Genomic DNA, 42,800 nt, shown 5'->3' with positions numbered 1-42,800 from the left:
AAATGCTAGGGCTCGCCACGGTGCCGATTTTGGGCCCGGACATGGGATGACCAGGGCTGCGCGAATCAAAACCCGCGGAAATCCAAGGAATTTGCCGGTGAACAGTAGCACTTTTTGTGACTAAGGTCACGTAGACCGGTCTAGTTGCCCAAATTACACCCGTTTCGATTTGTAACTGGGCCCGGGCTCGCGTAAAGTAATTCGAGGTTCGGGGAGCGAGAAGTTCTCCAAGAGCCGAGAATGCGCCCATAGCTCAGCTGGATAGAGCGTCTGTCTACGGAACAGAAGGTCAGGGGTTCGAATCCCTTTGGGCGCACAGACGCAGAAGATCCGCTCCGGTTCGCCGGGGCGGATCTTCTGTTTTAAGCGTCGGCCCGCAGTCCGCTAACCGTCGATTGCTCCGTAACTGCCCTTCTGGCGGGTCAAAAGGGCAGCTACGGAGCAATCGACGCGGGTTGACGGCGCATCAGGCGATCAGGCGGTCAGGCCGTTGTCTGGGCGATGATGCTGCGGATTCCATCGAAATGGCTGTTGAGCCGCTCGGCAGCGAGGACTTTATCCGCCGAGGCAACTGCCTCGTAGATCTCCCTGTGCAGGGCGGCGGTTTCGTGAAGGTCCACCGCATACAGGCTGCCGACCTCGAGGTGGATCCGGCGGTAGACCTTCCAGAAAACCTCCATGAGACTGATCAGGAGCTCGTTGTTCAGCGGCTCGAACAGCCTGCGGTGGAACTCCGCGTCGGCTTCGATGAAGGGCTCTCCGGCAGCGGCCGAGGCTTCCATGCGCTCCACCGATTCCTCCACTATGGCCAGCTGTTCGGGCGTGATCTTGTCCATCGCGGCACCGACCAGGCCGGATTCGAGCGCCTGCCGGACATCGACGAGCTGCATCGCTTCTTCGCCATGGTGGCGCAGCGACAACCGTGCACGGAAAGTGAGGCCGTCCGTCAGTGCCTCGAAGTTGCTCGGGGCCACGAACATGCCGAAGCCATGCCGGATCTCAATGACTCCCACCGCCTGGAGCGCCTTCAGCGATTCCCGGAGCGTGTTGCGGCCGACTCCGAGAGCGGCGGTGAGCTCGCTCTCCGTGGGCAGCGGGTCCCCGGCAACAAGATCGCGTTCGAGGATCAGCTCCAGGATGTCCGCCTGAAGCGCCCGGAGCCGGGCCTGCGCACTGAACCTCGCCATCGGTATGGTCTTGCCTGCTGTGATATTTCCTGCGGCCATCGCCGCCTCCTCCCCCAAGTATGGTCCCAACAGTATCGATGGTCCCCGGTCCTGCAAAGGGGTTTGCACGGCACATTACGCCGGGCCCCGGCCGCGACGGTGCCCGGCGCGCCCGTCCCAAGCGCCCGCGCCAAGCACCCGCGCCAAGCACCCGCCCCGAGCGCGCCAGGGCCCCGGCGTAGGCTGGTGCCATGACGTTACGGCTCGAGCGGGAATTCGATGTCATTGTGATCGGCGCGGGCGCCGTCGGGGAAAATGTTGCGGACCGCGTGGTCCGCGGCGGCCTGACGGCGGTCCTGATCGAGGCCGAACTGGTGGGCGGCGAGTGTTCCTACTGGGCGTGCATGCCCTCGAAGGCGCTTCTGCGGCCGGGCACCGCGCTGCACGGCGCGCAGACCGTCCCCGGCGCCCTGGAGGCCGTCACCCGAACCCTGGATGTGGCCGCCGTCCTCAAGCGCCGGGACTACTTCACCTCGAACTGGCAGGACGACAGCCAGGTCAAATGGGTGGAAGACACCGGGATTGATCTGATCCGCGGCCACGGCTGGATCACCGCCCCGCGGCAGGTGGAGGTGGCCGGGTTGGACGGCAACAGCTATGCGCTCATGGCCCGGCACGCCGTGGTGGTCGCGACGGGATCCACCCCCAACCAGCCACCGGTCGAGGGGCTGCAGGACATCGAATACTGGACGACGAGGGAGGCGACGTCCGCCCGCGAAGTTCCCGAGCGGCTCGCCGTACTCGGCGGCGGGGTGGCCGGCGTCGAACTGGCCCAGGCCTACGCCCGCCTTGGCGCAGCCGTGACGCTCGTTGCCCGCGGCGCCCTCCTGGGCGCCTTCCCGGAGCCGGCCGCCGAACTGGTCGCTGCCGGACTGCGCGCCGACGGCGTCGACCTCCGCCTCCATACCGGTACACGCAGCGTCAGCGAGAACGACGACGGTTCCCTCACCCTCGTGCTCGACGGCGGGGCCGGGGGCGGCACCGGCGCCAGCGCAGGGGCAGCCGCGGGTGCGAGCCTCACGGCCGACAAACTGCTGGTCACCGCCGGCCGGCACCCCGCCCTCGAGGGGATCGGCCTGGACAGCGTCGGGATTTCCGCACCGGAAGGCGGCCCGCTGCGGCTCACCACCGATTCCACCGGCCTAGTCCACCGCGCCGTAGAAAACGAGGCCTCCGGCACCCCGTGGCTGTACGCGGCAGGCGACGCCGCCGGACGGGCCATGCTGACGCACCAGGGCAAGTACGGCGCCCGGGCCACCGGCGACGCCATTGCCGCCCGGGCCAAAGGCGAGCTCACCGGCGAGCCGGCACCGTGGACCGGCTTTGCCCAGACGGCCTATGACCACGCGGTGCCCAACGTGGTGTTCACCGACCCGGAACTGGCGAACGTGGGCCGGACCAAGGCGCAGGCCGAGAAGGACGGTTTCCGGGCCTCCACCGTGGAGCTTCCCATCCAGGTTTCCGGCTCCTCCCTGCACGCCGAAAACTACGAAGGGTGGGCGCAGCTGGTCATCGATGAGGACCGCAAGGTGCTGCTGGGCGCCACGTTCGCCGGCCCGGATGTTGCCGAACTCCTGCACGCGGCCACCATCGCGATCGTGGGGGAAGTGCCGCTGGACCGGCTGTGGCATGCCGTGCCCTCCTATCCGACGATTAGCGAGGTCTGGCTCCGCCTGCTGGAGGCCTACGGCCTCTGAACCTGCCGGCGCGTCTCGTTCATCACACCACCGGCTTCTTATTTGAACTGACCAGTCAGTTTAGTTAGCCTTGGAGCAGACACCGTTTCTGCGAAAGGCACGCTTTGCTCTGCGTACAACAACTCTCCGTGACCGGCCGGCGGGATGACCTGCTGCCGCCGACCTCGCTGGAGGCCGCGCGCGGTGAACTCCTGCTCGTCGAAGGCCCCCGCCAGGACCAGAGGACGGCCCTCGCCTTGGCCCTGACCGGACGCATGAGACCCTCGTCGGGGAACATCGGCTGGGACGGCAGCGGGCGGATCAAGGCGCTCCGGCAGGCCAGCAATGTGGTCGACTCCCCCGGCGTCAACGAGCCCGAGCAGCACCTGAGCGTCCGCGACCTCGTCACGGAGGACCTGTCCCTGATCCCGCGCCGCCACCGCGGCGCCCTGCGCAGCACCCCCTGGCTGAAGCTCAACAACTTCGAGGACATCGCCGGGCTCTGGACCGAGCAGCTGCCGGCCGGCCGGCGGGTCGAACTGCTCACAGCGCTCGCCCTCGCCGATCCGGACACGGGCCTGCTCGTGATGGACTCGCCCGACCGGCACAGCGGCGACGCCGCCGACTGGCTGCCGCGGCTGATGGAACTGGCGCACGACGCCGGGCGGCCGCTCGCCGTCGTCGCTACCGTCACCCGTATTCCGGAGGGCTGGACGGGGCCCGCCGCCGTGATCGGCAACGCGGTCCCCGGGCCCGACGAAACCCGCCCCGCTGAAACCCTTCTACCCGAAACCGAGGACGCAAAGTGACTGTGCTGCGGCTGGCCCGCTCCGAGCTCAAACGAATGACCGGCGGTCTGCTGCCCAAGCTGACCATCCTGGCCCTGGCCCTGGTCCCGCTGCTCTACGGCGCCGTGTACCTTTACGCGAACTGGGATCCGTACGGCAAGCTGAACCAGATCGATGCGGCTCTGGTGGTCGAGGACTCCGGCGCCGCGTCCGCCGACGGCACCCGGCTGGAGGCCGGCCGGAAGGTGGCCGATAGCCTTGTGGACGGCCACGTCTTCAACTGGAAGACGGTCGCCAGCACCGAGGAAGCCGACCAGGGCGTCAGCAACGGCACCTACGCGTTTGCCCTGAAGATCCCGAAGGACTTTTCCGCGAACCTGGCATCTCCGGGCAGCTTCGACGCCGCCAACCAGGCCATGCTCAATGTCACCACCAACGACGCCAACAACTACCTCCTGAGCACCATCGTGGACAAACTCACCACGGCCGTGCACACGACAGTGGCCAAGGAGGTGGGCGAGGAGACCGCCAACCAGCTCCTGACGGGGTTCGGCACCATCCATACGCAGATGCTCAAGGCCTCCGACGGCGCAGGCCAACTGGCCGACGGCGTCGCCCGGCTCCATGACGGCACGGTGACCCTGCACCAGGGCACCGGCGAGCTCAAGAGCGGCGCCACCGAGCTCTACAACGGCGAAGTCAAGCTCCGGGACGGCGCCACGTCGCTGAGCTCCGGGGCGTCCCAGCTCAGCGGCGGCCTCACCCAGCTCAAGGACAAGACGGCGGCCCTGCCCGCCAACGCGCAGCAGCTGGCTGACGGCGCCGCCCAAGTGGCTGCCGGCAACGCCGCGCTCAATACCGCGATGCAGGGCATCCCCGGCCAGCTCGCCGCCGCCAACCAGGCCGCGCAACAAGCTGCCGCGCAGGGCCAGCGGAGCCGGGTGGTGGCATCGACCGGCCATCTGGTCGCCGCCGGCGTCCTCACCCAGGAGCAGGCCGATGCGGTGGTGGCCGACGTCGACGCCACTCCCGCGCCGGCCGCGCCTTCGCCGGCTGCTGCCGCTTCCGCCGCGAAACTGCAGGCTGCCGCCACCCAGGTCCAGAAACTCGCCGACGGTTCCGCCGCCGTCAGCGCCGGCGCCTCGCAGCTGGCCGGTGCGGCGCCCGCCCTCAGCGACGCCGTCGACAAGGCCTCCGCCGGAGCGGACCAGCTCGCCAGCGGCTCCGCCACCCTCGCCGCCGGCCAGCAGAACGCCGTGGACGGTGCCGGCAAGCTCGTGCAGGGCGCCCAGAAACTCGACGACGGCGCGGCCCAGCTGGAGACCGGCGCGGCCACGGCCTCCGACGGCGCGGGAACCCTCGCCGGGGAACTCGCCCAGGGCGCAGGCAAGGTTCCCAACCCGGACGACGCCCAGAAGGACAGCCTCTCCAAGGTCATGGCCGACCCCGTCGCGGTCAGCAATGTCTCGCAGGCCAAGGCCGGATCCTACGGCGCCGGGCTGGCGCCGTTCTTCCTTACGCTGGCCCTGTGGATCGGCGTCTTCATGCTGGTCCAGGCCATGCGCCCGGTCACCCAGCGCGCACTGGCCTCCAACGCGCCCGCCTGGAAGATCGCTGCGGGCGGCTGGCTTCCGTTCCTCGCGGTGTCCGCCGTCCAGGCAAGCCTGCTGACCCTCGTGGTGGACGTGGGGCTCGGACTGGACCCCGCTCATCCGGTGCTGATGTGGTTCCTCATGCTGGCGGCCGCGATGGCGTTTAGCGCCATCATCCAGGGCGTCGTGGCGCTGCTGGGCTCGCCCGGCAAGCTCGTGGTGCTCATCCTGCTGGTGCTGCAGCTGGTGTCATCCGGCGGCACGTTCCCGTGGCAGACCACGCCCGAGCCCTTGCACGTCGTGCACCAGATCATGCCCATGGGCTACGTGGTCAGCGGCATGCGGCACCTGATTTACGGGGCCGACCTCGCGATCATCCTGCCCACCATGCTCGGCCTGGTTGGCTACACTTTGCTGGGACTGGCCATGTCAACCGCGGCCGTCCGCAAGAACAAGTACTGGACCCTCAAGACGCTGAAACCGGAGATCGCCGTATGACCATCAGCCAACGCGGCGGCAGCACGGCGGCCCCCGGAGAGCCCGAGAAGAAGCTCCGTCCCGGCCGCACCAACGCCACAAAGCAGAAGCTGTTCGAGGCGTCCATGGAACTGATCGGCGAACGGGGTGCGGCGGGCGTGACCGTCGACGAGATCGCCACGGCCGCCGGGGTGTCCAAGGGCACGGTGTATTACAACTTCGGGAGCAAGTCGGACCTCATTGCCCAGCTTCTGCGCCACGGCGTGGACATCCTCATGGCGCGACTCCTGAGCGTCCGGGACGACTCCGCCGATCCCCTCGCCGCCATGGAGGAGATGATCGGCCAGGCCATGGACTTCATGGCCGAGTACCCGTCCTTCGCGCGGCTCTGGGTCAGCGAAAACTGGCGGACCCCCAGCGAATGGCAGGACACCTTCGCCGAGCTCCGCGGACGCCTGCTCGCCGTGATCGGCTCTGCCATCGACGGAGTCGCCGCCGTCTATCCCGTGGATCCCGGAGTGTCCCGGGGAAGCCTCGAAGCGGCCATCTTCGGCGCCTGTTTCGTGGTGGGACTGGACCGCCACGCCTACAACCCGGAGCGGACCCGCGAGCAGAGTGTGGCCGCAATTATGGCCTCCATGCGCGGCTACGTCGTGAAGCAGCCGCCCGCTCAGGCATGATTATTCACATGCGTCACATGGGTATCAGCGGGAAGATCGCCATCGGAGCATTTCTCGCCGCCCTGGCCCTCCTGATCCTGACCGGGATCACCCTGAACGAGACCGTGTTCGTGTGGTTCCTCGGTACGTCCTCGGCGGCCTATGTGGCCTGCGTGACCGAGGTCGTGATCCGGCGCCGGCACAAGACCCTGGTGGCGAGCGGGGCCGGCAGCATCCTCTTCATCGCGTTCGGAATCGCCTTCCTGCGCCAGTGGGGCCTAGCCTTCAACCCGGACCCCAATGCCCTGTCCACGCGCGTCGATTCCGCACACCCGGATTTGTATTTCTATCTGGCCGGCGCGGCCGGAGCCGTCACCTTGCTGTTGTTGTTCGCCGGCACCGCCCTGCCCGGCAGGAGCCGCGGCCGGCGCGCCCCCGGCCAGGCTCCGCGGCGCCGTCCGGCGCCGGTTTCACGGGGCGCGGGGGCAAGGACCGCCAGCCAGCGGCCGTCGGCGTCGCGAACGACGGCGCGGGGAACCACCGCACGTCCGGCGGCTGCGCGGCCGGCCGCCAAGTCCGCGGCAAAGGCACCCGCGAGGGTCCCCTCCGTCAAATCACCGGCGGCCAAATCACCGGTCCGGTCCCCCGCAGCAAGAACACCCGCCAAGTCACCCAGTGCGAAAGCGCCCTCCCGGAACTCCGCCCGCCGCTAAGTACGCCGGCCGGCGCAGGATTCCGGCCCTGGAATTCCGGGCTCCGGAATTTGGGTTCCTGATTCCGGGCTCAGAGGTTTCGCGGCCTGTCGTCCGGCGGGTTGGTATCCGTGGTGTGGGTTTGGGCCGAGTCGGCTTGCGTCACGCCGTCCGGGTTACGCTCTTCACCGGAAACGCGCGCGCCGGGAACCGGCTCGCCGGCCCCTGGTCCACCGGTGACCGGTTCACCGGTGACCGGCTCGGACCGCAAACTCCGCCGGGTGGGGGTCTCCGCTGCCGCATCGTCGTGCTCGGATGTGACGACGTCGGGGTCCAGTTCGTCGGCCTTGCGCAGTTGCTCCTGCGCGCCCGAACGGACTTTTTCGGCTTCTTCCTGGCGGCTGCGGGCTTCCTGCCGCAGGCGTTCGGCCTCAAGCTCGGCCTGCTGCGCGTCCGCCTCGGCCCGCGTCGCCTTGGCCTCGCGTTCCCGCGCCGTGAGCTCGTCGGCTTTGGCCTGTTCACGCATTTCAGCAGCGCGGTTCCGGTCCGCGGCGACTTTGCGCCTGCGGCTGACCATGACGGCGACCGCGACAATCGCCAGCACCACAACGATGCCGATAATAATTCCTATGAGCTGCCCTGAATCCACGTTGATCCACCTTTTCTCTGAGGTTGCCTTACCTGCCCCAAGACCATTGGAAAAACCACATCAGCAAACAGGAACAGTAAACCGCAGAATGCAGCCGGTAGCCATGGACTCCGGAATCATCGCCCGGGCGGCCGGGCGGTTATTTGGCGCGCGGAACCTTGAAATGGGTGAGCCGCGCGTCCTGGCCGTCCAGTTCGGCCCACGACTTCTCCGTTTCCAGCACGGTCAGCCCGCTGGTCGGATATCGGGTGGCGGCGTCCATGTACGCATCGTGATCGGAATCCCGGGACGCCAGGTGCATGGCAAGATCCTGGACACCGGGCATGTGCGAAATCACCATGAGCGTGTTCACGGTATCCGGAACGTGGTTGATCACCGCCAGCATGCGCGAGGCGGGCGCGGCGTACAGGCCGTCCTCAAGCTTCGGCGTCGGCGCTTTGTCACCGAGCGCGTGGCACACCCAGGTGCAGGTCTGGCGGGTCCGGAGCGCGCTGGAGCAGAGGATGAAGTCGGGGACCACGTCGTGTTTGAGTAGCCACTTTCCGGCGACGGGAGCATCCCTGTGGCCGCGCTCTTCGAGCGGCCGTTCGTGATCGGCCACCCCGCCGGGCCAGTCGGACTTGGCGTGCCTCATGATCACCAGCCGTTTGATGTGATGCGCGCTCATGCCCCAATCCTAATGCGGCAGGCGCCGAGGGATCGTGCCGCGAAAGCGAAAGCGCCCGTCCCCGCAGTAGGAGGAACGGACGCTTTGCGTGAAGCCAAGGCTAGATCGAGTATTCCGGAGCGGCCCAGACGACGACCTCGGGGTGCTCGTAGAAGCGGTAGCCCTGGCCGCGGACGGTGCGGACCGTGTTGGCCAGGCGCCCGAGCTTGGAACGCAGGCGGCGGATGTGGACGTCGATGGTCCGCTCGTTGGGGACCTCTTCGGCGTTCCGCCATAGGCCTTCGAGGAGCTCGTCGCGGCCTACGGTGCGGGTGCCGTTCTCCACGAGGTAGTTCAGGAGCTCGAATTCCTTGAACGTCAGGTTCAGGGATTCGCCGTCGAGGTGCACCTCACGGCGGGCCAGATCGATCAGCACGCCGGACGGCCGCGGATCCTGCGGCTGCTGCAGGCGGGCGGTCTCGGTACGCTGGCGGGCAGCGGCGGTGGGGTCGCCGAACGTCGAACGGACGACGTCGAGGGCGGAACCCGGGGCGCTGGCCGGCGCGACGGCGACGGCGGCGTAGCTTTCGGCGCCGGCGACAAGGGACTGGGCGTAGGCCCGGATCTCCTGGGCAAGCTTGGCGATCGAGGTGCCGGCGGCGGCCGCGGTTTCCTCGTCGATCCCCATGTACAGCACGAAGCCGCGGGCGACGTTGTCGCTGGGAGCAGGACGGGCCGCGCTGCCGGCACCCGGAGCGATCACGGGAGTGGGCGCCGTGGCCGGGGCGGGCGGAACGGCGCGGAGCTGACCGTAGGAGTCAGGGTTGTAGCCCTGGGCTGCATATCCGGGGGCCGGGAAGGTGCCGGCCGAACCGGCGGGCGCGAATGCGGAGCGGCCACCAAAGCCCTGGCGGATCCCGGAGGTCTGGCCGGCCTTGCTGGCGTTACGGACGGAGATGTGGACGTATCCGGATGCAACTGACATGGAATGCTTACCTCAATGTGAATGGCCGTCATCGCGGCTCGAATGCTACTTTCCCCGCAATGAAAACTGGGGAGGGGCGCCCGACTCTGGGCTGGGGGGCGAATGCCTAGAAACTCTTGGGGTGTAAAAGTTAGGCGTGCATTCGACAACAGCGCATCTCGGTACCAGCGGGTGTGCTGACCCAGGAAGCTGCAGCTGCAGGTGCTGTTGAGTTCTTGTTCACAATTGAAGTGTGCAACGTAACAATGCGAACGTGCAAGTAACAATGGACCGCAGGTTCCACATAGTGAGACGAATTCCGGAAGTGTAGTGCAAATCACAATTTGGCGCACGTAATAAAATAACAAGCGTTTTTTTGACCCAGTGGTCGGCAAGCGCTTCACTCCGAATTATGTTCGACCAGAGTCGCTGAGCTGCGGAAATCGTTCACAGCAGGTCGAATCGGCAAAACCCGGCGTTCCCGCCGTCGCAGTCCACAGAGTGGGCGTGCTGCCGGGCCCGCCGGACCCGGCAACAGTGGGCGCCCCCGCGGGGTCAGTTGGACTGACCGGTGGAGGTCGCCGCCACCACCATGACGGACGTTGCGGTGTAGCCGGAGCCATCTTTGGCCGCTACGATCCGCACCGTCCCGCCGGCGACGATGTCCGTCACGCTCAGCTGGGTGCCCGTGCCGCCGCCTGCCTGCTGGCGCCGCTGTTGCAGATTGCTCACCACCACGTCACTACCCAGTGCATAGCTGCGCGCGAACCCGTCGCTGCTCTTGACCGTGACGGAGGACGCACTTACCTCGCTCACCGTCCCCATCTGCTCGGCCATGGTGACGTAGTCGCTTCCCTGCAGCACGACGTATTCGGCATGCACGGCTGAGTTAAGCCCGCCCATTCCACCGGCCGCGAAGTTGCCGGGACCACCCTGCGCGGACATTCCACCGCCCGCGGTTCCGCCCTGCGCGGATCCCGGCATGCCCGGGGCGAAACCCTGGGCGCCGGAGCCCTGGCCGCCGGCTAGGCCGCCCGCCGTGCCAGCGGCTGCCGCAGAACTTGAGGTCAGGGCGTAGACGCCCGCCCCGGCGCCGACCGCCAGGACTGCTGCCGCCCCGGCGACGGCGAGGCCCCGCTTGAGCGTCCAGGGCTGGGCCGCCGAGGCATTTTTGGATCCGGCTCCGGGGGCACCCCAGCCGGCTGCTGGAGGGGGCAGTTCCTGCCGGGGCATGCCCCAGGCCGGGGCCGAGGCCGGAACGGTCGCATCGGCGGAGGGCGCGCCCCAGCCGGGGGTAGCGCCGTCACCGCGCTGACCGGCCGGGTTCTGCGAGGCGTCGTACGGCGGGGTGTCATGCTGCGGGGTGTCATGCTGCCACGCTGCTTGGGGCCGGACTCCCTGGGGCGTCGTGACGGGCGCGGGCGCCGTGGGTTCAGGGACTGGGCCGGAACCGGCTCCGGGATGCTGACCGCTCATGGTGCTTCTCCTTCAAGATGCGGATCGATGTTCACCCCAGAGTGCTGAGCGATCCTGTGCCTGCGCTGTGCGGGCCGACAGCCGCGCCTGTGATCTTCCGGCGGACCTGCTACCCACAGTTCTTCCGAAGCAGCCCCGACGGCCCCCGGAAGGGCGTTCAGCTCGCTAGGCTGGGATTCACAGGTGCCGCACAGGGTCCCCAAAGCCCCGCCTAACCGGCAGATCGGAGAGTTGTCCCATGGCCACTTCGCACTCCATGACCAACAACCTTCCCCAGCTCACGCATCCGGACGGCTCCCCCATCCGCGCGCTGGTGGTGGACGATGAGCCCAGCCTCTCCGAGCTCATGAGCATGGGCCTGCGGATGGCCGGCTGGTCCGTGGCCGTGGCGGCCGACGGGCCCGGCGCCGTCCGGCTTGCCAAGGAGTTCCGCCCCGACGTGCTGGTGCTGGACGTGATGCTTCCCGGGTTCGACGGCGTCGAGCTGCTCAGCCGGATCCGCGCGTTCGCGCCGGAGGTTCCGGCATTGTTCCTCACGGCCAAGGATGCCGTCCAGGACCGCATCACCGGCCTGGCGGCCGGCGGCGATGACTACGTCACGAAGCCGTTCAGCATGGAAGAGGTCCTGCTGCGCCTGCACCGGCTGGTCCAGCGCTCCGGGGTGGCCGCCATGGACACCGCCGAACTCGTGGTGGGTGACCTTGTGCTCAATATCGATACCCGTGAAGTCACCCGGGCCGGCGAGGAGCTGCATCTGACCGCCACGCAGTTCGAGCTGCTGCGCTACCTCATGGAGAACCCCAAGCGGGTTATCAGCAAGGCCCAGATCCTGGACCGCGTCTGGGACTATGACTTCGGCGGCCAGGCGAACATCGTGGAACTGTACATCTCGTACCTCCGCAAGAAGGTCGACGCCAACCACGCGCCCATGATCCACACGGTGCGCGGCGCCGGCTACGTCCTGAAGCCGGCGGACTGATCCGTGCCCACCCTCTCCGGCGTCACCCGCGTCCCCGGGCGCGACTGGCGCAACCCGTCCACATGGCACTTGCGCACCCGGCTGGTCCTCGTTGCCATGGGGCTGCTCGTGGCCATCTGCGGCGCTGTGGGGCTGTTCAGCTACGCCTCCATGGACCTCTTCCTGACCCGGCAGCTCGATGGCCAGCTCGGGGACGCCTCGCACCGCTCCAGCGAGTTCGGCCGGCCCGTGTCCGGCAGCTTGGGCGGCCGCCCCGACCCCCTCGAGGCCCGGGGGCAGGGCGTCGGGACGCTCAACGCCCGGCTGGAGGACGGCGAGGTCGGCAGCGCCGGATTCCTGGCCGGGGACGCCACCCGCAAGAGCCTCTCCCCCGACGACAATGCCGTCCTCCTCGCCCTGGCCCCGAACGGTGTGCCGGTGGACCGGACGCTTTCGGCCGGGGCGTACCGGCTCATGGCCGTGCGTGCACCGTATGGCGACGTGATTGTCACCGGGCTCCCGCTGGCAGAGAAGCAGGACACCCTGGCCTCTCTGGTGTGGACGATGGTGGTGGTGTCCGCCGGCGGTCTCGTGCTGATCGGCCTCGCGGGCACGGCGGTGATCCGGCGGACCATGAAGCCGCTGGAGCAGCTCTCCGAGGTGGCCACCAAGGTCTCCCGCCTGCCGCTCGACGCCGGCGAGGTGGCGCTCGGGGTGCGCGTCCCGGCGTCGGCCGCCCACCCCGGCACCGAAGTGGGCAGCGTGGGCTACGCGCTGAACCAGATGCTGGACAACGTCTCCAACGCCCTCGAGGCGCGGCAGGAGAGCGAGATGAAGGTGCGGCAGTTCGTCGCGGATGCCTCGCACGAACTCCGCACTCCGCTCACGGCGATCCGCGGTTACACGGAGCTGATGCGGATGACCGAGCACTTCACGCCCGACGGCGAGAAATCCCTGGCCCGTGTCCAAAGCCAGTCCGAACGGATGACCACCCTGGTGGAGGACCTGCTGCTGCTGGCGCGCCTGGACGAGGGGCAGCCGCTCAAGGTCGCCGACGTCGACCTCACCCAGCTGGCCGTCGAGACCGTGAGCGATGAGAAGGTCATGGCCCCGGACCGGATCTGGCAGCTGGAACTGCCGGATGAGCCGGTGGTGGTGCGCGGCGATGCGGCCCAGCTTCACCAGGTCCTCGCCAATCTCCTGTCCAATGCGCGCAAGCACACGGAACCGGGGACCAAGGTGGTCACCGGCGTCATGCGTTCAGCGGACGGCAGCGCCGTGGTTACGGTGACGGACAACGGCAGCGGCATCGCCCCCGAATTCGTCGGCCGGGTCTTCGCCCGTTTCGCGCGGGCTGACGCATCGCGCACCAATCCTGCGGCCGGTTCCGCAGCCAGCTCCGCAGGCAGCCCTGCGGTAGCTACGGCGGGGGCCCGGTCCGGGTCCGCTGCCCGCGGCGCTTCCGACTCTTCTACCGGTCTTCTTTCCGGCTCTGTTTCCGGCAGATCCGGGGGTGCGGCAGGCAGCAACGTCAGCGGACATGCCACGGCGCCTGCACCGACGTCCGAGGGCACCAGCGGGCTGGGCTTGTCCATTGTCCATTCGATCGTGGAGGCCCACGGGGGGACCGTCGAGGTCACGTCCCGGCCGGGCCGGACGGAGTTCGCTGTTCGGCTCCCGGCCGTGCCGCCGTCGGCGTAACCGGCACCGGGGCTACAGGGTCGACTACGGGCACGCGCGCGGGAATCTCGCGCAACGCGACACGCCGCCTCTGTGACTCCCGTTACCCAAATGTGACTTAAGCTCAGTAGTCCTGTACCGTTTTTCGAGTGCGGCCTCCATTTGTGCCGCATATCCGGATGGACGCCAAACTCTGCCGCTTCCCGGATTCCGCTGGACCAGGCAGAGGCGGGGGACCCAGAGTTCCCGGGCATTCTGCACACATGCGCCCTTGGGGTGAAGCCGACACGTGATATTCCGTGCGGCCGGATGACCTCATCCGAACCCGACAGCTAACTCCGCAGGCGTTGAGAGGCCATCATGACTAAATTCCAGGTACAAACGCGCCCTGACGGCGTTTCACATTCCCGCGCCGGCAAGTCACGCCACCGTGCCGCACCGGCACCGCAGGCGTCCGCCCTGTCGCGGCTGGCCACCGGGCTCGGCATCACCGGACGCCGCGCCGCCGTCGTCACCGCCGCCTGCGCAGTACTGGTGGCTGGCGGCGCCGCCGCCAGCCAGGCCGCAGAGCCGGGCAGCTACGGGGCCACTGTTGCGAGCTCGCAAACGGCCACCATGGCCGATCCCCTGGCCAAGCTGAACTTTGAGCGGGTCCAGGTCGCCGCACCGGCTGCTGCAGCACCCAGCGGCGCAGTACCTCAGATCTCGGAGGTCAAGCCCGCCGAAGCACCGGCACCCGCCCCCGCTGCCCCGGCCGCACCGGCGCCCGCTCCCGCAGCAGCCCCCGCGCCCGCTCCCGCAGCAGCTCCCGTTCCCGCAGCGGCTCCCGCACCGGCACCGGCGCCGGTCGCCATCGACGACCCCGCCGGGGCACAGGCCTACGCCGCTGCCCAGCTGGGCAGCTATGGCTGGGCGCCCGGCCAGATGCAGTGCCTGCAGAAGCTATGGACCAAGGAATCGGACTGGAAGACGACTGCCACGAACGCCAGCAGCGGCGCCTACGGTGTGGTCCAGTCCCTGCCCGCCTCGAAGATGGCGAGCGCCGGCGCGGACTACATGACCAACTACCGGACCCAGATCAACTGGGGCCTGAACTACGTCAAGTCGCGCTACGGCTCCCCCTGTGGTGCACTGAACTTCCACCTGTCCCACAACTGGTACTAAGCCCCCACCACCAGCCCGCAGCGCCCAGGAGGCCCCGGATCCATCGTGATCCGGGGCCTTCGCGTATTTCAGGGGACAAGGTTTTCTCAAGGTCGGGGCGGGACGCTTGGGCACCGCTGCCTCCATTCACCACGTACGCGGGGTGCCCGCTCCAGGGCACGGAATCAAATTCCAGGAGCACAACATGAAAAAATGGGCAATTCCGGCGGTCCTCGCGGCCGCACTCTTCGTCGGCGCCGGACCGGCCGCGGCGGTGCCGTCGGGTCCTCCGCAACCCGCCGATCCAGCCACGTTCACGTTGGATAATTGTGGCTTTCCGGTCACGGCGCAGCTCACCGGCAAGTTCAAAAACATCGCGACGCCTGCCGGCACTGTCATCAGTACGTCGCCAGGACTGAAAATCACGCTGACGGCCAACGGCAAGACCCTCAACTACGTGATCACCGGGACCAGCCGCTACACATTCCTTAGCGACAGCGTTGAGGTAGTCTCCACCGGCAGGAATCTACTGCTGCTCCCCTCGCCGGACGGCCTGTACCTGACCACCGGGAACGTCAACTATGCCCTCAACCTGGACAACTCGGAGCTGAGGAGGTTCAGCGGACCGGGCACTGCAGCGAACGTTTGTCCTCTGCTGGCTCCCTGACGGACCAACCGGGGGCAGTGCACCACCACCGCGTGTGGGCACCGCCCCCGGTTGTCTGTACGGAGCTCCGGCAGCACGGGCAATGCAGACGACTCCGTGCGTCGCCGGCGGACTTCCACAGCCCCCGCACAGCTTGACCCTAAAGCCCTCATATGGGCCGCCGGGAAAGTTGAGCCATGACGTTCACAGACCAGGCCTCAGGAACCCTGCCACACTCCACGGCGACGCCGGCCGGTCCGGCAGCACCCGCCGCACCTTTCGGGCTCGCCGTGGCCGACGCGCCAGCCCCGGCCCGGTTCGGCGGGCCGCTCACCGCCCCCGGCGGCCGGCGCTCACCTATTGACACACGCACCGGCACGCCGCTGCTGGACGTCACCATCCCGGTCTTCAACGAGGAGCGGGACCTCGAAGCGTGCCTGCGCCGGCTCCACGCCTATCTTCTTGTCTCCTTCCCGCACTCCTTCCGGATCACGGTGGCGGACAACGCCAGCACCGACGGAACGCTCAAGACGGCGGAACGCGTAGCCCGCGAGCTCCGCGAGGTGAACGTGGTCCATATGGCCGAAAAAGGCCGAGGAAATGCGCTGCGCAAGGTATGGCTTGCCTCGCCGTCGCCGGTCCTGGCATACATGGATGTGGACCTTTCCACCGATCTGGCGGCCCTCGGCCCGCTCCTTGCCCCGCTCATTTCGGGGCACTCCGATCTCGCGATCGGGACCCGGCTGACCCGCAACTCGCGCGTGGTCCGCGGGCCTAAGCGGGAATTCATCTCGCGCAGCTACAACTTCCTGCTGCAGTCCTTCATGGGCGCCCACTTCAGCGACGCCCAGTGCGGCTTCAAGGCGATCCGGGCGGACGTAGCCCGGCAACTGCTCCCGCACACTTTGGACAACGCCTGGTTCTTCGACACCGAGCTGCTGGTCCTGGCCGAAAAGTGCGGCCTGCGCGTCCACGAGGTCCCGGTGGACTGGACGGACGACCCGGATTCCAGCGTGGACATCGTCCAGACCGCCATCGCGGACCTGCGCGGCATGGCACGACTGAGCCGGGACCTGGTCTCGGGCCGGATCCCGGTTCCCGAACTGCGCGCCGCCCTCGCCCGCGGACCGCTTCCTGCCTCCTCGCGGGCCCAGGAACAAAGCCCCGGCGGAAGCCTCTTTGGACAACTCGTCCGCTTCGGCAGCATCGGGGTGGCCTCCACCCTGGCATACCTGGTGATCTTCCTGCTCTGCCGCGGCATCATGGACCCGCAACTGGCAAATTTCCTCGCCTTGCTCACCACCGCCGTGGCCAATACCGCGGCCAACCGGCGCTTCACCTTCGGCATCCAGGGCAGCAGCCAGGCGGCACGCCACCACTTCGAGGGCCTGCTGGTCTTCGGGATCGGCCTGGCCCTGACCTCGGGCGCCCTCGCCCTGGTTCACAACGCGTCAGCAGGGGCACCGGACCGCTGGCTGGAACTGGTCACGGTCACCGCCGCCAACCTCGCCGCCACAGCCGTCAAGTTCCTGCTCTTCCGTCTGGTGGTGTTCCGTCACCGGCCCGTCACCGCAGTTCCCGGCAGCACCGGCACTCCTGCCGTGCCCGCCACCACCGCCGGCACTGCTCCGGCGCCCGCTGCCATCGATGCTTCCCTTCCCCGCACAGAAACGGCCCAGTAAATGACGTCAACCATCAGCCCCACCGCCGGAGCCCAGGCGGGCTCCGGCGCCGGCACGCCGGCACTCCAGGAATCCCCTGCCACGGCACTCGAGGCAGGCGGGACGGGGCGGCAGCCGCCCGCATCCCGCCCGCCCGCATCCCGGAACCGTCGGGAACTCCTGATGTTCGGACCGCAGCCCCACTGGGTGCGGCCCTCGGCAACTCTGCTCCTGGTCATCGCCGCCGTGTTGTACCTCTGGAACCTGGAAGCCACCGGCTACGCCAATTCCTTCTACGCCGCGGCAATCCAAGCCGGGACCAAGGACTGGACCGCGCTGCTCTTCGGCTCCCTCGACGCCGGGAACGCCATAACTGTTGACAAGCCGCCGGCCGCCTTGTGGATCCCGGCCCTCGCCGGGCGGATCTTCGGCTTCTCGGCACTGAGCATGCTCATTCCCCAGGCACTGATGGGAGTGGCCGCCGTCGGGCTTCTCTATCTGACCGTCAAGCGGGTGGCCGGGCCGGCCGCGGGCCTGATGGCCGGCGGCGCCTTGGCGCTGACCCCCGTGGCCGCCCTCATGTTCCGGTTCAACAACCCGGACGCCATGCTTACCCTGTGCCTGGTGCTGGCCGCCTACCTCACCACCCGCGCCATCGAGAAGGCCGGCTGGAAATGGCTCGCCGCGGCCGGCGCGGTGATCGGCCTGGCGTTCCTGTCCAAGATGCTGCAGGGCTTCCTGATTGTGCCGGGACTGGCCCTGGCCTACCTGTGGGCGGCGCCCGCCACCCTGGGCCGCCGGCTCTTGCACCTGCTGGCCGCAGCCGCGGGGATCGCCGTCGTGGCCGGAAGCTACATCGTCCTGTTCCAGCTGACCCCGGCCTCGGCCCGGCCGTACATGGCCGGCTCCAAGACCAACAGCTTCCTGGAACTGACGTTCGGCTATAACGGCCTGGGCCGGATCACCGGCTCCGGCGAAGGCATGCCCGGCGGCGGAGCCATGCCAGACCCCGGCGCCATGCCGGGCGGCGGAGCCATGCCGGGCGGCGGAGCCATGCCAGACTCCGGCACCATGCCTGACTTCGGTGCCATGCCCGGCGGAGGCCCCGGCGGCGGCGGAAACGCGGGCTTCGGCGGCACGGCCGGCATCACCCGGATGTTCGGAACCAGCTTCGGCGGGGAGGTGTCCTGGTTGCTCCCGGCGGCCCTGATCCTGCTGGTCGCCGGGCTCTGGTTCACCCGCCGTGAGGCGAGGACATCCGCCACCCGCGCCGCACTTGTACTCTGGGGCGGCTGGCTGATCGTCACCGCAGGCATCTTCAGCTTCATGGGCGGCATCGTTCACCCGTACTACGCCGTGGCGCTGGCCCCCGCGGTCGCAGCCCTGGCGGGCATCGGCTCCGTGGAACTATGGCGGGGCCGGGCCTACTGGCCCGCACGGATAGTCCTGGCCGTGACGGTACTGGCCACCTCGGTCTGGTCCGCCGTGCTCCTTGGCCGCGACCCGTCCTGGCTTCCCGGGCTCCGGGTGACCGTCGTGATCCTGGGCGTCCTGGCCGCCGCGGCGCTGCTCCTGCGGGTGGACAGCCTCGCGGGGCTTCCGGCCCGGTTCCGCAAGGCCGCCACGGCCGGCGTCGTGGTTCTCTCCCTGCTCGCCGGCGGACTCGGCAGCACCGCATGGACGCTGGCAACGGTAGCCCAGCCGCACTCCGGTTCGATTCCCACGTCCGGGCCCACCGCGTCCGCGATGGGCGGCGGCTTCGGGATGGCAGATAGGGCATTCGGCGACCGCGCGAACGCCGACACCAGCGGCGCGCCGCGGGAGCTCGGCGGACCCGGCGAGGAAACGGCCTCGGCCGAGCTGACGGCCCTGCTGAAGTCCTCCGGTGCCAAGTGGTCCGCGATTGTCTCCGGCGCCACCCAGGCCGCGAGCCTGGAACTCGCCACGGGCACCAGCGTGATCGCACTGGGCGGCTGGAACGGCGGAGACCCCTATCCGACGCTCGCGCAGTTCCAGGCGATGGTGGACCGCGGCGAGATCGGCTACTTCATTTCCGGCGGCATGGGCGGCATGGGCGGCATGGGCGAGGGCCGCGGCGGCAACTCCGAGGTCGCCGCGTGGGTCGAGGCTAACTTCCAGGCCCAGACCGTGGGCAACGCCACCGTCTACAAGCTGGGGGCATAGGGCGTCATGACTGACACCCTGAACCCCAGGACGGGCTCCACCCCGGCCCGCACGCCGGGACCGCCGGGACAGGGGGGGCCGCACGCCCCGCACCTCCCGCAGGTCCCGCCGCACCAGCAGTCCCCGAAGTCCGCGGTGTCGCAGGCACCCCGGGCGGCCGGCGCCGCACGCCGCGGCCCCGGAGCCTGGCGGCCGCGGCTGGAACTGGCGGCCCTGCTGGTGGCCATGGCCGTGCTGGACCTGTGGAACCTGGGCGCCTCCGGCTGGGCCAACGCTTTTTACTCCGCCGCAGCCCAGGCCGGGTCGCAGGACTGGACGGCCTGGTTCTTTGGCTCCTCCGACGCCGCCAACGCCATCACCGTGGACAAGCCGCCGGCGTCGCTGTGGGTGATGGGGCTCTCGGTGCGGCTCTTCGGGCTCAGCCCGTGGAGCATCCTCGTGCCGCAGGCGCTCATGGGGGTGGGCACGGTCTGGCTCGTGTACCTGGCCGTACGCCGGGCCGCGGCCCCTGCCACGGCCGATGCCCGCCTGGCCCACCGGGCAGGGCTCCTCGCCGGTACGGTTATGGCGCTGACCCCGGTGGCGGTGCTGATGTTCCGCTTCAACAACCCCGACGCCCTGCTGGTGCTCCTGATGACCGCGGCCGCGTACGCCGTGCTGCGCTCCATCCAGGATGCGCGCCTGCGCTGGCTCCTGTTTGCGGGGGCGCTTCTGGGCTTCGGGTTCCTCACCAAGCAGCTGCAGGTCCTGCTGGTTGTGCCCGGCTTCGCCCTCGCCTACCTGCTCGCGGCGCCGGCCGGGCTGGGCAGGCGCATCGTCCACCTGCTCGGTGCCGGTGTGGCAATGGCCGCCGCGGCCGGGTGGTGGCTGGCCGCCGTCGAGCTCATTCCGGCGGCGGACCGCCCCTACATCGGGGGGTCGCAGAACAACTCGATCCTGGAACTGACCCTCGGCTACAACGGCCTGGGCCGGCTAAGCGGCGATGAAACCGGGAGCGTGGGCGGCAGCAACGGCTGGGGCACACCCGGGCTGTTCCGGCTCTTCAACAGCGAGTTCGGCGGCCAGATCGCCTGGCTGCTGCCCTCGGTGCTGCTGCTCGGGGCCGGACTGCTGTGGCTGGGGCGCCGGGCGCCGCGCACGGACGCCGTGCGGGCCTCGGTGATCATCTGGGGTTCCTGGGTGGCGGTCACCGGCCTGACGTTCAGTTTCATGGCCGGGATCATCCACCCGTATTACATGGTGGCGCTGGCCCCGGGGATCGCCGGGCTCGCCGGGCTGGGCGGCGTCCTGCTCTGGCAGCGGCGGGACCAACCGGTGGCGGCGGCGGTGCTCGCCGCGGCGATCGTGGCGGCCGGGGCCATGGCCTCGGAGCTGCTGGGCCGCACGGCGACGTTCGTGCCGTGGCTGCGCTGGGTGGCGCTCCTGGGCGCGCTCGCCGCGGCCTGCCTGGTGCTGGTCGCCGCCGCCCCGGGATTTCAGCGGCTTGGATTTCAGGGGACCGGATTTCAGGGGACTGGGGTCCAAACGTCCGGCATGAAGGCGTCCGGAGTCTTGGCGCGGACGACGGCGGCACTCGCGGTGGCCACGGCACTCGCCGGACCGCTGGCGTACTCGCTGTCCACGGCGGCCACCGCCCACAGTGGCTCGATCGTCAGCGCCGGACCGGCCGTGTCCGGCCGGGGCGGGGCGGGGATGCCGGCGGCCTTCGGCGGCGCCGCCGGCATCGGCGGTCCAGCCGCGGGGAATGGCAACGGCACGTTCACGGGTGCCGGCCGCGGCCCGGGGGCCGGCGGGGCGGCCGGCATGGGCGCCCTGCTGGGGGCCAGCACGCCGTCTGCGGCCCTGGTGACCGCGCTGCGGGCGGACGCCGGCAAGTTCACGTGGGCTGCCGCCGTCGTCGGATCCAACAACGCCGCCGGCTACCAGCTGGCCACGCAGCTCCCGGTGATGGCCGTCGGAGGGTTCAACGGCACGGACCCGGCGCCGACGCTGGCACAGTTCCAGCAGTACGTGGCCGACGGCAGGATCCACTACTTCATCGCCGGACGCATGATGCAGGGCGAAAGCGGATCCAATGACGCCGCCCAGATTGCCGCGTGGGTGCAGGACAATTTCACCGCTCAGACCGTGGGCGGGACCAGCGTGTACCAGCTGGCGCGGTAGGCGGCCGGGGTCGGGACGGCGGGCCGCCCTAGAAGTTGAAGGACAGGGTGCGCACGCCGGCGACCGTGAAGTGCGTGGTCACGGCAACCTGGGAGTAGTCGGGGATGTGAAGCACGCCGTCGGGCAGCTCGCCGGCGTTCGGGCCCACCGCCACGGTCCGGATGCCGGCGGCGACTCCCGCGGCGATGCCCGCCGGGGCGTCCTCAAACACGACGGCGTCGGCCGGGTCCACGCCCAGCAGGGCGGCCGCCCGGAGGTATCCCTCGGGGTGCGGTTTGCCCCGGGCCACGTCCTCGGAGGTGACCGCGGCGGCCGGGATACCGATCCCCGCGGCGGCCATCCGGACCTCGGCCAGGTCCCGTGACGCTGACGTCACCAGCGCCACGGCATCCGGCGGCAGGCTCGCGAGCAGCTCCAGCGAGCCCGGCACCGGAACAATGCCGCGGGTCTCGGCCAGCTCCATCCGGCCCAGTTCCGCCGTGAGGGCGTGGATATCCGCGCCGGCCGGGGCGAACCTGCGGACCGTGTCCATCGCCTGGACCCCGTGGGAGGAACGCAGGATCTCCGCGATGTCGAGGCCGTAACGCCCGGCAAAGGTGGTCCATACCTGTTCCACGATGCTGGTGGAATCCACCAGTGTGCCGTCCATATCGAACAGGACGGCGCGGGCGGTCAGGGTCGTGGCACTGCGGCGGGCGGGAAGGCTCATGGTCCCATCCTGCCCCATGCCCCCGGGATCAGGCCCTGCGGCCCGGTGGCGCAGGAGTCACCGGGCGCAATGTGGCGGGCTCAGCCGTTGGCCCGGCCGGGGATGTATTGCACGGCCCACTTGTTGCCGTCGGGGTCGGCGAAGTAGACGAAGTGTCCCCAGTCCTGGACGTCAATGTCGCTGACCTCCACGCCGTTGTCCTTGAGCTGCCGGTGCGCGGCCTGAATGTCACCGACCACGAGCTGCAGGCTCGGCGCCGTGCCCGGCGGGGCGTCGTTGAGGCCCTCCCCGATCGCGATCGAGCAGCCGGAGCCCGGCGGCGTCAACTGGACGAACCGGATGCCCTCCATCGGGCGTTCGTCGTAGTCGGCGTTGAAGCCCACCTTGTTGACGTAGAAATCCTTCGCCCGGTCGACGTCGGACACGGGCACGAACACGAGTTCAAGTTTCCAGTCCATGGCGCACAGGCTAACGCGGGCCGCGGCAATGCGGAAGGGATCCCCCGCGGGGAGCCGGCCCTAGCCGGCGATGCCGTAGAGGCGGTCTCCGGCGTCGCCCAGGCCGGGCACAATGTAGGACTTTTCATTGAGCTTCTCGTCGATCGAGGCCAGGACAATGGTCACGTTGGCCTCGGACAGCTCTTCTTCCAGCTTGGCCAGGCCCTCGGGGGCGGCCAGGAGGCAGATGCAGGTGACGTCGGAAGCGCCGCGCTTGAAGAGAAACTTGATGGCCTCGCGCAGGGTTCCGCCGGTGGCAAGCATGGGGTCGAGGACGAAGATCTGGCGGTCCGTGAGGTCCTCCGGGAGCCGCTCGGCGTAGGTGATGATGTCCAGGGTCTCTTCGTCGCGGGCCATGCCCAGGAAGCCGACCTCAGCGGTCGGGACCAGTTTGGTCATGCCCTCGAGCATGCCGAGCCCGGCGCGCAGAATCGGGACCACCAGCGGGGTGGGCTTGGTGAACGCGGTGCCGATCGTGGTGCTGACGGGCGTCTCGATGGTCACCGGTTCGGTGCGGACATCACGCGTGGCCTCGTAGGCGAGGAGCGTCACAAGCTCTTCGGTGAGCTGGCGGAAGACCGGGGACGGGGTGTTCTTGTCCCGCAGAACGGTGAGCTTATGGGCGACCAGCGGGTGGTCCACAACGAGAGTGCGCATGGCTCAAAACTATCATCCGGATCCCGGGGAGCGTCCCGCTGGGCCGGGAGTATCGGCGTCGTCCGTCCCTGCCCGGGCACTGGCGCCGGCGGCACCTTCGTGCAGGTGCGCGGGGTGCTCAAAGGTCGGCGCGGGGCCGGCGTGTTCGCGGTGCCGCAGCACATGGAAGAGCCGGTGGGCCAGGATCACAATCCCCACCCAGGCCAGTCCCAGCACCCACCCGACGATCACATCGGTCATCCAGTGGTGGCCCAGATAGACCCGGCTGAGGCCCATCGCGATGATGAAGATCGCCCCCGCGGCGATCAGGGCGATCCGGGCGCTGGTCCGTTTGATCTGCAGGCAGGCCAGGTACACCACGAGCGCGATCACCACCGTGGTGTTCAGCGTGTGCCCGCTCGGGAACGACGGCGAGTTTTCGAACGGCGGCACGGCGTCGGCGTGGTCCGGACGTGCGCGGCCGATCAGTTTCTTGCCCAGGGCCGTGGCCGTCACGGAGACGGCGGCGGCGCCGCCGATCAGGATCAGCGGCCGCCAGCTGCGCGAGGTATAGATCAGTATCGCGGTCAGGATGCTGGCCAGGATGGGCATGCCGATGCCGCCGCCGATGTTGGTGAAACCGGTGATGAAGGCGTCCAGGCCGGGGCTGCGCAAATTCTCCATGAACGCCAGCGCCGGCTTGTCCAGGTTCGCGAGGCCGGCGTCGTCCACCACGTTGTCGTAGACCTCGGCGCTGGTCAGTGCCAAGATCACCACCACCACGCCGCCGATCAGCATGGTGATCCACAGGGCCGCGTAGGGCACCACCCACTTGCCCCAGCGCTGCGTCAGCCAGTTCTCTGTTCTGGTGGTCACGGCCGTCTCCCGGATACTTGACTAATTAACCCGTGGGCTGCACAGCCCCGCTGAACAGCATACTTAGGATCGAAACTATCATTGACCCATGACTTCTCCGGAGCCCCGCCATGCCCAATGGATGGGCCTCGCCCTGGCCGAGGCCCGGAATGCCCTGGCCACCGCGGACGTGCCGATCGGCGCCGTCGTGATCGGACCGGACGGTTCCGTGCTGGGCGCGGGGCGGAACGAACGCGAGGCCTTGGGAGACCCGACGGCGCATGCCGAGATGGTGGCCATCCGCGAGGCGGCCGCGCGGCTGCGGGCGCGCCGGGCCCTGGAAGGCCGGGACGACGACGGCTGGCGGCTGGAGGACTGCACCCTGGTGGTCACGCTGGAGCCGTGTGCGATGTGCGCGGGGGCGATTGTCCTGGCCCGGATTCCGCGGGTGGTGTTCGGGGCCTGGGATGAGAAGGCCGGGGCCGCGGGGTCCGTGTTCGACATCCTCCGCGAGCGCCGGCTCAACCACTGGGTGGAAGTCTATGCCGGCGTCCGGGAGCCGGAATGCGCCGCGCTGCTGCGGGAGTTCTTCGCCGGACACCGCGCCTGATCCGTTCCGGCTACCCGGCCGCGCCGGCGGACGCTTCCGCAGATGCTGCGAGCGCATCGATGCGTTTCTGCCGGGTGGCCGGCGAGTCGAGGCTGAAGGCCCGGAAATCACCGAGGTCCTCGCGGATCCACGCTTCCACCTCGGCGATCCGCTGCGTTACGGCCGGCGTGGGGCCGTGGAACAGCCACGGCACGATCCGATCCTTGGCCGGTTCGTACTGCCAGAGCCCGATGATCCGGCCGCGGTCCAGAATGGGGTGGTCCGGGAGGTCCGCCTGCAGAGCGAGCGATTCCAGCGCCGGCTTGTGTTGGTCTTCGTCGGCGAGCAGGTCCGCCGCGTTGCGGCGCAGCAGGAAGAGTGAGTCCGTTCCGGCGAGCAGCTGGATCTGTTCGTCTGCGGGTTCGTCGAAGGCGGCGAGGAGTCCGACGTCGTCGGGCAGCATCCACAGCGCGTCTCCCCCGGCGGCGTCCTGTGACGTGCTCTGGGCGGTGGGCACCTCCACGGCGCCGACGGCGGCGAGCGCCGCCTTGGTCTGCGCCACGGTGAACGCTGTGAACCACTGCGATTGTTTGAAGGTGGCGCCGCCGGTCCAGCCCAGGTAGCGGCGGATCAGCTCGGTGCGGGCGGCGTCGTCGTCAAAGTTGCTGGCCGGCAAGCCCCAGGGCTCGTAGGCGTAGCGCTGCTGGTCCAGGCGCCCGTTGGCGGGAACCCGGCGGATCCTGCCCTCCGACTGCAGGAGCCCCAGCGCGGTGGGCAGCGTGGTGGTGGCGCCCTTTTTCTTGCCTTCTTCCCCGAGGTTGCGGACGGAATCGCCGAGCTCGTCCTTGAGCTGCCGCGGGTCCAGGGGCCCGTCGGCTTCGGCGAGCGTGTGCAGCACCTGCTCTTCCAGCAGCGTGACTTCGCCACGGTCCACGCCGAGCCTGCCCACCACCTTGAAGGCCGATTCGGCCGCGTCGCGGCACAGCTGGAGCGCCCAGGCGAAGTCGTCACGGCCCAGGACGTAAGTGCAGCCGCGGGCGGCGGGGAGCTCGAGGATCCGGTGGGCGAGGACGTCGGCGTCCACCTGTTCGCGGCGGATGCCGGCGCGGGCGAAGAGCGTGAGGTACGGATTGGCGCCGCCCACGGACCGGGCCCAGCCGGCCCGGGCGAGCACCTGCTCCGCCGTGCAGCCGGCCAGCGAGCCGTCCAGGCCCTGCCGGTGCCAGGCCCAGGCCCGGAGCCGTTCCCGGGTCAGGCTCTGCGGCTCCGGCATGTCCACGGGCGCTTTGACCGACGGTGCGTGCGTCGTCACAGGCTGGGTGCTCATGGGCTCATTCTCCAACAGCTTCTCCGTCAGCGGTATCAAGAACGGGTATCAACCCGCGCCGTCGGATTTGCCGGCCTCATTTCCGGCCTCTGCCGTTTCCGTCACCAGGGACTCCAGAACCGTCCGCGCGGTGGTATCCCAGCCGGGCAACCGGCCGCGTGCGGCGACTGCCGCGTCCCGCCAGCGTTGCCTGAGCGCGGGGTCGCCCAGCCAGCGGCGCAGCAGGTCCGCCAGCGGGACGGGGTCCGTCCCGAGGCCGACGGCGGCGCCCGGCAGCGTGCCGGCCGGGTTCCCAGCCGAGTTGCTCGGCAGGTTCTGTGGCGTGCCGGCACCGAGGGCTTCGACGGCGCCGGTGCCCTCGCGCACCACCACGGGAATGCCGCGGGCCAGCGATTCGGTGACCGCCAGGCCGTAGGTTTCGGCCCGGGAAATGAGCAGGCTGAGATCCGCCGCATCCCATTCGGCGTCGAGCGCTGAGCCCCGGAGCTCGCCAGGGATGCTGACCCTCCGGGCCAGGCCCAGCCGTTGTGCCGTGTCCCGGAGTTGCGCGGCATAGGCCGGATCGGCGGTGTCCGAGCCGATGAGGGACGCCGTCCAAGGCAGGTCCGTGAGCCGTGATAGCGCTTCCAACAGGAGCGCCTGGTCCTTGTTCGGCAGCAGTGCGGCCACGGCAACGAAGTGCGGGCCGCCGGAGCCGGCGGACAGGCTGCCCGGTGCCAACCGTGCGGGCGCGGTGCCGGGGAGGGCCACCCTGATGCCGTCCAGGCCGTGCCGGGCGCGGATGTCTGCCGCGGCCGAACCGCTCGTGCAGATGACCCCGGCGGCCGCCTGCAGGGCCCGGCGTTCACGCTCCGGGTGGTCCGGCAGGGGCATGTGCAACAGGATCCAGACCTGCTGACCCGCGGCGGCGGCCGCTTCCAGTTCGTCGGGCGCTCCGCAGGCGAGGAGGCTGTCGACCAGCGTCACGGAACCAGGCGTCGGGCCCGCCGGGTCTGACCCCAAAGTGGCGCGACCCGACTCAGCAGGGGCGCCGGCGTCGGGCGTCGCGTGCAGCAGCCGGGCCACGCGACGCCGGTCCTCGCCGCTGCCGCCTGGCCAGTCGCCGTCGAGCGGGCACGTCTCCACGTCCGCGCCCAGGGCTGTGAGTTCCCGGGCAAGCGCGGCGTTGTAGACGTTGCCGCCGGAGTTGTGCCGAACGTTCCCGGGCACCACGAACCGGATGCGCAGGCTGACCGGCGGCATGTGCAGCGCCTAGCGGGCGTCGAAGTCCAGCGAGTAGCTGGCCCAGGCATCGGGCGTCTCGCGCAGGGTGACGTCCAGCCCGGTGAGCGCGCCGCCGTCCCGGCCGATGCGGATCTGCGCGGCGACACCCTCGCCGATGTACCGGGCCAGGGCCTCGGTCGTGCTCAGTTTGCCGGCGAAGTCGGGGTGCTCGTCGAGGTTCTTGTAGTTCAGCTCGTCGAGGACCTCGTCCACCACGACCCCCGCCGCGCCGATGTCCAGCACGATCGCGTCGTCATTGAGCTCACGACGGCGGAAGGTCACCTCGGTGACGAACGTGGCCCCGTGCAGGCCCTGGGCGGGGCCGAAGACTTCGCGGGGCAGGCTGTGGGCGATCATGAAGTTACGGCGGACGGTCAGACTGAACACGGGCTACCTCGTGGCTTCGATGGGCTGGGCGATGGACGGATCAGTGGACGGGGCTTCGTCTGACGGGTATTCAATGACGTGGCACAGGGCGTCGAGAGTCCCGTCGGCAAGCCGCCGGACGACGTCGGGAAGCTCCGCGAACGGCGAGGATCCGGTGAGAAAGACGTCAAAGACCGGGTCCTGCAGCAGGGACACGGCGAGCGCCAGGCGCTCGGCGTGGGTGCGGCGGTGCCGGCGGGCGCGCGCGACCTTGCCGACTTGGCTGGCCCGGATGGACAGGCGGCGGGCGTGGAAGTCCTCGCCCAGCGGCAGGCTGATTCTCCGGTCGGCGTACCAGGACATTTCGATGATGTCGCCCTCGTCGCCCACCAGCTGCAGGCTCCGCTCCAGGCCTTCCTGCGAGGCGGAGCAGTGGATCACGATGTCGCAGTCCGGGAGGGCATCGTCTGGGTGGCTGAAGTCGACGCCGAGTGCGTCCGCGAACGCGCGCTTCGCGGGGTCGACGTCGATCAGCTGCAGCCGCGCGAGCGGAAAGCCGGCCAGCAGCCTGGCCACCGTTCCGCCGACGAGTCCGGCCCCGATCACGGCAACCCTGTCACCCAGACGGGGTCCGGCTTCCCAGAGTCCGTTGACGGCGGTTTCCACGGTGCCGGTGAGCACGGCGCGGCGGGCGGGGACGCCGTCGGGAATCACGGTGAGTGATCCGACCGGGACGACGAAGCGGTCCTGATGGGGGTAGAGGCAGAAGACGGTCCTGCCGGCCCAGCCGTCCGGGCCGTCCTCGACCACCCCGACGGTGAGGTAGCCGAACTTCACGGGATAGGGGAAGTCCCCCTCCTGGTTGGGGGCGGCCATGGCCCGGGCGACGCACTCGGGGACGCTGGCGTGGTGGACCACGAGCTCGGTGCCCTTGCTGATGCCCGAGTACAGGGTCCGGACGAGTGCCAAGCCGGGTCCGGGGGCGGACAGTTCCTCGCTGCGGAGCTCACCCTGTTCCGGGCCGACGGTCCAGTAGGCGGTGGCGTGCCGTTCAGAAGTGGCGGACCCTTGAGAAGTAGTCATGGTGCTTCCGAATCTAGTGCCCTGCCCGTGCGCGGGGAAGGGCGGCGCGCGCGGGCAACGGGTTTGTTCGGGTGCCGTCGCGGCTCGTTTTGTGGATGGGCGCCTTGCTCCGGTACCCTAGTCAGGTTGGTGACGTGTCCGAGCGGCCGAAGGTGCAACACTCGAAATGTTGTTTGGTGTCAAAGCCAACGTGGGTTCAAATCCCACCGTCACCGCGAATGAGAAAGGCCCTGCTTCCCTTTATTTACAAGGGAAGCAGGGCCTTTCGCTTTGTCGAAATCAGCCCCGTGGGCACATTTTGGGCACATTCGCCAGAGATACAGCGTGATCTAGAGCGTCCGAAACAGCGTCCAGGTCCCCGTCGAACAGGTCCGCGTAGATGTCCAGCGTCATCGCTGCCGAGCTGTGACCGAGCATCTTTTGGACCACTTTCACATTCGCGCCAGCCGACACAGCGAAGCTCGCCGCTGAGTGCCGGAGGTCATGCGGAGTGATCCGGGGAATGCCCGTCCGCTTCACGGCACTACCAAACCAGCTCATGTTGTCCTCATGCACCCGGGCCAGCCGCAAATGGTGCCCACTCTCGCCGGGGAACACCAGATCATCCCTCCCCTTGCCCTCGCATTGCCGCGCCAGGTACTGCCCCAGGAACCGCGGAAAGGGCACAGTGCGCTTCTTATGATTCTTCGGAGTGCCCACCTCAATCACTGAGCCCACCTGAACGGCGTTCTCCTCGATCATCAGCCGGCGGCGCAGCATGTCCAGGTGCTTGACCCTCAGCGCGGTAGCTTCGCCCCACCGGATGCCGCAGTATGCCAGCACCAGGACCAAGCCCGGGTACTTGCTGGCAGCGGCCAGTGCGTGCACTTGCTCATGGCTGAGGTAGACGTGTGGTTTCTTCACCTTGCGGGGCAGTGAGACGCCCCTTGACGGGTTGCTGAGGGTTCGCCGGTCGCTCACTGCATCGTCCAGAATCGACGCCAGCACCCCGTAGGCCCGGATAACCAGCGTCGCCCCTTTGGGCTTCCGTGCCGGCGTTGCCTCGGGATCCCCGAGAGTCATTTCTGACACCCACTGCTGCACGGCCGTCTTCCGCACGTCAGACACGGCGACATGCCCCCACGCCGGCAGGACGTGGATTCTCCAGGCGGATTCGAGCGGACGGTATGACGACGGCTTCAAGTGCGTCTGCCGCGCCAGCCACGCAGCCCCCAGCGGCCCAATTAGAGCCTTGGCAGCAGTAGCGTCTACAAACTCCCCGCGGGCCTTAGAAACCTCCACACTCGCCAGGAACAACTCAGCGTCACGCTTGGTTCGAAACCCGCGCTTCTTGGTTTGCGTCCGGTCCGGCTTGCGATAACGGACCTGGTAACGCCGCCCCGCCGCCGTGTCGTAAGGCTCAATCGTTGCCATTTGCACTCACGCTCGCGCGTATCCATGGCATGTCGGTCCTTACCGTTTTCCGCATGCTGGCCATCTGCTTGTGCTTTTCAGCGAGCGCGCGGGCGGCATCCTTGACATCCTCCTCATCGAAGTCCTCCGGATCCGTCTTCGCGTATTCCGCGACCTGGTAGGCGTCAAACCGAGCTGCGGCCAACATATTGCCGAATACCATGTCATTCCTAGCTACCTGGAACCCCGCCAGGTCTGATTTCGCATCCCGCGCGATTACTTCCGCCACGATGCCAGACATCCCAAAGACCAACGCGGCCTCATGGGATGGGAGCGTTACAGGACTGGGACCATCAACAATCAGGACTTCTTCGTACGGCTGGTCTAAAGGCAGCGCCAGTGCGACCGGTGGTATGTCCAGCGCCCACGATAGGGCGAGCAGCTGGTCTACGGTGACGTCCGTTTTGCGCCCACTCTCGATGTTGGCAATTACGGATCGGGAAATCTCGCCGTTTACTCGATCACTGAGCTGTTGGGCACTAAGGCCAGCCAGCTTCCTGTACTTGGTCAACCTCTTACCCAGATCCGCACTGCTCCGCTTTAGTGTCATGGAGACACAGTACTCCCCCCATTGACACATTCGCAATCATCGGGTTATGGTTTGAGTAGACACAGAATGTGTCTAGGGAACACAAACTACTTCTCGGGAGCACAGATGACTTCAGAACTTATGAAGCCGGCGGAACTGGGGGCGCGCATCGGCACGTCCACAGCCGTCCTCGCTAACTGGCGCTACATGGGGACAGGTCCCCGGTTCGTCAAACTCGGCGGGCGGAGCGTTCGCTACCGCGTCAGCGATGTAGAGGCCTGGTTGGATCAGAACACGCACCAGCAGAGCGGCGCAGCCTGATGGCAACGACAGTCAGGTCCACAACGGGGACGGCGCCCGTTACTTTCGATCTGATCGGCCCCGACCAGGTGCTGATCGCGCTGGAAGACGGTTCACAGCAGGTTTACCGTCTGGCTGACATCGTCGCAGCACTGGGAATCACGACGCCGGCTGCCGCTTGGTCGAGCGGTTTTTGGCACGGGACCTCACATGCGGGACCGCTGACCGACGCCATCGTAGAAGCAAAGAACCCGTACACCGCTTAGTGAATCGCCAGCCTGGGGCTCGGCGCCACAGCTAAATCTCATTGCACAAAAAATGGCCCTGAACTTTGCAGTTTGCGCTGCCAAAATTCAGGACCGTTTACAGAACTATCATCCACCACAGAAAATAGGTCTCATTTTGTCTCTCTCCACCATACCGAACAATGCTGTAGAAGTCACGCCCGAAGCTGCAAACAGCCTCCCGGTAAACAGCCCGAAGCGCCTCACGATTGACCAGGCGCAGGCACTTTACGGACTCATTCAGACGTTCCGGCCCGACTGGGACCGCGGGACCGTCCTCCGCCAAATGCAGACCACTGCTCTTTACAGCGAGCTGGCAGCAGCCGACGTCGCGCGTTTGTTCATCGACGCCGCGGCAGACGACGCCGGCACACCCTTCGAGTCTTTCAGCTTCCCCGGACACAATCCCTGGCCCAGCAACCCGGAGGCCAACTAACCCCAATAGCCGGAACGCTGAAGGAACTGGAGCCCGGCAATGACAGTCAATAGGAAATTCGCCTGGCTAAAGGCCGTCATGGTCGCGGACCTGGACGACAAAGCAAAGCTCCTCGCAGTCCAGATATTCAACTACTCCGACGGCAAAGGGTTCAACGCACACCCGGGCTATGAGCGATTGTCCCAAGACCTGAAGATAAGCCCAGCAACCGTCAAGCGAAACCTCAAGGTCTTGCGCGAGGGGGGCTGGATCGTGAAAACCCGGTCATCAAACGCAACCGGTACGCGGAAGTTCGCCGACACCTACGCGCTCGGGTTACCCACAATCGCGGGTCATCTAGAAGACCCGCGATTGGACCCGACCGAGGGTCAAAACGACGCGACCGAGGGTCAAATGACCCCCGACCGAGGGTCACCCAGAAGACCCACCAACACATCTTCTTCATCAAATCCTCTCCACCAACCAATTTCCTGGGGTGACGAGCCTCCAATGGAGGCCGCCCCTTGGGACACACCCGGCTTCAAAAACGGCGGCGGATGGGGCTCCAAATGGGGAAAGAACTTCGGAAAGGTGCCCGAATGACCCGCACGCCCGAAAGCTACGAAAGCGAAATCCGGTACTTGCGGGAAATGTGCCTTCGGATGAGTCAACGGCTGCAAGCACGTACCAACGCCCCGGAAACCCACACGGGCCGCGGACTCCACCCCGACCCCGTGGGAAACAAAGCATCCGCGAGCGCAGACCGACAGCGCCAGAAAAGGAACCGTACCAATGGCCTATGACCCCTACAAAGCCGCAGACACCGACGAATGGGGTTGGCCTGCACAAGCCGCCTTATGGCGGGAACGTGCACTGCACAGCGCCGAACGCGCCGAGTTCTACAAGCGTCTGGCTGAAGCGGAACGCAACGGCACCACCATCACCCCCAGCGGCAAAGAGCCCGCCATGAACGAAAGACGATAACTATGGGTAAGTTCGACAACCTGGCCGACAACACCGCCGAGATCCGCGACATCCTCCGCCGGATCCGAGACCTAGAAACAGCATCCCCGATGAACAACGCAGCCATCGGGCGCGGCGGTATCGAGGTCTACGACCAAGGCGCTCTCAATATTTCGGACGGCCATCTCATCGTCAACGGCACAGCGACCTTCACCGGGACGTTCACCCAGTCGGGGCCGACAAGCTTCACGGGCACGTTCACTCAGACCGGGCAAACCACGTTCACGGGCACAACGGACCTCAACGGCCCCACGAACATCGCCGGGAGCGCCACCGTCACGGGCGACACAAAACTGAACGGGCCCACCCACGTCAACGGCGCCACGGACATCAAGGGCACCCTGTCTGTTGAAAACGTGACAACCCTCAAATCAGACCTGAACGTCACCACCGGCAAGGTCAAGGTTGGTTCGGCGCTGACCATTGACCCGTCAGTCTCATCCGGTGCCCTTGTCTTCTCTAACGGTGCCCAGGTCTTCACCGACGCCACAACAGTCCAGATGTTCAAGGGCGGCAGCGTGGTGCAGATCGACAGCAGCTCAGCGAAGCTTCAAGCCACCGGCGGGCTAGTGAACGTTGACAGTTCCGGCGTGCGGGTAGACGGACCACTGAGAAACACCAGCGCATCAACCATCAGCAGCGTTACCGCCAACGTCTACATGGATCCGTCAACGGGCGCCATCAAGCGGATTGTCTAGGAGGCACAGAAAATGACCACACCCACGCGCCCCGCGCTCACTGCCCGCTACTGGACCTGGAAAGACCATGACAGGAACGAAACCCCCGGAGTCGGGCTATGGTCCGGAAACGGTCGGCTCAAAGCCCACCTGACTTACGCCGAAGCCCGCGCCCTCGCCGATCAGTTGCACGACATGGCAGACCGCCTCGAAGGCGCGGCATCATGAGCAGCCCGTCCAGCTACCACGCCGCCATCAGACTCCAAGCCGCCGAGACCAAACGGAAGCAAGCACCGAACCGGGGTCAGTCGCGGTCATCGTATCCGCCGCCCAAGACGCTCCCGCCACGCCCCAAAGGACAGGAGACCAAATGACCGACCTACCCGACGCTGACTACAGGTTCCCGCCACTCGCAAAGCCCATAGAACATGAGCTGCGCCGGATCGAAGCCGCCGCCCAACTCGTTCTCTGGCAGTGCCCGCACTGCACCGCAAACCTTGAGGTAATCGCTCGTGACGGCACCTTGCCGCGGGCGCTCGGAGTCACGCACGAAAAGGACTGCCCCGACTGGGTCGCGCAGCTCTGTTAATTCGTAGATATGTTCGATAGAATGGTCTTAGGTAGAAAAGATGTTCCGGAGTTTGCTTCCGGCGTCAACCAGCCCCCGTCGCCGGCGCTTAGGCCCCCGCTTCCGGATCTGGATTGGCCCCCGTTGCCAGACCCCCGTCCAATCTTCAACCGACGAGCCAAGACCGGCCAGTCTGACGCTCACCCGGGCACGCTAGGCCAGCGGAACGCCCCGTAACACCCCTGAACTTTTCTCATGCCCGAATCCGGGCTTACTTCAGGCAACCCTCACCCTTTAGCGCCCAATTCTGGCGCACCCTCACCAGGAGACAACTATGTCCAACGCAATCGAAGCACGCCGCGCCATTGCCGAACTCGGCGCAAAATCCCAGGCCATCGTCAGCAGCAAATCGCTGACTAACGCGGCCAAGAAGGACCAGCTCGACGGACTCACCGCCGAACTGAAGCAGCACCAGGAAACCCTGAAGCTCCACGAAGAAGCCGGGCGGCTCATGTCCGGCGGGGAAGACATCAACAGCCCCTACGCGTCCACCGGATCCACCACCAAGGGCGTAACCGGCCAGGCGCCCTCGCTCGTCCTCGACCCGACCCAGCAGCTCGCCCTGTTCAAGTCGGTACAGGACCGCATGCCGTTCGTGACCAAGGCGGCAATCACCTCCGGAAACCTTGACCCGGCGCTCCTGCCCTCGCAGTTCCTGCCGCCGATCCTGGCAGCTCGGGAACCCACCCGAATCCTTGACCTGCTGCCCACCACGGCAACGAACTCCGCCGTAATCGAGTACTACATCACCACCGGCACCGCGGGCGCCGCAGCAGTAGCCGAAGGCGCACAGAAGCCCGAATCCGGCATCGCCTTCACCAAGGCGCAGGCAGGCGTTACCAAGCTCGCACACTGGATGCAGGTTACCGAAGAAGCCCTGACCGACTTCGCCCCGTTCCAGCAGCTTCTGTCCGCTGACATGATCGCCGGACTCATCGACGCCGAGAACAACGAACTGCTCAACGCGCTCGGCACGGGCGCAAGCAAGTTCAAGGGTCTGCTGAAGGTCACCGGAACCCAGTCCTACACCCGCCTCGCTGGAGACACCATCCTCGACGCCGTAGAGATTGCCGGCAGCCAGCTCCGCGCAGCCGGACGGTTCACCGACCCGGACGGCATCATCATGCACCCGCTCGACTACTCCAAGGCCCGTCGCACCAAGACAACTCTCGGCGGATACATCGCCGGCGACCCGACGCAGGACGGCCCGGCAACCCTCTGGGGAACCCGTGTTGTACTCACGTCCGAGATTCCCCAGGGTAAGGCCGTCGTTGCCAACTTCGCCAAGTCCTGCCAGGTCTGGGTGCGTGAAGGGATGTCAGTCCGCACCAACGCATACGGCAGCGGCTTCCGCTCCAACGAGGTCGAAGTCATCGCCGAAGAACGACTGAGCCTCGGCGTCCTGGCACCGTCCGCGCTGTCCATCGTCACCATCTCTGACCCGGCCTAACCAGCCACCCAACCCGTCTGCCGTCCTATCTCTAACAGATGGGACGGCAGACCCGGCACCGGGTGGGAGGTCTGAATCTTGCCAGCCCTAACGGCTGGTCAGCTTCTCCGGTGAGCTGACTCCCTCTCTCCGCGATTTTTTGCCCACTCAGAAAAGGATTCTTTGGATGATTGGAACCCATGGCAGGGCTATGAACCTGGCTATCAAGGCCGGTAAGGGCACGCTGACGGACGCTCACGCCCCGCTGCTGGCCTTGTGTAAGGAGCTGGCGGCACAGATGGACGCGGCTGAAGGTGGGCCGTCTACGCGGCTTACAGCGGCTTACCTGTCCGCATTGAAGGATCTTGCCCGCGCCCTGGCCGTGAAGCAGGAATCGGCGCCGGTACAGGGCAAGCTAGCCCAACTCCGAGCCCTGCGCTCAGTGTGACTTTCTGTGGAAAAAGCTGTGAATAAAAAAGACTACCCAGCCGAGTCAGGGCCGGCACGGTTGCCTACAAATGTCGCATAGCCACCCATACGCACCAGAAGACTTCACGTAGCCCGCTCATGGCGGGCTTTTTTGTACCCAATTTCAGACCAACGACAGGACTAACCACCAATGGTCAACACCATAGTTTCCGTAGGGGCGGACGGCACCATCCCCGCATTCATCAAGGTAGTGGACACTAGCCTTCCGCAGCGTCTCCAGGACACGGACCTGACGACGAAGATTGACGGGCGCGTATCGCCCCTCGTCACCTCCGCAGTCCCGCCGGCTGTGTCTAGCTACATTGCTGGCGATGCTTCCGTGGTCAGTTCCGCGGCGACGATGGCACAGAACACTGCCGGGCTTGTGCCCGTGTGGAAGGCGTCTACGTCCTACACTGCGGGCCAGCGCGTCATCGCGCCGAATGGCGACATCGTATCCGCCAAGGTGAACTTCACCTCTAGCGCCTCCTATTCGGCTGCAAACTGGAATCCGTCTACTCAGGACGGGCGCATTGGGACGCTGGAGGCCGGCAAGTGGGCTCGTGGCGACATCGCTACCCCCGTGGACTTCAACACGCTAACCACGCCCGGCAGCTATGGCATCCTGTCTTCTAGCGGCACGAACCAGCCAACCGCTTATGTGGGATCCCTGGACGCAAAGACTTTCGGGACCGGCACGGTTCAGCAGTACACGACGTGGGAAACCGTGCCCCGGCCACTGCTACGCAACAACTCCGCGGGGACCTGGCGGCAGTGGCTTGAATATCGGCTGGAAGATCCGGCACTGTTCGACTGGCGGACGGCTTACCGGGACTGCACCACGGCGCCCGCACAGATCCTCGCGGTGGGCGATTCCATTACGGAGGGCACCGGCACAACGACGCTCGCGAACCGTTGGCAGACCGTCCTACAGTCCTACCTGCGTCGCCAGGTCGGAAACCAGGGCGGCGCCACGTTCCCGTTCATCCCGGCAAAGTACGCCACCACGGCAACGGGCCAGCCCGTCACGCAGGCAGGCACCGTAACGACCGGCTTTGGCTGGGGCCTTGGCTGGCGGGCCGCTCGTCTGGAGGATGCAACCTCCATCCTGACATTCACGTTCACCGGCACAAGCGCCACGCTCATGTATACCAAGACCACCACAACCGGCGTCATGAACATCAGCGTGGACGGTGGAACCCCGGTTGTCGTCAACACCAACGGGACAACCAACAATGCCGCCACATGGTCAACGGGCGCACTGACACAGGGTGTCCATACGGTGGTGGTCAAGCGGGACGCATCAAGCGCCGCAGGGCAGTATGTGTACGCTCAGGGGCTCCTCACCTATGACGGCGACGAAACCAAGGGCGTCCGGGTTGTGGACGCAGCCAAGCACGGCATCACCTCGGCTCAGCTCACCCAGGGCAACAGCGACAACACCGCAACAGCGCTGAAAGCGGCGGGCCCGTTCGCCGCAGTCATCATCGGCCTGGGCACCAACGACTACAGCGCCGGCACCAGCGTCCTGACGTATCGGGATAACATTCTGCGTCTGATCGCGTCCACCCGCGCCACCATTGGCGGCTTCACCGGCTCAATTATCCTCGTGAACATGTACATGGGCAGCGGGCGAGACGACGCCACCTGGGCACCGTACGGGGCGCAGCTCGCAGTGATCGCCGCCGCGGATCCGAAGGTGAAGTACCTGGACCTGCGTTGGGATCTGCCGGACATCCCGAGTCCGACCACGGACCCGGCTGGGCAGGGGCTCTACTCCGACACCTTGCACCCGTCCGACGTCGGGCACCGGAAGATTGCCGGGATCATGGCCAGGATGCTGCACGGACGCTAGCAAGGAGACGCGCGCTATGGCACGCGGGCACATTTTGGGCACATTTTGGGCACATCCACTATGAATTGCCGTGATATCTAGTGATGAAATTCCCCGGATTCTAGCGGTTTTCCTTGCCAGTGCTGGCACCGGAGAGGTTTCAAATCCCACCGTCACCGCCACGTAGCGAGGCCCCTGCTTCCCTTTGTTTACAAGGGAACCAGGGGCCTTCGCTTTGCCCGGAGTGACCTGCTTGGCAAAGAATTGGCAAAACTTTCTTAAGGGCTGCCTCGCCCAGCCGCAACTTTGCGCCTCGGCCCGCTGCCGCGCTTCGGAGAAAGCGTGTAGCTGACCGCCCAAAAGACTTCGATGGCAGTCAGCATAAGAAGGATGGGATACCAGGACTGCAATGCCGCCGTCCGTCCGGCATCAGCGACGCACCAGGCCAGTAGCAACAAGATACCTGCCGAGATCACTGCCGCCAATGCGGTGCGGGCCACATCCGCCCAACACGATTTGGTATGTGCCCAGCCGGACAACCGGACCGGCTTGGGGCCTCCGGAGAAATGATAGGCGAACCGGGCATCAGCCCAGCCGATCATGCGGTGCCCGTACGCGATCGAAAAGCCGATGTGCACCGCCGCTAGCCCGTGGTGCCAGGTCGCCTCGTTCCCTGACTGAAGGTGCAACGCCGTCGAGATGAGCAAGACCAGATCGACCACGGGAGCCAGGGCAAGCAGGAACAAACCCAGCCGCGGCGCCCGGCCCACGTACCGGGCAGGAAGTCCCAACAAGATAACTACCCAGAAGGCGACCTCACACACGACGATGATCGTCAGGATCAAAACAAACCCCTTGTTAACACAACCGTGTTAGCTCGCGCCTATTACAAGAAGACGCGCGGTCGCCTCACTGCGCAATGAGCCTGCGGACGTTTTCAACGACCGCGGCGCGCCGTGCGGCGGCGTCAGGTAGTTGAGCCCGGCTCATTTCAGGCGTGAGTGTGTGCCAGGTCATCGCCAAGGCACGCACCGCGGTCAGGATTTCGATGGCGGACCGGTCCGCCGGGAGGAGACCTTCCACCTGGGCCTGCTCGATAAGGGCGATCTTGTGGCGGTGGGCGGCCATAAGCTCCTCCAGCTCACCCTCTTCACCGCGTTCCAGAATGTACCAGTTCGTCAACCGGAGAATGTTTGGATACTTCTGGTAGACGTCGAAGGTGCGCCCCGCGTATCCAGCGAGGTCGGCGGCGTCGAACTCGGCCTCGTCGACAAACGCGAGCACGCGCTGCGTGAATACTTCTTCAAAAAGACGGTCTTTGCTGTCGAAATAGCGGTAGAGCATTGCCTTGTTCGCCTGCGCATTGTCGGCGATGCGATCAACGCGCGCCCCCGCAATCCCATACCTGGCGAACTCTTCCTCGGCTGCGTCCAGGATTCGTCTCTTGGTTGCTTCTGCATCTCGGGCCACTCCCAGACACTAACAAGTAACTAGTTAGTTGACAAACGCTTCTGCGCCGCTTCATCATGTTAAGCAACCAACTAGTTACTTATAAAGGAGTTCCCATCGTGAGTAGTTCAACACCGGACGTCGAGGTGGGGGCCCCGACCGGCCCGACCGGCCGCGGGTCGCGGGGCGTGGTGCTGGCGGTGATCATGGGCTGCCAGCTGATGATGGTCCTGGATACATCGATCGTGACCACTGCGCTGCCGCATCTGGAGCGCGAGTTGGGGTTCACCACCTCATCGCTGTCGTGGGTGCAGAACAGCTACGCACTGGCGTTCGGCGGCCTGCTCCTTCTGGGCGCCCGGGCCGGTGACCTCCTGGGCCGCCGTCGGGTCTTCATGGCAGGCGTAGCAATGTTCACCGTCGCGTCGCTGCTTGCAGGGCTGGCACCGAATGCCGGCGTGATGATCCTTGCCCGTGTTCTGCAGGGAATCGCCTCCGCATTCGCGATTCCGGCAACACTGGCCCTGTTGGTCCAGTCCTTCCCTCAGCCTGAAGAGCGGTCGAAGGCAATCGGTATATACAGCGCCGTGATCGGTGCCGGCGGAAGCGTTGGCATCATCGTTGGGGGCGTGTTCACCGACCTGCTCTCGTGGCGTTGGGGGCTACTGATCAACGTGCCGATCGGAGCCGTCGTCCTGCTGCTCGCACCCCGCTTCCTTCCGGAGACCGGCAGGAGCAAAGGCAACTTCGACATCCCAGGCGCACTCACTGTCACTTTCGGCATGTCGTCCCTGGTCTTCGGGTTGGTCAATGCCAGCGAGGCAGGCTGGAAACAGCCGGTAACCTGGGGTCCGCTGCTTCTGGCCGTTCTGCTCATCGCGACGTTCATCGTCGTTGAACGCCGCGCAGCCCAGGCCATCACTCCCCTGCGTCTTTTCAAGGACACGACCCGTTCCGGTGCGTACCTCATCCGGATCCTGATCGTGGGCGCGATGTTCTCCACGTTCTACTTCCTCAGCCAATACCTGCAGAACATACTCGGGTTCAGTGCATTCATCGCAGGCATCTCCTACATCCCGCTCACACTAATGTTCTTCGCGATGGTCTACGTCATTCGGCCGCTCAGCAACCTCATCGGCAAGCCCATGCTCCTGCTCGCATCACTCATCACCGCCGCGCTCGGGATGTTATGGCTGAGCACCATTGGCCCAACCACCAGCTACTTCCCCGGCATCCTGCTGCCCCTGATCGTTTTGGGCGCCAGTCAGGGAGCCGCGATCATCCTGCTCACAGAGTTCGGAATGTCGCGCGTGGCCCCGGAAGACAATGGCGCAGGATCCGGTCTGGTCAACACCGCCCACCAACTCGGCGGCTCCATCGGCCTCGCCCTGCTCACCGTGGTGTTCAGCAAGGCCGCAGGCACTGGCACACACCAGACAGAGGCCAACGCCTATGCCGCCGTGTTCAACGCCGCGACGTGGTTCTACGCCTTGGCCATCATCGCCGGAATTGTCATCACCATCGCCAACCGAAGCGCGGCTATAACCATGCCTCCCTCGCCCACCGGCCCCGCCAGCTAACGGCCCTGATGAGGATCGCGCGCCCGCGCGGCATAACGCTGACAGGAAGGCTGCGGCGTCATCGCTGACCGCTAGGAACCGCCGATCCCGGACAGTATGGCGCCGGCGCGTTTCACCGGGGTGCCGACCAGGCTTACCTCGGCGGCAGCCACCCCGAGAGAACCTAGTGTCTCCGTCACGAACAAGTGCAGAGCTGGCAGGTGCGCGCAGTAATAAGCCAGGAACATGTTGGGCGTTCCGGTCATTGCCGCTACGCCGTGTATTCCCGGCATCAGGGCCAAGGCCTGCCCTACCTCGTTCACGGCGGCGGGCGGGACGGTCAAGCTGATGTTGGCATCAACCTTGAGGCCGAGCGCCTCACGGTCGACAAGTGTGACCGTGCGAAGCAGCCCGTTCGCCGATAGCTTCTCCACGCGCCGGCGCAGCGTTGATATCGGCGTGGATGACCTGCGGGCAAGGTCAGCAAGTGAAGACCGCGCGTTCGCAGCGAGCAGCTCTCGAACCTCGGGATCGTCCGCCGCCCACACGGGAGTCACGTCATGCCCAAGCGGACGGAGGGCGGCAACTTCTTCGGGGGAAAGTAGTCCCAACGTCCATGATGCGGGGTCGGCATATCGATGTAAGCCGGTGTGGCTCCTGATGTCGACTATGTCGCCCGCAGAGGCGAGCCCGGCCCGCAATGCACGCGCTCGGGACGGCGAGGAAGTCATGCTCGAGGCCACGATCTCTTGCCCGTCTTCCATGATGTCCACGAACTGAACATCGTCCCGACGGGCCAGCGCCGACGCGATCCTGACAACCTTCCCCTTCAGGACCCGCACGCGAAGAATCGCGGTGACTGACTCAGTTTCCGGTGCGACGACTTGCGGAAGGATCACCCGGACAGTCCCGGAGTCCAAGAGTCGGTTGATTCTCCGCACGGCCGTCCGCTCGGTCAGGCCCAAGACGTCGGCTATGCCAGCAGCCGACGCCCGGCCATCAAGCTGCAGCGCGCACACGATCCGCCGATCGTCCTCGTCCAGAATGGCGGATTTGTTCACTAGCCGATCATATATGGCGGAACCCGTTCACTTTAGGCTCATTACCAGGCGCCGGGTTGGTCCGCGGAAGAGGCTTGGGTTCTCGACTACTTAACGAAGGAACGCACATGGTCCAGCTCGACTCCGTCCGAGCCGCTCTCAAAGCGGCAGCAAACGTCATCCGTTCATTTCGCCTTCCGTCAACTCCGCCCAGCGACCGCGCCGAGTTCTTCAAGCAGTTCCAGGACATCAACACGGCCGCCACCAAGGCGGTCCGTGACGCATTGGCCGACGTCGCCCCCGAAATTGGATGGCTCGATCTCGAAGCCGAGACAGGACGGCCCGGCAGGCTACTCCACTCAGGTTCTTGGTGGGTCTGCGACCCTATCGACGGCGCAGTCCAGCTGCTCCAGGGCATGAACGCCTGGTGCATCTCACTAGCCCTCATCACCGACGGCGTGGCAGTGTCAGCATGGGTTTATGACCCCGCCAAAGACGAGATGTTCCACGCCTCGATCGGAGAAGGAGCCACCGTCAACGGGCGCCCCATGAGCGCATCGCCAAAATCCGACCTTGCGGACGCCTTCGTCGCCACGTCTCATGCGCCCGGCCAGAACCAAGACGGGCACTCGAACGCCCTGGCCGGTGCCGCATACACCGCCGCACTGAATACCGTCGGCGCGGTCCGCAACCTGGGACCGACATCCCTACAGCTCGCTTGGGTCGCTGACGGCAGAATCGACGCCTTCTGGGCCTTCGGGGCGGACCAGTCGAACTGGGTCGCTGGCAGCGTGCTGGCCGCAGAGGCCGGCGCCTCGACAACCGATATTCGCGGGGCGGCGCTCACTTCGCAGTCGACCAGCATTTTGACGGCAGGACCGGCACTCGCAGAGTCGCTCCGCCAGATGTTGACCCGCACCAATGAACCACCACTGACCGGTGCCGGTCCTGCTGCTAGGTGTACTCAGCCAGGACGTTGGTTACACGGTGAAAGGGTGAAGACCTCTTAGGTTGGTGGTTACCACACACACCTAGCGACTAAGAGGTCTTCATGGTCCACCGTAATGCCCGTCTGACTCCTGCCGGTAGAGGCATCCTTGTCCAGCGC

Annotated in this window: 44 protein-coding genes, 2 tRNA genes, 1 pseudogene and 1 riboswitch; of the genes and pseudogenes, 28 read left to right on the top strand and 19 right to left on the bottom strand. The window is 66.8% G+C overall.

All coding sequences use genetic code 11. From position 1 onward, the window contains the following. The first annotated feature begins 242 nt into the window (after window positions 1–242). A tRNA-Arg gene (locus tag AC1DBQ_RS05325) sits at window positions 243–316 on the top strand. Window positions 317–482: 166 nt separating this feature from the next. Here AC1DBQ_RS05325 and AC1DBQ_RS05320 read toward each other — a convergent pair. Beyond that, window positions 483–1,226, bottom strand: a complete 744-nt coding sequence (locus AC1DBQ_RS05320) for a FadR/GntR family transcriptional regulator (protein ID WP_476927512.1) — start codon at window positions 1,224–1,226, stop codon at window positions 483–485. A 191-nt stretch (window positions 1,227–1,417) separates the two neighbouring features. Here AC1DBQ_RS05320 and AC1DBQ_RS05315 point away from each other — a divergent pair, with 191 nt between their 5' ends. From AC1DBQ_RS05315 to AC1DBQ_RS05295, 5 genes are all read left to right on the top strand, one after another. Further along, window positions 1,418–2,923 (top strand): dihydrolipoyl dehydrogenase family protein, encoded by a 1,506-nt coding sequence (locus AC1DBQ_RS05315; protein ID WP_476927511.1) that lies wholly within the window; start codon window positions 1,418–1,420, stop codon window positions 2,921–2,923. A gap of 104 nt (window positions 2,924–3,027) precedes the next feature. After that, window positions 3,028–3,711, top strand: a complete 684-nt coding sequence (locus tag AC1DBQ_RS05310) for an ABC transporter ATP-binding protein (RefSeq protein WP_476927510.1) — start codon at window positions 3,028–3,030, stop codon at window positions 3,709–3,711. After that, window positions 3,708–5,780 carry a YhgE/Pip family protein gene (locus tag AC1DBQ_RS05305; protein WP_476927509.1) on the top strand — a complete coding sequence of 691 codons (2,073 nt, stop codon included), beginning with the start codon at window positions 3,708–3,710 and terminating at the stop codon, window positions 5,778–5,780. The genes AC1DBQ_RS05310 and AC1DBQ_RS05305 overlap by 4 nt, the downstream gene beginning before the upstream one ends. Next, window positions 5,777–6,439, top strand: coding sequence for a TetR/AcrR family transcriptional regulator (locus tag AC1DBQ_RS05300; protein WP_476927508.1), 663 nt, complete (start codon window positions 5,777–5,779; stop codon window positions 6,437–6,439). Before AC1DBQ_RS05305 ends, AC1DBQ_RS05300 begins: the two co-directional genes overlap by 4 nt. An 8-nt stretch (window positions 6,440–6,447) precedes the next feature. Further along, window positions 6,448–7,131, top strand: coding sequence for a hypothetical protein (locus AC1DBQ_RS05295; protein WP_476927507.1), 684 nt, complete (start codon window positions 6,448–6,450; stop codon window positions 7,129–7,131). A 70-nt stretch (window positions 7,132–7,201) separates the two neighbouring features. Here the strand turns inward: AC1DBQ_RS05295 and AC1DBQ_RS05290 are convergent, their stop codons facing one another. From AC1DBQ_RS05290 to AC1DBQ_RS05275, 4 genes are all read right to left on the bottom strand, one after another. Beyond that, window positions 7,202–7,759, bottom strand: a complete 558-nt coding sequence (locus tag AC1DBQ_RS05290) for a hypothetical protein (RefSeq protein ID WP_476927506.1) — start codon at window positions 7,757–7,759, stop codon at window positions 7,202–7,204. Window positions 7,760–7,898: 139 nt separating this feature from the next. After that, window positions 7,899–8,426 (bottom strand): SixA phosphatase family protein, encoded by a 528-nt coding sequence (locus AC1DBQ_RS05285; protein WP_476927505.1) that lies wholly within the window; start codon window positions 8,424–8,426, stop codon window positions 7,899–7,901. 100 nt (window positions 8,427–8,526) lie between these two features. Then, a complete protein-coding gene (locus AC1DBQ_RS05280) occupies window positions 8,527–9,390 on the bottom strand; it encodes a winged helix-turn-helix domain-containing protein (protein WP_476927504.1) in 864 nt (287 codons plus the stop codon). Between the two features lie 534 nt (window positions 9,391–9,924). Next, window positions 9,925–10,845 carry a hypothetical protein gene (locus AC1DBQ_RS05275; protein ID WP_476927503.1) on the bottom strand — a complete coding sequence of 307 codons (921 nt, stop codon included), beginning with the start codon at window positions 10,843–10,845 and terminating at the stop codon, window positions 9,925–9,927. Window positions 10,846–11,083: 238 nt separating this feature from the next. Between AC1DBQ_RS05275 and AC1DBQ_RS05270 the strand changes: the two genes are divergently transcribed. The 7 genes from AC1DBQ_RS05270 (at window position 11,084) to AC1DBQ_RS05240 (ending at window position 21,280) form a co-directional block, all read left to right on the top strand. Beyond that, a complete protein-coding gene (locus AC1DBQ_RS05270) occupies window positions 11,084–11,824 on the top strand; it encodes a response regulator transcription factor (protein ID WP_476927502.1) in 741 nt (246 codons plus the stop codon). Between the two features lie 3 nt (window positions 11,825–11,827). Further along, window positions 11,828–13,504: a sensor histidine kinase gene (locus AC1DBQ_RS05265; protein WP_476927501.1), complete on the top strand. Its 1,677-nt coding sequence runs from the start codon at window positions 11,828–11,830 to the stop codon at window positions 13,502–13,504. Between the two features lie 180 nt (window positions 13,505–13,684). Further along, window positions 13,685–13,844, top strand: a riboswitch (cyclic di-AMP (ydaO/yuaA leader). After that, window positions 13,844–14,647, top strand: coding sequence for an aggregation-promoting factor C-terminal-like domain-containing protein (locus AC1DBQ_RS05260; RefSeq protein WP_476927500.1), 804 nt, complete (start codon window positions 13,844–13,846; stop codon window positions 14,645–14,647). (Overlaps the previous riboswitch by 1 nt.) A gap of 184 nt (window positions 14,648–14,831) precedes the next feature. After that, window positions 14,832–15,293 (top strand): hypothetical protein, encoded by a 462-nt coding sequence (locus tag AC1DBQ_RS05255; protein WP_476927499.1) that lies wholly within the window; start codon window positions 14,832–14,834, stop codon window positions 15,291–15,293. A gap of 176 nt (window positions 15,294–15,469) precedes the next feature. After that, complete coding sequence (locus tag AC1DBQ_RS05250; RefSeq protein ID WP_476927498.1) at window positions 15,470–16,954, top strand: bifunctional glycosyltransferase family 2/GtrA family protein; 1,485 nt, start codon at window positions 15,470–15,472, stop codon at window positions 16,952–16,954. Then, window positions 16,955–19,117, top strand: coding sequence for a glycosyltransferase family 39 protein (locus tag AC1DBQ_RS05245; protein ID WP_476927497.1), 2,163 nt, complete (start codon window positions 16,955–16,957; stop codon window positions 19,115–19,117). Between the two features lie 6 nt (window positions 19,118–19,123). Beyond that, on the top strand, window positions 19,124–21,280 hold the full coding sequence (locus tag AC1DBQ_RS05240) for an ArnT family glycosyltransferase (RefSeq protein ID WP_476927496.1): 2,157 nt from the start codon (window positions 19,124–19,126) through the stop codon (window positions 21,278–21,280). 28 nt (window positions 21,281–21,308) lie between these two features. On the opposite strand, the gene AC1DBQ_RS05235 is transcribed toward AC1DBQ_RS05240, so the two are convergent. The 4 genes from AC1DBQ_RS05235 to AC1DBQ_RS05220 all read right to left on the bottom strand — a co-directional run bounded on the left by AC1DBQ_RS05235 (window position 21,309) and on the right by AC1DBQ_RS05220 (window position 23,998). After that, entirely contained in the window at window positions 21,309–21,989 is a 681-nt protein-coding gene (locus tag AC1DBQ_RS05235) for an HAD-IA family hydrolase (protein WP_476927495.1), read from the bottom strand. An 80-nt stretch (window positions 21,990–22,069) separates the two neighbouring features. After that, entirely contained in the window at window positions 22,070–22,447 is a 378-nt protein-coding gene (locus AC1DBQ_RS05230; protein ID WP_476927494.1) for a VOC family protein, read from the bottom strand. A gap of 60 nt (window positions 22,448–22,507) precedes the next feature. Further along, a complete protein-coding gene (gene upp / locus AC1DBQ_RS05225; protein WP_091255877.1) occupies window positions 22,508–23,143 on the bottom strand; it encodes a uracil phosphoribosyltransferase in 636 nt (211 codons plus the stop codon). 12 nt (window positions 23,144–23,155) lie between these two features. Beyond that, complete coding sequence (locus tag AC1DBQ_RS05220; protein ID WP_476927493.1) at window positions 23,156–23,998, bottom strand: phosphatase PAP2 family protein; 843 nt, start codon at window positions 23,996–23,998, stop codon at window positions 23,156–23,158. Between the two features lie 88 nt (window positions 23,999–24,086). On the opposite strand from AC1DBQ_RS05220, the gene AC1DBQ_RS05215 reads away from it, so the two are divergent. Then, window positions 24,087–24,587, top strand: a complete 501-nt coding sequence (locus tag AC1DBQ_RS05215) for a nucleoside deaminase (RefSeq protein ID WP_476927492.1) — start codon at window positions 24,087–24,089, stop codon at window positions 24,585–24,587. A 10-nt stretch (window positions 24,588–24,597) separates the two neighbouring features. On the opposite strand, the gene AC1DBQ_RS05210 is transcribed toward AC1DBQ_RS05215, so the two are convergent. The 4 genes from AC1DBQ_RS05210 to AC1DBQ_RS05195 are packed head-to-tail and all read right to left on the bottom strand — an operon-like array spanning window position 24,598 to window position 28,605. Next, window positions 24,598–25,893 carry a DNA glycosylase AlkZ-like family protein gene (locus tag AC1DBQ_RS05210; protein WP_476927491.1) on the bottom strand — a complete coding sequence of 432 codons (1,296 nt, stop codon included), beginning with the start codon at window positions 25,891–25,893 and terminating at the stop codon, window positions 24,598–24,600. A gap of 48 nt (window positions 25,894–25,941) precedes the next feature. Then, the gene (locus AC1DBQ_RS05205) at window positions 25,942–27,135 is read right to left on the bottom strand and encodes a glycosyltransferase family 4 protein (RefSeq protein WP_476927490.1); all 1,194 of its coding nucleotides are present in this window, start codon (window positions 27,133–27,135) and stop codon (window positions 25,942–25,944) included. Window positions 27,136–27,144: 9 nt separating this feature from the next. Beyond that, a complete protein-coding gene (locus AC1DBQ_RS05200) occupies window positions 27,145–27,543 on the bottom strand; it encodes a 6-pyruvoyl trahydropterin synthase family protein (RefSeq protein ID WP_091255870.1) in 399 nt (132 codons plus the stop codon). Between the two features lie 3 nt (window positions 27,544–27,546). Then, the gene (locus AC1DBQ_RS05195; protein ID WP_476927489.1) at window positions 27,547–28,605 is read right to left on the bottom strand and encodes a zinc-dependent alcohol dehydrogenase; all 1,059 of its coding nucleotides are present in this window, start codon (window positions 28,603–28,605) and stop codon (window positions 27,547–27,549) included. Window positions 28,606–28,733: 128 nt separating this feature from the next. Between AC1DBQ_RS05195 and AC1DBQ_RS05190 the strand changes: the two genes are divergently transcribed. Further along, window positions 28,734–28,820 (top strand) — tRNA-Ser (locus AC1DBQ_RS05190). Between the two features lie 64 nt (window positions 28,821–28,884). On the opposite strand, the gene AC1DBQ_RS05185 is transcribed toward AC1DBQ_RS05190, so the two are convergent. From AC1DBQ_RS05185 to AC1DBQ_RS05175, 3 genes and pseudogenes are all read right to left on the bottom strand, one after another. Next, window positions 28,885–29,667, bottom strand: a complete 783-nt coding sequence (locus AC1DBQ_RS05185; RefSeq protein WP_476927513.1) for a tyrosine-type recombinase/integrase — start codon at window positions 29,665–29,667, stop codon at window positions 28,885–28,887. A 219-nt stretch (window positions 29,668–29,886) separates the two neighbouring features. After that, window positions 29,887–30,018: pseudogene (locus tag AC1DBQ_RS05180) on the bottom strand (Arm DNA-binding domain-containing protein); the annotation flags it as partial. Then, the gene (locus AC1DBQ_RS05175) at window positions 30,005–30,607 is read right to left on the bottom strand and encodes a helix-turn-helix domain-containing protein (protein WP_476927488.1); all 603 of its coding nucleotides are present in this window, start codon (window positions 30,605–30,607) and stop codon (window positions 30,005–30,007) included. The gene AC1DBQ_RS05175 and the pseudogene AC1DBQ_RS05180, both read right to left, overlap by 14 nt. Before the next feature lie 105 nt (window positions 30,608–30,712). On the opposite strand from AC1DBQ_RS05175, the gene AC1DBQ_RS05170 reads away from it, so the two are divergent. From AC1DBQ_RS05170 to AC1DBQ_RS05120, 11 genes are all read left to right on the top strand, one after another. Continuing rightward, the gene (locus tag AC1DBQ_RS05170) at window positions 30,713–30,907 is read left to right on the top strand and encodes a helix-turn-helix transcriptional regulator (protein ID WP_476927487.1); all 195 of its coding nucleotides are present in this window, start codon (window positions 30,713–30,715) and stop codon (window positions 30,905–30,907) included. After that, the gene (locus AC1DBQ_RS05165) at window positions 30,907–31,152 is read left to right on the top strand and encodes a hypothetical protein (RefSeq protein WP_476927486.1); all 246 of its coding nucleotides are present in this window, start codon (window positions 30,907–30,909) and stop codon (window positions 31,150–31,152) included. Before AC1DBQ_RS05170 ends, AC1DBQ_RS05165 begins: the two co-directional genes overlap by 1 nt. Before the next feature lie 52 nt (window positions 31,153–31,204). Beyond that, window positions 31,205–31,606, top strand: coding sequence for a hypothetical protein (locus tag AC1DBQ_RS05160; protein WP_476927485.1), 402 nt, complete (start codon window positions 31,205–31,207; stop codon window positions 31,604–31,606). Between the two features lie 39 nt (window positions 31,607–31,645). Further along, a complete protein-coding gene (locus AC1DBQ_RS05155; protein WP_476927484.1) occupies window positions 31,646–32,188 on the top strand; it encodes a helix-turn-helix domain-containing protein in 543 nt (180 codons plus the stop codon). 189 nt (window positions 32,189–32,377) lie between these two features. Continuing rightward, window positions 32,378–32,569 carry a hypothetical protein gene (locus tag AC1DBQ_RS05150; protein ID WP_476927483.1) on the top strand — a complete coding sequence of 64 codons (192 nt, stop codon included), beginning with the start codon at window positions 32,378–32,380 and terminating at the stop codon, window positions 32,567–32,569. Window positions 32,570–32,571: 2 nt separating this feature from the next. Continuing rightward, window positions 32,572–33,306 carry a hypothetical protein gene (locus AC1DBQ_RS05145; RefSeq protein ID WP_476927482.1) on the top strand — a complete coding sequence of 245 codons (735 nt, stop codon included), beginning with the start codon at window positions 32,572–32,574 and terminating at the stop codon, window positions 33,304–33,306. 12 nt (window positions 33,307–33,318) lie between these two features. Further along, complete coding sequence (locus tag AC1DBQ_RS05140; protein WP_476927481.1) at window positions 33,319–33,513, top strand: hypothetical protein; 195 nt, start codon at window positions 33,319–33,321, stop codon at window positions 33,511–33,513. 142 nt (window positions 33,514–33,655) lie between these two features. Then, a complete protein-coding gene (locus AC1DBQ_RS05135) occupies window positions 33,656–33,874 on the top strand; it encodes a hypothetical protein (protein ID WP_476927480.1) in 219 nt (72 codons plus the stop codon). Between the two features lie 313 nt (window positions 33,875–34,187). After that, window positions 34,188–35,363 carry a phage major capsid protein gene (locus AC1DBQ_RS05130; protein ID WP_476927479.1) on the top strand — a complete coding sequence of 392 codons (1,176 nt, stop codon included), beginning with the start codon at window positions 34,188–34,190 and terminating at the stop codon, window positions 35,361–35,363. 166 nt (window positions 35,364–35,529) lie between these two features. Further along, window positions 35,530–35,790: a hypothetical protein gene (locus tag AC1DBQ_RS05125; RefSeq protein WP_476927478.1), complete on the top strand. Its 261-nt coding sequence runs from the start codon at window positions 35,530–35,532 to the stop codon at window positions 35,788–35,790. 171 nt (window positions 35,791–35,961) lie between these two features. Beyond that, window positions 35,962–37,665, top strand: a complete 1,704-nt coding sequence (locus AC1DBQ_RS05120; RefSeq protein ID WP_476927477.1) for a GDSL-type esterase/lipase family protein — start codon at window positions 35,962–35,964, stop codon at window positions 37,663–37,665. A gap of 257 nt (window positions 37,666–37,922) precedes the next feature. On the opposite strand, the gene AC1DBQ_RS05115 is transcribed toward AC1DBQ_RS05120, so the two are convergent. Next, a complete protein-coding gene (locus AC1DBQ_RS05115; protein WP_476927476.1) occupies window positions 37,923–38,489 on the bottom strand; it encodes a hypothetical protein in 567 nt (188 codons plus the stop codon). A 64-nt stretch (window positions 38,490–38,553) separates the two neighbouring features. Next, window positions 38,554–39,114: a TetR/AcrR family transcriptional regulator gene (locus AC1DBQ_RS05110; protein ID WP_456507530.1), complete on the bottom strand. Its 561-nt coding sequence runs from the start codon at window positions 39,112–39,114 to the stop codon at window positions 38,554–38,556. 98 nt (window positions 39,115–39,212) lie between these two features. On the opposite strand from AC1DBQ_RS05110, the gene AC1DBQ_RS05105 reads away from it, so the two are divergent. Beyond that, window positions 39,213–40,673: a DHA2 family efflux MFS transporter permease subunit gene (locus tag AC1DBQ_RS05105; protein WP_476927475.1), complete on the top strand. Its 1,461-nt coding sequence runs from the start codon at window positions 39,213–39,215 to the stop codon at window positions 40,671–40,673. A gap of 71 nt (window positions 40,674–40,744) precedes the next feature. On the opposite strand, the gene AC1DBQ_RS05100 is transcribed toward AC1DBQ_RS05105, so the two are convergent. Continuing rightward, window positions 40,745–41,713: an Lrp/AsnC family transcriptional regulator gene (locus AC1DBQ_RS05100; RefSeq protein WP_476927474.1), complete on the bottom strand. Its 969-nt coding sequence runs from the start codon at window positions 41,711–41,713 to the stop codon at window positions 40,745–40,747. A 107-nt stretch (window positions 41,714–41,820) separates the two neighbouring features. Between AC1DBQ_RS05100 and AC1DBQ_RS05095 the strand changes: the two genes are divergently transcribed. Further along, on the top strand, window positions 41,821–42,702 hold the full coding sequence (locus AC1DBQ_RS05095) for an inositol monophosphatase family protein (protein ID WP_476927473.1): 882 nt from the start codon (window positions 41,821–41,823) through the stop codon (window positions 42,700–42,702). Window positions 42,703–42,800: the final 98 nt, after the last annotated feature.

It is taken from the genome of Arthrobacter sp. 10T413_2 (assembly GCF_056394205.1).
Note: the sequence above shows the minus strand (reverse complement) of the source record. Positions and strands in the feature narration are given on the sequence as shown.

Bases quoted from the DNA above. Each gene is read 5' to 3' on its own strand.
- AC1DBQ_RS05320 (WP_476927512.1), bottom strand. From the start codon at position 1,226: ATGGCCGCAGGAAATATCACAGCAGGCAAGACCATACCGATGGCGAGG.
- AC1DBQ_RS05315 (WP_476927511.1), top strand. From the start codon at position 1,418: ATGACGTTACGGCTCGAGCGGGAATTCGATGTCATTGTGATCGGCGCG.
- AC1DBQ_RS05300 (WP_476927508.1), top strand. From the start codon at position 5,777: ATGACCATCAGCCAACGCGGCGGCAGCACGGCGGCCCCCGGAGAGCCC.
- AC1DBQ_RS05295 (WP_476927507.1), top strand. From the start codon at position 6,448: ATGCGTCACATGGGTATCAGCGGGAAGATCGCCATCGGAGCATTTCTC.
- AC1DBQ_RS05285 (WP_476927505.1), bottom strand. From the start codon at position 8,426: ATGAGCGCGCATCACATCAAACGGCTGGTGATCATGAGGCACGCCAAG.
- AC1DBQ_RS05280 (WP_476927504.1), bottom strand. From the start codon at position 9,390: ATGTCAGTTGCATCCGGATACGTCCACATCTCCGTCCGTAACGCCAGC.
- AC1DBQ_RS05275 (WP_476927503.1), bottom strand. From the start codon at position 10,845: ATGAGCGGTCAGCATCCCGGAGCCGGTTCCGGCCCAGTCCCTGAACCC.
- AC1DBQ_RS05270 (WP_476927502.1), top strand. From the start codon at position 11,084: ATGGCCACTTCGCACTCCATGACCAACAACCTTCCCCAGCTCACGCAT.
- AC1DBQ_RS05260 (WP_476927500.1), top strand. From the start codon at position 13,844: ATGACTAAATTCCAGGTACAAACGCGCCCTGACGGCGTTTCACATTCC.
- AC1DBQ_RS05255 (WP_476927499.1), top strand. From the start codon at position 14,832: ATGAAAAAATGGGCAATTCCGGCGGTCCTCGCGGCCGCACTCTTCGTC.
- AC1DBQ_RS05250 (WP_476927498.1), top strand. From the start codon at position 15,470: ATGACGTTCACAGACCAGGCCTCAGGAACCCTGCCACACTCCACGGCG.
- AC1DBQ_RS05245 (WP_476927497.1), top strand. From the start codon at position 16,955: ATGACGTCAACCATCAGCCCCACCGCCGGAGCCCAGGCGGGCTCCGGC.
- AC1DBQ_RS05240 (WP_476927496.1), top strand. From the start codon at position 19,124: ATGACTGACACCCTGAACCCCAGGACGGGCTCCACCCCGGCCCGCACG.
- AC1DBQ_RS05235 (WP_476927495.1), bottom strand. From the start codon at position 21,989: ATGAGCCTTCCCGCCCGCCGCAGTGCCACGACCCTGACCGCCCGCGCC.
- AC1DBQ_RS05230 (WP_476927494.1), bottom strand. From the start codon at position 22,447: ATGGACTGGAAACTTGAACTCGTGTTCGTGCCCGTGTCCGACGTCGAC.
- upp (WP_091255877.1), bottom strand. From the start codon at position 23,143: ATGCGCACTCTCGTTGTGGACCACCCGCTGGTCGCCCATAAGCTCACC.
- AC1DBQ_RS05215 (WP_476927492.1), top strand. From the start codon at position 24,087: ATGACTTCTCCGGAGCCCCGCCATGCCCAATGGATGGGCCTCGCCCTG.
- AC1DBQ_RS05210 (WP_476927491.1), bottom strand. From the start codon at position 25,893: ATGAGCACCCAGCCTGTGACGACGCACGCACCGTCGGTCAAAGCGCCC.
- AC1DBQ_RS05205 (WP_476927490.1), bottom strand. From the start codon at position 27,135: ATGCCGCCGGTCAGCCTGCGCATCCGGTTCGTGGTGCCCGGGAACGTT.
- AC1DBQ_RS05195 (WP_476927489.1), bottom strand. From the start codon at position 28,605: ATGACTACTTCTCAAGGGTCCGCCACTTCTGAACGGCACGCCACCGCC.
- AC1DBQ_RS05185 (WP_476927513.1), bottom strand. From the start codon at position 29,667: ATGACTCTCGGGGATCCCGAGGCAACGCCGGCACGGAAGCCCAAAGGG.
- AC1DBQ_RS05175 (WP_476927488.1), bottom strand. From the start codon at position 30,607: ATGACACTAAAGCGGAGCAGTGCGGATCTGGGTAAGAGGTTGACCAAG.
- AC1DBQ_RS05170 (WP_476927487.1), top strand. From the start codon at position 30,713: ATGACTTCAGAACTTATGAAGCCGGCGGAACTGGGGGCGCGCATCGGC.
- AC1DBQ_RS05165 (WP_476927486.1), top strand. From the start codon at position 30,907: ATGGCAACGACAGTCAGGTCCACAACGGGGACGGCGCCCGTTACTTTC.
- AC1DBQ_RS05160 (WP_476927485.1), top strand. From the start codon at position 31,205: ATGGCCCTGAACTTTGCAGTTTGCGCTGCCAAAATTCAGGACCGTTTA.
- AC1DBQ_RS05155 (WP_476927484.1), top strand. From the start codon at position 31,646: ATGACAGTCAATAGGAAATTCGCCTGGCTAAAGGCCGTCATGGTCGCG.
- AC1DBQ_RS05150 (WP_476927483.1), top strand. From the start codon at position 32,378: ATGGCCTATGACCCCTACAAAGCCGCAGACACCGACGAATGGGGTTGG.
- AC1DBQ_RS05145 (WP_476927482.1), top strand. From the start codon at position 32,572: ATGGGTAAGTTCGACAACCTGGCCGACAACACCGCCGAGATCCGCGAC.
- AC1DBQ_RS05140 (WP_476927481.1), top strand. From the start codon at position 33,319: ATGACCACACCCACGCGCCCCGCGCTCACTGCCCGCTACTGGACCTGG.
- AC1DBQ_RS05135 (WP_476927480.1), top strand. From the start codon at position 33,656: ATGACCGACCTACCCGACGCTGACTACAGGTTCCCGCCACTCGCAAAG.
- AC1DBQ_RS05130 (WP_476927479.1), top strand. From the start codon at position 34,188: ATGTCCAACGCAATCGAAGCACGCCGCGCCATTGCCGAACTCGGCGCA.
- AC1DBQ_RS05125 (WP_476927478.1), top strand. From the start codon at position 35,530: ATGATTGGAACCCATGGCAGGGCTATGAACCTGGCTATCAAGGCCGGT.
- AC1DBQ_RS05120 (WP_476927477.1), top strand. From the start codon at position 35,962: ATGGTCAACACCATAGTTTCCGTAGGGGCGGACGGCACCATCCCCGCA.
- AC1DBQ_RS05095 (WP_476927473.1), top strand. From the start codon at position 41,821: ATGGTCCAGCTCGACTCCGTCCGAGCCGCTCTCAAAGCGGCAGCAAAC.